This is a genomic window from Streptomyces roseicoloratus, assembly GCF_004117935.1.
Classification (GTDB): domain Bacteria; phylum Actinomycetota; class Actinomycetes; order Streptomycetales; family Streptomycetaceae; genus Streptomyces; species Streptomyces roseicoloratus.
In genome coordinates this window covers 1-54770 of sequence record NZ_SDOY01000179.1, presented here as the reverse complement: position 1 = coordinate 54770, position 54770 = coordinate 1, and the positions used below count along the sequence as shown (strand labels likewise).

General features: G+C 72.1%; 49 protein-coding genes, 1 pseudogene and 1 riboswitch. Of the genes and pseudogenes, 31 read left to right on the top strand and 19 right to left on the bottom strand.

Going from position 1 to position 54770, the window contains the following annotated elements:
- Positions 1–471, top strand: a pseudogene (locus ESG85_RS36495) (PKD domain-containing protein); the annotation flags it as partial.
- Between the two features lie 137 nt (positions 472–608).
- Here ESG85_RS36495 and ESG85_RS33965 read toward each other — a convergent pair.
- Entirely contained in the window at positions 609–908 is a 300-nt protein-coding gene (locus ESG85_RS33965) for a DUF4031 domain-containing protein (RefSeq protein ID WP_128985024.1), read from the bottom strand.
- Positions 909–921: 13 nt separating this feature from the next.
- Positions 922–1278, bottom strand: a complete 357-nt coding sequence (locus tag ESG85_RS33960) for a hypothetical protein (RefSeq protein ID WP_128985023.1) — start codon at positions 1276–1278, stop codon at positions 922–924.
- A 287-nt stretch (positions 1279–1565) separates the two neighbouring features.
- Here ESG85_RS33960 and ESG85_RS33955 point away from each other — a divergent pair, with 287 nt between their 5' ends.
- Genes ESG85_RS33955 through ESG85_RS33945 form a run of 3 tightly spaced genes read left to right on the top strand, consistent with a single transcriptional unit; the run spans position 1566 to position 4972 of the window.
- Positions 1566–2414 (top strand): MurR/RpiR family transcriptional regulator, encoded by an 849-nt coding sequence (locus ESG85_RS33955; protein ID WP_246095561.1) that lies wholly within the window; start codon positions 1566–1568, stop codon positions 2412–2414.
- Positions 2415–2455: 41 nt separating this feature from the next.
- A complete protein-coding gene (murQ, locus tag ESG85_RS33950) occupies positions 2456–3391 on the top strand; it encodes an N-acetylmuramic acid 6-phosphate etherase (RefSeq protein ID WP_128985021.1) in 936 nt (311 codons plus the stop codon).
- Positions 3392–3442: 51 nt separating this feature from the next.
- The gene (locus tag ESG85_RS33945) at positions 3443–4972 is read left to right on the top strand and encodes a PTS transporter subunit EIIC (RefSeq protein WP_128985020.1); all 1530 of its coding nucleotides are present in this window, start codon (positions 3443–3445) and stop codon (positions 4970–4972) included.
- A 13-nt stretch (positions 4973–4985) separates the two neighbouring features.
- Here ESG85_RS33945 and ESG85_RS33940 read toward each other — a convergent pair whose 3' ends face one another.
- Complete coding sequence (locus ESG85_RS33940) at positions 4986–6461, bottom strand: alpha/beta hydrolase (protein ID WP_246095555.1); 1476 nt, start codon at positions 6459–6461, stop codon at positions 4986–4988.
- Between the two features lie 86 nt (positions 6462–6547).
- Between ESG85_RS33940 and ESG85_RS33935 the strand changes: the two genes are divergently transcribed.
- Positions 6548–7285, top strand: a complete 738-nt coding sequence (locus tag ESG85_RS33935) for a transporter substrate-binding domain-containing protein (protein WP_128985018.1) — start codon at positions 6548–6550, stop codon at positions 7283–7285.
- A 32-nt stretch (positions 7286–7317) separates the two neighbouring features.
- On the opposite strand, the gene ESG85_RS33930 is transcribed toward ESG85_RS33935, so the two are convergent.
- Positions 7318–7521: a hypothetical protein gene (locus ESG85_RS33930; protein ID WP_128985017.1), complete on the bottom strand. Its 204-nt coding sequence runs from the start codon at positions 7519–7521 to the stop codon at positions 7318–7320.
- Positions 7518–7739, bottom strand: coding sequence for a hypothetical protein (locus ESG85_RS33925; RefSeq protein ID WP_128985016.1), 222 nt, complete (start codon positions 7737–7739; stop codon positions 7518–7520). The genes ESG85_RS33930 and ESG85_RS33925 overlap by 4 nt, the downstream gene beginning before the upstream one ends.
- A gap of 116 nt (positions 7740–7855) precedes the next feature.
- Between ESG85_RS33925 and ESG85_RS33920 the strand changes: the two genes are divergently transcribed.
- The 4 genes from ESG85_RS33920 to ESG85_RS33905 all read left to right on the top strand — a co-directional run bounded on the left by ESG85_RS33920 (position 7856) and on the right by ESG85_RS33905 (position 10364).
- Entirely contained in the window at positions 7856–8701 is an 846-nt protein-coding gene (locus ESG85_RS33920) for a helix-turn-helix domain-containing protein (RefSeq protein WP_128985015.1), read from the top strand.
- A complete protein-coding gene (locus ESG85_RS33915) occupies positions 8682–8951 on the top strand; it encodes a DUF397 domain-containing protein (protein ID WP_128985014.1) in 270 nt (89 codons plus the stop codon). The genes ESG85_RS33920 and ESG85_RS33915 overlap by 20 nt, the downstream gene beginning before the upstream one ends.
- Positions 8948–9406 carry a hypothetical protein gene (locus ESG85_RS33910; protein WP_128985013.1) on the top strand — a complete coding sequence of 153 codons (459 nt, stop codon included), beginning with the start codon at positions 8948–8950 and terminating at the stop codon, positions 9404–9406. The genes ESG85_RS33915 and ESG85_RS33910 overlap by 4 nt, the downstream gene beginning before the upstream one ends.
- Before the next feature lie 232 nt (positions 9407–9638).
- Positions 9639–10364, top strand: coding sequence for a class I SAM-dependent methyltransferase (locus ESG85_RS33905; RefSeq protein WP_128985052.1), 726 nt, complete (start codon positions 9639–9641; stop codon positions 10362–10364).
- Here the strand turns inward: ESG85_RS33905 and ESG85_RS33900 are convergent.
- Positions 10304–10693 carry a VOC family protein gene (locus ESG85_RS33900; RefSeq protein ID WP_128985012.1) on the bottom strand — a complete coding sequence of 130 codons (390 nt, stop codon included), beginning with the start codon at positions 10691–10693 and terminating at the stop codon, positions 10304–10306. The two genes, ESG85_RS33905 and ESG85_RS33900, sit on opposite strands and share 61 nt — an antisense overlap.
- A gap of 61 nt (positions 10694–10754) precedes the next feature.
- Between ESG85_RS33900 and ESG85_RS33895 the strand changes: the two genes are divergently transcribed.
- From ESG85_RS33895 to ESG85_RS33870, 6 genes are all read left to right on the top strand, one after another.
- Positions 10755–11084 carry a deoxyxylulose-5-phosphate synthase gene (locus ESG85_RS33895; protein ID WP_128985011.1) on the top strand — a complete coding sequence of 110 codons (330 nt, stop codon included), beginning with the start codon at positions 10755–10757 and terminating at the stop codon, positions 11082–11084.
- Positions 11085–11204: 120 nt separating this feature from the next.
- A complete protein-coding gene (locus tag ESG85_RS33890) occupies positions 11205–11585 on the top strand; it encodes a type II toxin-antitoxin system RelE/ParE family toxin (RefSeq protein WP_246095553.1) in 381 nt (126 codons plus the stop codon).
- Positions 11582–11917: a helix-turn-helix domain-containing protein gene (locus ESG85_RS33885; RefSeq protein ID WP_128985010.1), complete on the top strand. Its 336-nt coding sequence runs from the start codon at positions 11582–11584 to the stop codon at positions 11915–11917. Before ESG85_RS33890 ends, ESG85_RS33885 begins: the two co-directional genes overlap by 4 nt.
- Before the next feature lie 236 nt (positions 11918–12153).
- The gene (locus ESG85_RS33880; protein WP_128985009.1) at positions 12154–12981 is read left to right on the top strand and encodes a hypothetical protein; all 828 of its coding nucleotides are present in this window, start codon (positions 12154–12156) and stop codon (positions 12979–12981) included.
- A gap of 299 nt (positions 12982–13280) precedes the next feature.
- Entirely contained in the window at positions 13281–17804 is a 4524-nt protein-coding gene (locus ESG85_RS33875) for an RICIN domain-containing protein (protein WP_128985008.1), read from the top strand.
- A gap of 64 nt (positions 17805–17868) precedes the next feature.
- Complete coding sequence (locus tag ESG85_RS33870; protein WP_128985007.1) at positions 17869–18327, top strand: hypothetical protein; 459 nt, start codon at positions 17869–17871, stop codon at positions 18325–18327.
- Positions 18328–18373: 46 nt separating this feature from the next.
- On the opposite strand, the gene ESG85_RS33865 is transcribed toward ESG85_RS33870, so the two are convergent.
- On the bottom strand, positions 18374–18856 hold the full coding sequence (locus tag ESG85_RS33865) for an SRPBCC family protein (RefSeq protein WP_128985006.1): 483 nt from the start codon (positions 18854–18856) through the stop codon (positions 18374–18376).
- A gap of 334 nt (positions 18857–19190) precedes the next feature.
- Here ESG85_RS33865 and ESG85_RS33860 point away from each other — a divergent pair, with 334 nt between their 5' ends.
- Positions 19191–20834 (top strand): hypothetical protein, encoded by a 1644-nt coding sequence (locus ESG85_RS33860; RefSeq protein WP_128985005.1) that lies wholly within the window; start codon positions 19191–19193, stop codon positions 20832–20834.
- The gene (locus tag ESG85_RS33855; RefSeq protein ID WP_128985004.1) at positions 20824–22494 is read left to right on the top strand and encodes a carboxypeptidase-like regulatory domain-containing protein; all 1671 of its coding nucleotides are present in this window, start codon (positions 20824–20826) and stop codon (positions 22492–22494) included. The genes ESG85_RS33860 and ESG85_RS33855 overlap by 11 nt, the downstream gene beginning before the upstream one ends.
- Before the next feature lie 125 nt (positions 22495–22619).
- On the opposite strand, the gene groL is transcribed toward ESG85_RS33855, so the two are convergent.
- The 4 genes from groL to thrC form a co-directional block, all read right to left on the bottom strand.
- Entirely contained in the window at positions 22620–24242 is a 1623-nt protein-coding gene (groL, locus tag ESG85_RS33850) for a chaperonin GroEL (RefSeq protein WP_128985003.1), read from the bottom strand.
- A 389-nt stretch (positions 24243–24631) separates the two neighbouring features.
- Positions 24632–24835, bottom strand: coding sequence for a cold-shock protein (locus ESG85_RS33845; protein WP_005315736.1), 204 nt, complete (start codon positions 24833–24835; stop codon positions 24632–24634).
- 563 nt (positions 24836–25398) lie between these two features.
- The gene (locus ESG85_RS33840; protein ID WP_128985002.1) at positions 25399–25677 is read right to left on the bottom strand and encodes a MoaD/ThiS family protein; all 279 of its coding nucleotides are present in this window, start codon (positions 25675–25677) and stop codon (positions 25399–25401) included.
- Between the two features lie 23 nt (positions 25678–25700).
- Positions 25701–27008 carry a threonine synthase gene (gene thrC / locus ESG85_RS33835; protein ID WP_128985001.1) on the bottom strand — a complete coding sequence of 436 codons (1308 nt, stop codon included), beginning with the start codon at positions 27006–27008 and terminating at the stop codon, positions 25701–25703.
- Between the two features lie 18 nt (positions 27009–27026).
- Positions 27027–27168: riboswitch (SAM riboswitch) on the bottom strand.
- Between the two features lie 121 nt (positions 27169–27289).
- Between thrC and ESG85_RS33830 the strand changes: the two genes are divergently transcribed.
- The 5 genes from ESG85_RS33830 (at position 27290) to ESG85_RS36490 (ending at position 36387) form a co-directional block, all read left to right on the top strand.
- The gene (locus ESG85_RS33830; RefSeq protein WP_128985050.1) at positions 27290–28234 is read left to right on the top strand and encodes a glucosyl-3-phosphoglycerate synthase; all 945 of its coding nucleotides are present in this window, start codon (positions 27290–27292) and stop codon (positions 28232–28234) included.
- A gap of 171 nt (positions 28235–28405) precedes the next feature.
- Positions 28406–28786, top strand: a complete 381-nt coding sequence (locus tag ESG85_RS33825) for a hypothetical protein (protein WP_128985000.1) — start codon at positions 28406–28408, stop codon at positions 28784–28786.
- Between the two features lie 29 nt (positions 28787–28815).
- Positions 28816–30273 (top strand): alpha,alpha-trehalose-phosphate synthase (UDP-forming), encoded by a 1458-nt coding sequence (locus ESG85_RS33820; RefSeq protein WP_128984999.1) that lies wholly within the window; start codon positions 28816–28818, stop codon positions 30271–30273.
- 194 nt (positions 30274–30467) lie between these two features.
- Positions 30468–32774 carry an immune inhibitor A domain-containing protein gene (locus tag ESG85_RS33815; protein ID WP_246095551.1) on the top strand — a complete coding sequence of 769 codons (2307 nt, stop codon included), beginning with the start codon at positions 30468–30470 and terminating at the stop codon, positions 32772–32774.
- A gap of 145 nt (positions 32775–32919) precedes the next feature.
- Positions 32920–36387, top strand: a complete 3468-nt coding sequence (locus ESG85_RS36490; protein ID WP_128984998.1) for a hypothetical protein — start codon at positions 32920–32922, stop codon at positions 36385–36387.
- On the opposite strand, the gene otsB is transcribed toward ESG85_RS36490, so the two are convergent.
- The 3 genes from otsB to ESG85_RS33795 all read right to left on the bottom strand — a co-directional run bounded on the left by otsB (position 36375) and on the right by ESG85_RS33795 (position 39013).
- Positions 36375–37244: a trehalose-phosphatase gene (gene otsB, locus ESG85_RS33805; protein ID WP_128984997.1), complete on the bottom strand. Its 870-nt coding sequence runs from the start codon at positions 37242–37244 to the stop codon at positions 36375–36377. The genes ESG85_RS36490 and otsB overlap by 13 nt on opposite strands.
- Positions 37245–37276: 32 nt before the next feature.
- A complete protein-coding gene (locus tag ESG85_RS33800; RefSeq protein ID WP_128985048.1) occupies positions 37277–37498 on the bottom strand; it encodes a DUF3263 domain-containing protein in 222 nt (73 codons plus the stop codon).
- Positions 37499–37738: 240 nt separating this feature from the next.
- Positions 37739–39013 carry an ABC transporter substrate-binding protein gene (locus ESG85_RS33795; RefSeq protein ID WP_246095549.1) on the bottom strand — a complete coding sequence of 425 codons (1275 nt, stop codon included), beginning with the start codon at positions 39011–39013 and terminating at the stop codon, positions 37739–37741.
- Positions 39014–39329: 316 nt separating this feature from the next.
- Here ESG85_RS33795 and ESG85_RS33790 point away from each other — a divergent pair, with 316 nt between their 5' ends.
- The 3 genes from ESG85_RS33790 (at position 39330) to ESG85_RS33780 (ending at position 42507) form a co-directional block, all read left to right on the top strand.
- Positions 39330–40310, top strand: a complete 981-nt coding sequence (locus ESG85_RS33790; RefSeq protein ID WP_128984996.1) for an ROK family protein — start codon at positions 39330–39332, stop codon at positions 40308–40310.
- Entirely contained in the window at positions 40310–41455 is a 1146-nt protein-coding gene (gene nagA / locus ESG85_RS33785; RefSeq protein WP_128984995.1) for an N-acetylglucosamine-6-phosphate deacetylase, read from the top strand. The genes ESG85_RS33790 and nagA overlap by 1 nt, the downstream gene beginning before the upstream one ends.
- Before the next feature lie 113 nt (positions 41456–41568).
- Positions 41569–42507: a 1-phosphofructokinase family hexose kinase gene (locus ESG85_RS33780; protein WP_128984994.1), complete on the top strand. Its 939-nt coding sequence runs from the start codon at positions 41569–41571 to the stop codon at positions 42505–42507.
- A gap of 60 nt (positions 42508–42567) precedes the next feature.
- Here ESG85_RS33780 and ESG85_RS33775 read toward each other — a convergent pair whose 3' ends face one another.
- Complete coding sequence (locus tag ESG85_RS33775; RefSeq protein ID WP_128984993.1) at positions 42568–43527, bottom strand: CBM35 domain-containing protein; 960 nt, start codon at positions 43525–43527, stop codon at positions 42568–42570.
- A gap of 154 nt (positions 43528–43681) precedes the next feature.
- Positions 43682–45367: a diguanylate cyclase CdgB gene (cdgB, locus tag ESG85_RS33770; RefSeq protein ID WP_128984992.1), complete on the bottom strand. Its 1686-nt coding sequence runs from the start codon at positions 45365–45367 to the stop codon at positions 43682–43684.
- A gap of 328 nt (positions 45368–45695) precedes the next feature.
- Here cdgB and ESG85_RS33765 point away from each other — a divergent pair, with 328 nt between their 5' ends.
- Positions 45696–46262, top strand: coding sequence for a flavin reductase family protein (locus tag ESG85_RS33765; RefSeq protein WP_246095548.1), 567 nt, complete (start codon positions 45696–45698; stop codon positions 46260–46262).
- Between the two features lie 253 nt (positions 46263–46515).
- Here ESG85_RS33765 and arfB read toward each other — a convergent pair whose 3' ends face one another.
- The gene (arfB, locus tag ESG85_RS33760) at positions 46516–46953 is read right to left on the bottom strand and encodes an alternative ribosome rescue aminoacyl-tRNA hydrolase ArfB (RefSeq protein ID WP_128984991.1); all 438 of its coding nucleotides are present in this window, start codon (positions 46951–46953) and stop codon (positions 46516–46518) included.
- 184 nt (positions 46954–47137) lie between these two features.
- On the opposite strand from arfB, the gene ESG85_RS33755 reads away from it, so the two are divergent.
- A complete protein-coding gene (locus tag ESG85_RS33755; RefSeq protein WP_128984990.1) occupies positions 47138–47713 on the top strand; it encodes a TerD family protein in 576 nt (191 codons plus the stop codon).
- A gap of 104 nt (positions 47714–47817) precedes the next feature.
- Complete coding sequence (locus tag ESG85_RS33750; protein ID WP_128984989.1) at positions 47818–48390, top strand: GNAT family N-acetyltransferase; 573 nt, start codon at positions 47818–47820, stop codon at positions 48388–48390.
- 128 nt (positions 48391–48518) lie between these two features.
- Here the strand turns inward: ESG85_RS33750 and ESG85_RS33745 are convergent, their stop codons facing one another.
- Together ESG85_RS33745 and ESG85_RS33740 are read right to left on the bottom strand one after the other, a co-directional pair.
- Complete coding sequence (locus tag ESG85_RS33745) at positions 48519–49928, bottom strand: M1 family metallopeptidase (RefSeq protein WP_128984988.1); 1410 nt, start codon at positions 49926–49928, stop codon at positions 48519–48521.
- Between the two features lie 234 nt (positions 49929–50162).
- A complete protein-coding gene (locus tag ESG85_RS33740; protein WP_128984987.1) occupies positions 50163–50726 on the bottom strand; it encodes a GlcG/HbpS family heme-binding protein in 564 nt (187 codons plus the stop codon).
- A gap of 560 nt (positions 50727–51286) precedes the next feature.
- Between ESG85_RS33740 and ESG85_RS33735 the strand changes: the two genes are divergently transcribed.
- The 3 genes from ESG85_RS33735 to ESG85_RS33725 all read left to right on the top strand — a co-directional run bounded on the left by ESG85_RS33735 (position 51287) and on the right by ESG85_RS33725 (position 54568).
- Positions 51287–52405: a sensor histidine kinase gene (locus ESG85_RS33735; protein WP_128985045.1), complete on the top strand. Its 1119-nt coding sequence runs from the start codon at positions 51287–51289 to the stop codon at positions 52403–52405.
- A complete protein-coding gene (locus ESG85_RS33730; RefSeq protein WP_128984986.1) occupies positions 52402–53064 on the top strand; it encodes a response regulator in 663 nt (220 codons plus the stop codon). The genes ESG85_RS33735 and ESG85_RS33730 overlap by 4 nt, the downstream gene beginning before the upstream one ends.
- Before the next feature lie 292 nt (positions 53065–53356).
- On the top strand, positions 53357–54568 hold the full coding sequence (locus ESG85_RS33725) for an FAD-dependent monooxygenase (protein ID WP_246095547.1): 1212 nt from the start codon (positions 53357–53359) through the stop codon (positions 54566–54568).
- The last annotated feature ends 202 nt before the right edge of the window (positions 54569–54770 follow it).

Sequence of the window (54770 nt, the reverse complement as noted above, 5' to 3'; positions counted from 1 at the left end):
GGACAGACCATCCCCAACCTCGTCGTCGTCCCCGTCGTCAACGGCAAGGTCAGCTTCTACAACAAGTCCGGCTACGTCGACCTCGTGGCCGACGTCGCGGGGTACTTCAGCACCGACATCGCCGGTGCGACGTACGAGCCGGTGACGCCGACCCGGCTCATGGACAGCCGCATCGGGCTCGGCGTCCGCAAGGGCAAGGTCGGCCCCGGCGAAACCGTCGTCCTGCAGGTCAGGAGCGGAGTGAAGGCCGTGGTCATGAACGTGACCGCGACCGGCGCGACCGCGGGGAGCTTCGTCTCCGTCCACCCCGACGGCACGGCCCGCACCAGCGCCTCCAACCTCAACTTCACCGCCGGACAGACCATCCCCAACCTGGTCGTCGTCCCGGTGGTGAACGGGAAGGTCGCGTTCTACAACAAGGCGGGCTACGTGGACCTGCTCGCCGACGTCGCCGGCTACTACACGTCGTAGCGACGACGATTCGGACGTGGGGCGCCCTGCTCGTGCGGGGCGCCTTGCGCGTTGCAGGGCGCTTGACGCGCCGCAGGACGCCTCACGCACCGCAGGGCGTCACGCACCGCAGGGAGCCCCACGCGCCGCGGGGAGCCTCACGCGCCGTAGCGCGGCAGGGTCTCCGTCGTCGTCGCCGGCCGGCCCTTCGGGCGGCGGAGGCCGGACTGCGTCAGGAGGCGGACGATCTCCTTCGAGCCGATCTCGACCGCGCCGGCCGCGACGGCGGCGGCGTAGTGGTCGGAGGGGACGTCGTAGTGGTCGCGCTCGAAGGCGCGGGGCGGGCAGCCGATCGCGGCGGCGAAGGCGTGCAGTTCCTCGAAGGAGACGTCACTGACGAGGTGCGACCACATACGGCCGTGACCGGGCCAGGTCGGCGGGTCGATGTAGAGGGTCACTCCCGGGCCCCCGTCACGTCAGGCCGCCCACCGGCGCGACCACCACTCCCTGCTTGCCGCAGACCCAGTGCGGGTCCGGGCCCATCTCCGGTTCGACGTCCAGCGCGTGCGGGTCGCCGGAGGAGCAGACCGGGCACAGCGGCCAGCGGCCGTACCGTTCGAGCAGGGCGTCCTGGACGTCCTGGGCGACCAGGCCCGCCACGTAGGCGCGGCCCTCCGGCCACTGCTCGACCCACCAGCGGCGGTGCGCGACCGCGTCCTCGACCATCGACACGACCTCCGCCATGGCCACCTTGCGGGCCACCAGGTCGGCGAGGACCAGGGCGCGGGCGGCATGGAGGGACTGTTCCAGGGGGTCGATGTCATCCATGCTCACATTCTGCTCTCCGGCCCCACGAGGGACCAACGGCCTGCGCGGACGCGGGTCCGACGACGGGAACGCGAGGTCTTGACGCCCCTCAGGACCGAAAATATCTTTCACATGTGACCAATGACGTGAAGGAAAGTTTCACCCAGGCCGCCGGGCCCGGCAACGCGGCGAGCGGTCCCGCGGTCCGCGGTCCAGCGACCGGCGGTCCCGCAGCCGGCGGTCCCGCAGCCGGCAGCGCCGCGGTCGGCGCCGCCGCCCCGCCCGCGCCCGCCGCGCTCGCGGCGAAGGTGCGGACCCTCGCCCCCTCCATGACCCGCTCCATGCAGCGGGTCGCCGAAGCCGTCGCCGGCGACCCGGCCGGCTGCGCCGCCCTCACCGTCACCGGTCTCGCCGAGCTCACCGGCACCAGCGAGGCGACCGTCGTGCGCACCGCGCGCCTCCTCGGCTACCCCGGCTACCGCGACCTGCGCCTCGCCCTCGCCGGCCTCGCCGCCCAGCAGCAGTCCGGCCGCGCGCCGTCCGTCACCGCCGACATCGCCGTCGACGACCCGGTCGCCGACGTCGTCGCCAAGCTCGCCTACGACGAGCAGCAAACCCTCGCGGACACCGCGGCCGGGCTCGACACCGTCCAGCTCGGCGCCGCCGTCGCCGCGCTCGCCACCGCCCGCCGGATCGACATCTACGGCGTCGGCGCCTCCGGCCTCGTCGCCCAGGACCTGGGCCAGAAGCTGCTCCGCATCGGCCTGATCGCGCACGCCCACAGCGACCCGCACCTCGCCGTCACCAACGCCGTGCAGTTGCGCTCCGGCGACGTCGCCATCGCCATCACCCACTCCGGCTCCACCGGCGACGTCATAGAACCGCTCCGCGTCGCCTTCGACCACGGCGCCACCACGGTCGCCATCACCGGCCGCCCCGACGGCCCGGTGGCGCAGTACGCCGACCACGTGCTGACCACCTCGACCGCCCGCGAGAGCGAACTGCGCCCCGCGGCCATGTCGTCCCGCACCAGCCAGCTCCTGGTCGTGGACTGCCTGTTCACCTGCGTCACCCAGCGCACGTACGAGACGGCGGCGCCCGCCCTCGCGGCCTCGTACGAAGCCCTGGCGCACCGCCACTCCCCCCGCACCCGCTGAGCCGCTGAGCCGATACGCCGCTACGCCGAAAGAGCCGCCACGTGTCCACGACGTCGTCCGCATCCACCTACTCCGAACTGCGCGCCCAGCTCGCCACCCTCACCACCGAGGCCTTCCGCCCCGAGCTCGCCGAGATCGACCGGCTGCCGACCGCCGAGCTCGCCGCGCTGATGAACCGCGAGGACCAGACCGTCCCCGCCGCCGTCGCCAGGCAGCTCCCGGCCATCGCCGCCGCGATCGACGCCACCGCCGAGCGGATGGCCCGCGGCGGCCGGCTGATCTATCTGGGCGCCGGGACCGCGGGCCGGCTCGGCGTGCTCGACGCCAGCGAGTGCCCGCCCACCTTCAACACCGACCCCTCCGAGGTCGTGGGCCTGATCGCGGGCGGCCCGACCGCCATGGTCAAGGCCGTCGAGGGCGCGGAGGACTCGAAGGAGCTGGCGGTCGATGACCTGACCGCGCTCGGCGTCACGGCCGACGACACGGTGGTCGGCGTCTCCGCCTCCGGCCGCACCCCGTACGCCATCGGCGCCGTCGAGCACGCCCGTGCGCTCGGCGCGCTCACCATCGGCCTGTCCTGCAACGCGGACAGCGCGCTGGCGGCGGCGGCCGAGCACGGCATCGAGGTCGTGACGGGGCCCGAACTCCTCACCGGATCCACCCGGTTGAAGGCGGGCACGGCACAGAAGCTGGTCCTCAACATGATCTCGACGATCACCATGATCCGGCTCGGCAAGACCTACGGAAACCTCATGGTCGACGTCCGCGCCTCCAACGACAAGCTCCAGGCCCGCTCGCGCCGCATCGTCGCGCTGGCCACCGGCGCGCCGGACGAGCAGATCGAAACGGCGCTCGCCGCCGCCGACGGCGAGGTGAAGACGGCGATCCTGATGATCCTCGCCGGCATCGACGCCAAGGCCGCCGACCAGCGGCTTCGCGACTCCCACGGCCACCTGCGCGCGGCACTGCACGCGTAGGGCCCCCCGAGGACCCCACCCCCCTCCCCGCACAGCAAGGCACCACCGCACATGAGCACAGACGACAAGAACCGCGCCATCGCCGCCGCGATCCTCCCCCTCGTCGGCGGCGCGGAGAACATCGACTCCGTGGCCCACTGCATGACCCGGCTCCGCCTCGGTCTGCGGGACCGCTCGCTCGTCCAGGACGAGGCCCTGAAGGCACTGCCGTCCGTGATGGGCGTGGTGGAGGACGACACGTACCAGATCGTCCTCGGCCCGGGGACGGTCGCGAGGGTGACCCCGGAGTTCGAGGCCCTCGTCGCCGAAGCCCCCGTCGCCGAAGCCCCCGTCGCCGAAGCCTCCGTCGCCGAAGCCCCGCACTCCGCCCACACCGCCGAGCAGCTCGCCGACCGGGGCGCGGCCCTCAAGGCGGCGCGGAAGGCGAAGAACGCCACCCCGTTCAAGCTGCTCCTGCGCCGGATCGCGAGCATCTTCGTCCCGCTGATCCCCGCCCTCATCGGCTGCGGCATCATCGCCGGCCTCAACGGCCTGCTGATCAACTTCGGCCGGCTGCCCGGCGTCACCCCGGCCCTCGCGGCCATCGCCAGCGGCTTCATGGCGCTCATCGCGGTCTTCGTCGGCTACAACACGGCCAAGGAGTTCGGCGGCACGCCGATCCTCGGCGGCGCGGTCGCCTCGATCATCGTCTTCGCGGGCGTCGCGAAGATCGAGGTCTTCGGCCAGACCCTCTCCCCCGGCCAGGGCGGCGTCCTCGGCGCGCTGGGCGCGGCGGTCCTCGCCGTGTACGTGGAGAAGTGGTGCCGCCGCTGGGTCCCGGAGGCCCTCGACGTCCTCGTCACCCCGACCCTGACCGTACTGATCTCCGGCCTGGTCACGGTCTTCGGCCTGATGTACGCGGCCGGTGAGGTCTCCCAGGCCATCGGCGACTTCGCCGACTGGCTCCTCGCCAACGCGGGCGCGGGCGCCGGCTTCGTCCTCGGCGGCCTGTTCCTGCCCCTGGTGATGCTCGGCCTGCACCAGGCCCTCATCCCCATCCACACCACCCTCATCGAGCAGCAGGGCTACACCGTGCTGCTCCCGATCCTGGCGATGGCGGGCGCGGGCCAGGTCGGCGCGGCCATGGCCGTCTACCTGAAGCTCCCCCGCAACGGCTCCATCCGCCGCACCATCAGGTCCGCCCTCCCGGCCGGCTTCCTCGGCGTCGGCGAACCCCTCATCTACGGCGTCTCCCTCCCCCTCGGCCGCCCCTTCGTCACCGCCTGCATCGGCGGCGCCTTCGGCGGCGGCTTCGTCGGCCTCTTCAACATGCTGAGCGCCAAGGTCGGCTCCACCGCCATCGGCCCCTCCGGCTGGGCCCTCTTCCCCCTCCTCGACGGCAACAAGCCCCTCGGCGAGACCGTCGCGATCTACGCCGGCGGCCTGCTGGTCGGCTACCTGGCGGGCTTCGTCGCCACGTACTTCTTCGGCTTCAGCAAGGACCTCCTGACGGAGTTCGACGTCGATACGGAGACGGAGCCGACCCCCGCGGCGGCCCCGGCCACCGGGCCGGGGCCCGAACCGGTGACCGCCAAGGTCTGAGGCCCTCGACGCGCTATCGGCAGGTCACATCGGAGGCCGGGCGCTCGCCCGTCAGCAGGAAGCGGGTGACCGTGCGGTCGCCGCAGGGGTTGCCGTTGGAGAGGTACATGCCGTGACCGCCGCGGTCGACGGAGACCAGGCGGGCGCGGGCGCCGAGGGCGGCGCGCATCTCGAGGGCGGAGGAGTGGGGGGTGGAGGGGTCGCGGAGGCCCTGGATCATGAGGACGTCGGAGGGGCCGTCGGAGGTGAGGCGGGTCGGCGGCTCGGCCGGGGTGTCCTTCCAGAAGGAGCAGGGCGTGATGTTGACCGGCATGCCCGCCGTCAGGGGGTGCGCGGCACGGTCGGCGGCGACGGCGCGGCGGAAGGTGGGGAGCGTGCCGCGCCAGCGGACGTCGTTGCAGACCACGCCGACGGTCACGGTCGCGTCCTCGTCGGGCATCGGGCCGGCCAGCACCGGCGGCAGGACGGGGACCGCGGCCGGGTCGGCGGCCTGCTTGACCAGGCGGGCGAAGTCGGCGAAGGCGGCGTCCGAGTAGAGGGCGCTCTGCAGGGCCTGGCGCAGCAGGTTGCCGGTCAGCGGCACCCCCGGCGTGGTCGACGGCTTCGGCGCGCGGTCCAGGCGCGCGGCGAGGTCGAGGACCAGCGGGCGGACGTCCTCGGGCCGGTCGGCGAGGCGCGATGCCGCCCGGTCCGGGTGCGCGGCCCACGCCGCGAAGTCGGGGAAACGGTCGTCGGCGCCGCGCGCCATGTCGCGCAGCCAGCCCTGGGCGACCGTCGCCGGGTTCGGGTCGGCGCTGCTGTCGAGGACGATCCGGTCGGTGCGGCGCGGGAACTCCTGCGCGTACTGCGCGGTGACGTACGTGCCGTACGAGTTCGCCCACGCAGAGATCCGCCGCTCCCCGAGCGCCTGCCGCAGCCGGTCCATGTCCCGCACCTGGTTCGGCGTGGTGAGGCTGCGCAGCACGGCGCCGCCGTTGCGCGCGCAGGCCTCCGCCACCCGCCGCGACCGCGCGACGTTCTCGTCGATCGACCCGTCGGCGGCGGGCCAGCCGCGCAGCGTCACCAGATGCCGGTCCGCCGCGTCGAGCCCGCAGCGCGCCTTCACGCTGCCGCCGACCCCGCGCGGATCGAAGCTCACCAGGTCGTACGCCCCGCCCAGCTGCTCCTTCAGCGCCGCGCCCTTCGCGCTCAGCCGCTGCACCCCCGAGCTGCCCGGCCCACCGGCGACCACGAGCAGGGTGCCGCGCCGGGCGCCGGGCCCGGTGGCGGAGCCGGAGGCCCGGATACGGGACACGGCGAGGTCGACCTGCGGGCCGCACGGGTCCGCGTAGTCGAGCGGCACCCGGAGCGTGGCGCACTCCTGCCCGAGCCCGGCGGGCCCGCAGGCACTCCAGGCGAGAGGCGAAGGGCCGGAGGAGGTGGCCGGGGCGGCGTGTCCGAGAGTCAGCGTGAGAGCGGCGGCACCGGCGATTCCCGCGTAAGTCGTCATGCGACAAGCCTTGTTGACGGAGCCTCGGCACCCCATCCGGCAGGCACGCCGGTACGGGGTGGGGCCAGCCCCCTAAGATCCCCCGCATGACCGCCGCCAAGCCCCACGCACCCACCGCCGACCTCGCCGCCGACCTCGCCCCCACCGGCACCCTCCGCACCTCCATCAACCTCGGCAACCCGGTCCTCGCCCAGGGCACCCCCGACGCCCCCGCCGGCATCACCGTGGACCTCGCCCGCGAGTTCGGCGCCCGGCTCGGCCTGCCCGTGGAGCTGCTCTGCTTCGACGCCGCCCGCAAGTCGTACGAGGCGATGGCGACCGGCCGCGCCGACCTCTGCTTCCTCGCGGTGGACCCGGCCCGGGAGGCGGAGGTCGCGTTCACCGCCCCGTACGTCCTCATCGAGGGCGTGTACGTGGTGCCCCGCGACTCCGCGCTGCGCACCCCCGCGGACGTGGACGCGCCGGGCGTACGCGTCGGCGTGAAGGCGGGCTCCGCCTACGACCTCCACCTCGGCCGCACGCTGGCGCACGCCACCGTCGTACGCGGCGACGAGGGCGTCGACACCTTCGCCGAGCAGCACCTGGAGGCGGGCGCGGGCATCCGCCAGCCGATGACGGCGTACGCCGCCGCGCACCCGGAGGTCCGGCTGATCGACGAACGCTTCATGGAGATCCGCCAGGCCGTCGGCACCACCCTCGACCGCTCCCCGGAGACCGTCGCCTTCCTCCGCTCCACGGTGGAGGAACTGAAGGCGAACGGCTTCGTCTCCGACGCCCTCGCCCGCGCCGGCCAGGACCCGGAACTCCTCGCCCCGCCCGCGTGAGCCGGCCCCGCCTCAGGGCAGCCGGCCCCGCCTCAGGGCAGCCGCGCCTCCCGGTTGAGCGCCCGCACCCGGGCCCGCAGCACCTCGCCCGGCGGCGCGGGCGCCAGCGCCTCGGGCGGACAGTCCCACTCCCGCCCACCGCCGGGCGGCCGCAGTTGCAGGCAGGGCCCTTCGTGCCCCATGACCTGCCCGATCCGCCCGTCACGGGTGTCGATGGCGTACGAGCCGGGCGTCACCGGCCGCCGTCCCCGGTGAGCGCGACGACGAGCCGCTGCGCGGTGTCGAGGTTGCAGCGGCCGAGTTCGACGAGGGGAGGGGTGAAGCCGCCCCCGGACGCGGCGAGCGTGACGGGGTCGACCCCGAGGGAGGGGAGCGTGATGCCGTGGGAGGCGAGTCCGGCCTTCAGCCGGCTGACGACGTCCTGGACCTGAGCCGTGCGGGGCGAGGTGGGCATTGTAGCGACCTTTCCACTCTGTGTATCGATTTCGCTTACGGAGAGTGTCGGCCGGGTGCATGCTGGGGAACAGTGAGTTCGCCCCAACAACCCCAGATGCCCAAGCGGGAGTTGATATGGCTGAAGCCAGGAAGAAGAAGGATCCGTCGCTGTCCCCCAGGGCGATAATCGGCGCGGAACTGCGCCACGCACGCGAGAACAGGGGCGTGAGCCAGGAGGCCCTGGGCGAGCTCGTCTTCGTCAGCGGCTCGTACATCGGCCAGATGGAGGCGGGCACCCGCCGCATCCGCCCGGAGATGGCGGTCCAACTGGACGAGGCGTTGGGTACGAACGGCTTCTTCGAGCGCAACTGCAAGGCGGCGAACAAGTCGAAGTACCCCGACCACTTCGCGGAAGCGGCGGAGGCGGAGGCCTTGGCGACGGGGATCAAGGAGTTCGCCCCACTGCTGGTCCCGGGCCTGCTCCAGACCCCGGCGTACGCGAGGGAGGTCTTCCGCGCGTACCAGCCGACGGCGACGGAGGACGAGATCGACGAGTTGGTCGACGCGCGAATCGTTCGCGGCCGGCTGCTCGACGACCCAACAACGCCGTGGTTGTGGGTGGTGCTGGGCGAGGCGGTGCTACGGCAGGCGGTCGGCGGCCCGGCAGTGATGGCGGAGGCACTGCGGCACATCGCGGAGCTGGCGAGGCGGCACAGGGTGATCGTGCAGGTGGTTCCGTTCGGGGCCGGGGCGTACGGTCCGATGGACGGCGCGATGAAGCTGATGTCCTTCACGGACGCCCCGCCCCTGTCGTACGTGGAAGGTCACGATCTCGGCCACCTGGAGGACGATCCGGCCACGGTCGCGAAGCACACCCTCACCTACGATCTACTCGGGGCCACCGCGCTGTCCCCGCGAGATTCCCTGGCCCTGATCGAGTCTGTGGCGGAGGATTACGCCCATGAAGATCGAGATCTCTGAGTACGACCTGAGCACGGCCGTGTGGTCCAAGTCCTCGTACAGCGGCGGCGACGGCGGCAACTGCGTCGAGGTGGCCACCTGGCACAAGTCCTCGTACAGCGACGGCAGCGGCGGCGACTGCCTCGAAGTCTCCTGCTCCCACCCCGGCGTCGTCCCCGTCCGCGACTCCAAGAACCCCGACGGCCCGAAGCTCGTGTTCCGGACCGCAGCTTGGAGCGAGTTCATCGAAGAGGTGAGGACGGCTCGTTGAGCGACGACGAGCCCGTCTTCATACGGAGCAAGTGGGGGACCAACCGGTACGTCTACAACCCCAACAACCCGGTTGGTCTCGCACTCATCGCCATCACGCTGCTCGTCGGGCTCGGCGCGCTGGTCATCCACGAGTTCGAGTCGACGTGGAGCGAGGGCGAGTTGCGTGATGCCGTGCGCAGCGCGAACCGGACCCTCGACGGAGGTATCCACGACCCGTACCGGCACTTCTCGATCAGCAGCCAGATCCAGGACGCGATCGAGCAGAGCGGCGAAGGGCCGGACCGGGGCGTCGAGGTCGACGAGGAGGGGGACGGCCTCTACGAGATCACCACCGTCGACACCAAGGGGGAGTTCTGCATGCGGGTCACGGCGACCATCACCGAGAAGGACCCCGTCAGCGAGATCTTCGCCGAGCGGACGCTGCGTACGTCCGTCACGGAAGGCCCCTGCTGAGTCGCGCAACTGCCCGAGAAAGCACCCCGGGCGTCGCCCGAGAACGCCCTCAGACGGCCCTGGGTGCCCCCTTCCCGCCCCTGCCGCCGCCTCCGCGACTCCTGGGGTGCCGGCCCTCCCCGCACCCCTCCCACACCCCGCCCACGACCTCGCCACACCGCCTCTGACCTGGGCTTTTAGCGTCTCCTCCCGTAGCGTGGATCTTCCAGGGAAGGGGACCCGCATGGATCGCTTGGACCGCTCGACCCGCACCAACGATGACGTACTCCGCCTCCTCGACGGACTGTTCGCGGAGGACGTCGACAAGTGGCAGGGCTTCTATGACGACCGGACGCGGCCGGTGCCGTTCTTCGTCGACAAGCCGGACGAGTGTCTGGTCGCGCACGTCGAGGCCGGGCTGGTGCCGGCGGGCGGGCGGGTGCTCGACTTGGGGTGCGGGCCGGGGCGGAACGCCCGTTACCTCGCGGAGCGCGGGTTCGTCGTCGACGCCGTGGATCTGTCGGCGGGCGCGCTGGCGTGGGCGCGGGAGCGGGCGGCGGCGTCAGGTCTGGAGATCCGCTTCCTGCACGGCGACGCGTTCACGACGCCCGGCCTCGTGGACGGCGGCCCGTACGACCTGATCCACGACTCGGGCTGCTTCCACCACATCGCGCCCCACCGCCGCGTCACGTACCTCGACTTCCTCGCCCGCCACCTCGCCCCCGGCGGCCACTTCTCCCTCACCTGCTTCGCCGCCGGCCCCGACGGCATGGGCTCAGAACTCCCGGACCCCGACTTCTACCGCGACGGTTCGCTGCACGGCGGCCTCGCCTACACCGCCGACGCCCTGCGCACCGTGTTCTCGTCCTACGAGGAACGCGAGCTCCGGCGCATGCGCGACGAGCCCGCCGACTCCCCTCACTTCGGCGAATCGTTCCTCTGGACGGCGCTCTTCCGCGGGCTCAGGCAGAACGGGTGACCGGCCGGATCCGTGAGCACGACGAACCGCTCCGGGTCCGGCTGGTACGCGGCCCGCGCCGCCCCCAGGGCCAGGAGGCGGGCCTCCGCCTCCGCGAGGTCGTCCACGTCGAAGTCCAGGTGCAGCTGCTGGGGCTGCTCCTGGCCGGGCCAGCGGGGCGGCCGGTAGCCGTCGACCCGCTGGAACCCGAGCATCAGCCCGCCCACGCGCTGCACGGCGGCGAACTCCCCGTGGTTCCGGGGGTGTAGCGGCAGTCCGGTGGCCCGGTGGTAGAAGTCGGCGAGGGCGAGCGGATCGGCGCAGTCGAGGGTGATCGCGGAGAGCTCCATGAGCCCCACCCTAGGCAGCAATGCGGTGGCCGCGCGGGCGTCCGGTGCCTAGCCTGAGCCCATGCCTCCCGCGAAGACCTCGTACGTCTGTCTGCCGTGCCGCGCGTCGTACAAGCAGCCGTACGACCACGAGCGCGAGCGGCACTGTCCGCGCTGCGCGCGCGTGATGATTCACGCGGGCTCGGCCTTCCAGCCGCCCAAGCGGCGCGACCGGGACGCCTGGCGCGCCCTGTCCGTCGTCCTGAACGCCGGCATCCGCTTCCACAAATCCTGCTGCGGCGGCCCCGGCTGGCGCCCCCGCACCCTCCGCGAGGTCAAGGAACGCACGGCCTACGCCCGCCGCACGGGCGAGCCCATGGCCCGGGCGCTGCTGCGCTACGACCTGCCCTGAGGCGCAACCGGGGCCCGGGGGCTCAGGTCGGCGCCACGTACGTGGAGCTGACTCACTCGGACGAGCGATGTGTTCGCAAGCACCGTATTATGTCGTTGACGACATAATACGGTCCTTGGCGTGGAAGAAGACCTGCACATCATCGAGCTGGAGTCCGAGGTGCGCGAGTGGCTGACGCTCCTCCCCGATAAGCACTACCGCAAGGTGGAGGAGTACGCAGAGCTGTTGGCAGCCCTCGGCACTCGCACCCCCATGCCCTTCGCCCGCCCCCTGAGGGATGGGGTGTACGAGCTGCGCCCGACATTGAACGGGGAGGCCACGAGGGTCACCTATTGGTTCGCGCCCGAGCACCGCGTCGTACTCCTCACCGTGTTCCACAAGACCCGGGCGCACGAGGCCGCCCAGGTCGAGCGCGCGGTCAGGGCTCGGCTCCTGTGTGCCGAGCGGCACGGCCGGGCGCACATCACCTACAGCCGAGACGAGAAGGGCGAGCCCTCATGAACCACAGCCGCTGGAAGCTGACTCGTGAGCGCAAGCTCGCCGAGGGGCTTGTCGAGTCGCCTGAGGTCGTCGCGGAGCGGGCGGAGATCAGGCTCGCCATGGCCTTCGCCAAGGCCGTCTACGACCGCCGCAAGGAGCTCGGGCTCTCGCAGGCGGAGGTCGCCGAGCGCGCCGGGCTGACCCAGGCCAAGATCTCGCGCGTCGAAGGCGCCGACGCGGTGCCGACGCTGTCCCTGCTGCGCCGGCTGGCGCACGCCCTGGACGCATCCCTCACCATCGCTCTCGACGACGACTCGGAGCAGGTCATTTTCGTTGCGCATTCGGCCGCCTGACGGCCGAGCCCGGGACCGAAGCTCAAGTGTCGAGATCCGGGCCGTATTTCTACGGATGGGGCTTTGGGCCTGGGATTCAACCCACCCACCCACCCCGTGAGTTGACGTTCAGCGATCGACTTGCCACGCAGCGTCATATGCCTCTAGCGTGTCCGGCAACCGAACGAAACGACCCCCAGCAGGTGCACCAACACCTGAAGGGGGTCTGACCACGCCGATCGAAAGCAGTCGATCCCATGGCTGACGCCGAGTTTAGCTTCCCGCCCCACCCCCTCGCCAACCCGGGCTACGGAAAGCGCTCCACCGGGTACGAACTCCCCCGCGCCGCGACCGACTTCGCGCACCTCCCGCCCCGCGAGGCCGCCATCGCCGCGTACATCGACCGGGTGCCCGAGGGCAGCGACATCTCCGTGAAGACGCTGGCCAAGCAGCTGCCGTACGGGCAGTGCGCACTCCGGACCGCGCTCAACCGGATCCAGCGGGCCGGGCACCTGCGGCGCGGGCGGGAGTGCCTGGGCGGGCGGTGGATCACCCGAACGTGGTTCTCCCGCACGCCCCGTGACCTCACCTGGTGGGCGGCGTTCCGGCGCGGGGACGTGCCGCGGGAGCCGAAACGACCGACCCGGTCACGGGCCTACATCCTGCTCGCCGCGCTCGGGCGGACGAACTCCGTCATGTCCCTGTCCCACGCCGAGTGCCACGCCCTCGCCCCGCTCGTCGAGGAGTGGTTCGCCCGCGACGCCGAGGAGTCGGACGTCGTGCGCGCCCTGACCGCCGGCCTGCCGATCCCCGTCCACCACCCGGCCGCCCTGGCCCGCCGCCGCCTCACGGACAAACTGCCGCCGGAGCCGATCCGCCGGGACCGCGTCCCCCGCCGCATACTCGAATGCGCCGCATGCGGTGCCCCCGACTTCACCGACTCCCTCGTCGACGGCCACTGCCGTCCGTGCCGCGGCGCACCTCCCACCGCCACGGATCACCGGCCCTCCCTCCCCGCCGCCCGCGTGCAGGGACACGCGGCAGAGGCGCGGGCCGCGCTGCGCGGGGAGCCCGCCGGTACGTGACGCGAATGCGCTGCTCGTTCAAGTCTGCTCTTGCCGCGGCACGTTGACCTGTGTCTAAGGTGATCCTCGCGCGTATGTTCGGGACTTAGACCACCCCGTGTCATGCCCGCTCACACATCACGTCGTTGGCGGCCGGGGGAACGGTGCCGCGCTGACGCTTGCGTATCGCAGCCGCCTCTCGGGGCGGTCGCCCCCGCCTGCCTTCGCTCGCAACCGCAACGAAGGATGATCCTTTGCGTCCAAAATCGGGGCTGTTCAGACCCGGAGCAACCAGATCCAGCAGATCCACCAGATCGCCCATGGCTTCAGCGGCGGTCACCGCCGTGACCTCCGTCGCCGCCCTCGCCATGCTCGGCGGCCTCGCCCTCCAGCCCGGCGCGCTCACCCCGCGCCTCGCGCCGACCGCCACCGCGGCCGCCGCCGGTGACTCGTACGACGGGTACGACACCAAGGCGGCCCAGCAGCTGCGTGAGGACCAGTGCATAGCCACTCAAGCCCTGCGCATGGGCGGGCCCAATCTCTTCGCCCTCGCTCAGGGCGCTATCACGCTGCCGCCCGATCAGCTGCACAAGAAGGTCGAGCGGAACCTCTTCAGCGACAAGACTGCCCTGCACCAGGCACGCAACGCCGACAGCGACAACACGGACCTGTGGATCGACAAGGTCAAGAAGCAGGGATACGCGTGGTCCTCCACCGTCAGCGGCCTGGAGTCCTACCCCAACGCGCCGCGGGATCCGGGCAAAATCTTCGATCAGACCGGGCTGCTGCCGTGGCTCTACCAGTCGACCTGGAAATCGGTCGACGTGGTCAACCCCTTCTACGACCCGGCGCCGACCGCCGACGACACGACGAAGGCCGCCGCGCTGGCGATCGGTGACGCGCTCTACACCTCTGGCGGCACACCACAGGAACAGGAGGCGTGGAAGCTGTGGAAGAAGAACTCCGGGAAGGTGGAGCCCAACGAGTTCTTCGTTCCTCGGGTATTCGCCGATGACGCCCGCATCTTCCTGTCCTCGGGCGGCTTCCCCCGTACGGCGCCCGCGCCGGACACGGCGGAGTTCCGCATCGCCGTCGAGGATCTGAAGACCCGCTTCGCGGCGTGCTCGTGGCACGACCCGATCGACCCGAACCGGGTGCTCGGCAAGGAGGTCGCGCAGGCGTCCGTCGAGTGGCAGCAGGAAATCGCCGCACAGGCCACACAGCGGCAGCAGATCCTCACCGCATCCAGCGCCGCCAGCAAGACGCTGCAGGACGGCACGTACGCTCTCAGCCAGCTCCTCGGCCAGTCGTGGCTCGCGGACCACGCGACCCGCTGGCAGGACTACTGGGCAGCGGGCGGGGTTGGCTGGATCGGTGGCAGCTATGTGACGATCGAGGTGCCGGGCGCTGCGGGCAACTGCCTGGACGTCCAGGGCGCCGGCAAGACCAACGGCACACCCGTCCAGATCTACACCTGCCACAACGGCGCCGCACAGCAGTGGACGCTCGAAGGCGGCGAGGACGACCTCCACCTCCGCAACGTCAACTCGCAGAAGTGCCTGGACGTGGCCGGGAACGCCTCGGCCAACGGCACGAAGATCCAGATCTCGGACTGCTACAAGTCCAAGGGCCAGTCGTGGAAGGGCGATGTCCGCGCCACCGCGCCGCTGAAGAGCGTGTCCACCGGCAAGTGCCTCGATCTGCCCGCGTTCACCAAGAGCACGGACGCACGGCTGATGGACTGCAAGACCGGCACCGCGCAGCAGTTCAAGATCAAGCCGTCCGGGCACAAGGGCACCGACAGCCTCTCGTACCCGAAGAAGGCCGACTTCGACCGGGCGAAGAAGATCGTCACCGACGCCCAGGCGGCGGCGAAGACGCAGCTCGCCACGCTCAAGGCCCACCTGGAGAGCGCCAAGAAGTCGGCGACCGCCTCGGACACCGCCGAGCAGGCCGCGTACGGCATCGCGGACGCCGCCGGCGCGCCGCGCGGCCGTGGGCTGCTCGTCGGGCAGCAGAAGGCGCAGGTCACCAAGGGCATCGTCGCCGCGCTGACGGCGATGGTGAAGGCCGGAGAGACCGCCGAGGCGGCCACCCGTGCCACCGCCGGGGACAGCCAGACCATCACCCAGCGCGCCCTCGCCCAGGCCGCGCAGGTCAACGCGGAGTTCCGCAAGGAGGCCGCGTACAAGGCCGAGTTGCAGGCGAAGGCGGCCGCGGACGCGGCCAAGCTGCACCGGGACAACGCGAAGAAGGACAAGGAGACCGCGGAGGCGAAGCTCACCGAGGCCCTGAAGGCCGAGGGAGACGCCAAGGCGGCGGCCGCGCAGGCGCACGCCAAGCGGCTCGCGGCGGAGGCCGAGGAGAAGACGGCCAAGGCGGAGAAGGACACCGCCGCCCTCAAGCAGTCCGAGGCCGCCCAGCACAAGACCAAGGCCCAGGCCGAGGCGGCGAACGCCAAGGAGGCCAAGGAGAAGGCCGAGGCCTCCGAGGCCACCGCCGTCGCGCGCAAGAACGACGCGGTCAAGGCCCGCGACAAGGCCCATGACCTGCGGGACAACGCCTGGGACGCGGCGCAGAAGGCGGACGCCGCCCGCGCCAAGGCGGACGCGAAGGCTGCCTACGCCAACTCCCTCGAAGCGGGCGAAGAGGCCGACGCCGCACGCGCCTCAGCCAACCAGGCCGCCACGCACGCGGACGCCGCCGAGGCGGCCGCCCGCCGCGCCCGGTCCGAGGCCGACGCCGCCACCGAGGCGGCGGCGGAGGCGGACGCCGCGGCCACCCGTGCCGAGGCGGCCGCCAAGCGGGCCCGCTCCGACGCGGACGCCGCGCACGCCGCCAAACTGAAGGCCGATGCCGCCGTCGCGACCGCGACCAGCGCCGCGGCCGACGCCATCGACGCCTCCGAGCACGCCTCCGCCGAGGCCGCCGCGGCCGTGAAGCTCGCGGACGAGGCCGAGCGGCACGCCAAGGACGCCAAGTCCCAGGCGGACCTGGCGAGCAAGGAGGCCGCCAAGGCGCTGGCCGCGTCGGTGAAGGCCGCGGGCTTCGCCCACGTCACCGCGCAGGCCGCCGTCGCCGCCGGCGCGGCCGCCGCCCAGGTGGCCAAGCCGGCCAACGACGCGATCGAGCTCGGCTCCCCGTTCGTCACCACCGACTCGGCCGCCGGCCTGGTCGTGCTGACCGGTCAGGCGTCGAAGACCCTCGCCGAGCAGCAGCAGGCCGTCGCCGACGCCCACGCGGCGAACGCGCAGGCCGAGGCCGCGGCGGCGAAGGACATCGCCGCCCAGGCCCAGGGCGACACCAAGGCCGCCTACCAGCACGCGGCGAACGCCGCCGCGCACTCGGCGACCGCCCGCGGCTATTCCAAGGAGGCCCTCGGCTACGCGGCCGACGCCGCCAAGGCCGCCGCGAAGGCCTCGGCGTCACTGGCCCGCACGATCGACTACGACCGCCAGGCCACCGCGGACGCCACCGCCGCCGACCAGGCGGCCGGCCGGGCCGAGGGGTACGCCAAGCAGGCCCGCGAGTCCGCGGACCAGGCCGCCCTCGACGCCGCAGCCGCCCGCCAGGCCGCCGCGGCGGCCGAGCAGTCGGCCAAGGACGCCCGCGCGGCCGCCGAGCGCGCCGCCACCGCCGCGACCGAGGCCGAACAGGCGGCCAAGGACGCGGAGAAGTACGCCAAGGAAGCCCAGGGTGCCGCCGCCGAAGCCGAGAAGGCGGCGAAGGCGAAGCAGATCGGCGACGGAACCGTCGTCGATCAGTCCGGCGGCTCCGTCGGCAACATGTTCTACGTCGTCGACCACATCGAGAAGATCGGCGATCCTGAGACCATCAGGAAGACGGACGGCTGCGAGGGCTGGATCGACAAGCTCTTCTACAAGGGCGACTGCACGATCACCGCGAAAATCCGGTACAAGGCGGTTCTCGACCTGTACCTGTGCACAGTGCAGGACCTGGACCCGTCGAAATTCACCTGCCCCGCCAGTGCGACGGTGTACCTGGGCGAGTACCCGACCAAGGAGCTCTCCCAAGAGGTCACGCACAACATCACGATCGCCGAGTACCAGGCGAACGTCGACCCGGTGGACATCCTCTTCGGGAGCTGGATCAGGTGCGCCCAGAAGATCGCCCCCGGCGGTGAGAGTGGAAGCCTCGGCGGATGCGCCTGGGCAGCCGTTGACATCGCGAGCCTGTTCGCCGGCAAGATCCTCAGGCCCATCGCGGACGCCCTGAGGGCCGTGGACGCCGCCGTGATGACCGGTATCGGCGTCGCGGACGCGTACAAGGCACTGCGGACCCTCGGCCTTACGGAGGCGGCCATCGAGGGCATTGGCGCGAGGGCCTTGAGTGTCTTGGTGCAGACGTGCACCAAGACCAAGCCGTTGACCAAATCGTTCCATGCGGCTGCCGCAGTGCAAGGGGTCGATCCCTGCGAGGGGATGATCGCCTATCTCAGCACCGAACTCAGTCGCATGGCGTACAAGGCCAGAACCGCGGCCGGAATCACCACTGGTCGGAATGTCGCGGTCGCGAGGGTGCCCGGGTGGAACGATCCCAAGACCGGTGATCTTGTGGTCGGCTTCAGCAAGGGCAACAACTACCACTCGGAGAACCACATCCTTGACCAGTTGAAGGCCAAGGGCTTCGAGCCGAGTCAGATCACCGAGCTGTACAGCGAGCGAAGCCCCTGCCCGGTATGCGCGCCCTTGCTGGAGGATGTCCTCAAGCCGGGGACGCCGATCACCTGGTCCGTCCCTCACGGTCCCGGCGCGGGTGATCTCCTCTTCAGCATGATCAAACCGCTCGGGGGCAGAGCTATGCGGTCCGCTGATCATCAGTAGGAAGCACAGGGGGTGTGGTGGGTCTCGCAAGGCTCACCACACCCACCACGGGAAAGAGAGTCACATGACCGAGTACGGATTCACCCGTGCCTCTGATGAGGTCCTCGCCCTTCGCAACGAGTTGGCCGACCTCGTCGTCCGGGCCCTCCGGCAGGCCGGGCTGCCCGCCCTCCACGGTAGTGCATCCAACGGCGCGGACGCGCCGGGCGCCGTGGTCTACGTCGATCCTGACGCCGAGACGGCTTCTGCTGCGGTGAGTGTGGGATGGAGGTGTGATCCCAGTGTGGTCGAGGCCGCTGTGAACGCCCTCGCCTCCGGCCACGACCCCGAGACCCCCGCCATCCGCCGCCCCGGCGTGATCGGTCTGCATATGCAGAGCGCGCTCATCAAGATCTTGCTGTCGGCGGGGATCATCGCAACCCTGGAGAACGACACCATGAATCCGGAACAGGTCCTGGTGTTCGGGAAGGTGTCCGACCTGCCACCTGGGCTGAGGCCGACATTCATTCCCCCTGGAACGTAACCACGCGGTTCGCCGACGCTCCGCGACCGCAATCGGCGCGGACGGGTCACCCCGTCCGCGCCATCGTCTTCAGGTGCCCCGCCAGCCGGTCGTACTGCTCCCGCACCCCCGACTCCATGCCCGCCGCCAGCGCCTGGTCCCGGATCTCCGTCGTCGGCCAGAAGGACGTGCTGGTCAGGGCCGTACCGCCGTCGGGGGTGGCGTCGAAGGAGAGGATCACGCGGACCGGTTCGGGGCCCGGCATCTGCTCGAAGACCTCCGAGTAGACCAGGCGCTCGGCCGGGACGATCTCCTCGTACGTGCCGGAGAAGACGATCTCCTGGCCGTCGGGGCCGCGCTGGCCCCAGCGCCACGTACCGCCCGGGCGCAGGTCGATGTCGCAGACGGACATGGTGAGGGCCGCGACGCCGTACCACTTCCGTACGTGCTCGGGGCGTGTCCACGCCTCCCAGACCCGCTCCACCGGGGCGTCGAAGGTGCGGGTGATGACCAGCTCGCGGTCGGCCGGCGTGGTCAGCAGCGTGATCATCGGGTCCTCCCGTCCGGTTGCGCTCCCGGTCTCTCTCCCCTCCCCGCTTTCCGCGCTTCCCCCGCTTTCCGCGCCTCTCCGCCGTTCCCGGTCTCTCCCTCCCCGCTTTCCGCGCCTCTCCCCTCCCCCGATTCCCGCCTCTCCGCCGCTCCCGCTTTCCCTCTCCTCAGCATGGACCCGACGGACTTCCCGGGCGAACCGGGAATTGAGTGAACGCGTTCAACCGGCAGGCGCTATCGTGCTCCCACGCGGCCTGCGTACATCCATCGCGCCGCTTTCCGACCTGTGGGGGGTCCACCAGATGCGCTCAACGCGCACGCTGCCGCATGCCCTGGTGCGTGCGGCAACCGTATTCGCACTTTCGGCAGGCGTCGCCCTGCCGGCCGTCGTCGCGGCTCCCGCCGCGTACGCGGCCACCGTCACCGGCACGGCCACCCTGGACGACGGCCGGCTGACCGTCACGGGGCTGCCGGGCAACGCGCTCTGGGTGAAGGTGAGCGTCCTCGCCTCCGCCGACGCCGGCGCCGCCGTGCTCGCCTCGACGGACGAGCTCTCGGCCACCTCGTACAACGGCTGGACGACCGACGCCCCGGTCACGCTGCCCGAGGGCACCGCCTTCGGCGACTACCCGCTCGCCGTCGAGTACCGCCTCCCGGGCGGCCTCGTCACGCGCTGGACCGGCGGCTCGTTCGGCTACAAGCTGCACACCGGTGTCTCCGCGGTCGCCTTCGACCGCAAGACCACCAGCTACGACCGGCGTGACGTCACGCTGTCCGGCAAGGCCACCACCTGGAACCCGGCCACCGGCGAGCGGACCCCCGCCGCCGAGGGCACCCCGGTGAAGGTCACGCTCAACCTGACCGACGCCTACGGCCTGCCGAAGACGAGGACCGCCACCGCCACCACCGTGGCCGACGGCTCCTTCGCGCTGCCCGTCACGCCGGACGCCGCGATCACCGGCGGCACCGCCGAGGTCCAGGCCACGGAGGGGACCGACCCGGACGTCGCGCGCCTGGTGCCCGCCGTGGGCGTCGAGAAGCTCACGTACCGGATCACGTCCGACGCGAACAAGTACCGCGTCAACGCCGGCACCGACGTCACCGTCCACGGCCGCGTCGAGCGCCTGACCGAGGACGGCTGGAAGGGCTTCGGCGGCGCCCCGGTCGTCACCACCGGCAGCCAGCCGCTGTCGTACGACAAGGTCCTCAAGGACGAGATCGGCTCCGGCACCTCGCTCCAGGACGGCTCCTTCTCCTACCTGTCCCGCGTCCAGTACGCGACGACGGGCGCCTACACCGGCCTGCGCCCCTCCGTGTACTACGGCGAGGGCAACGACCGTCCGACCGACGTGGCCAAGCTCGCGGTGCCACAGCAGTTCTCCTTCACCGGCACCTCGCAGTCGATCGACCAGTTCGGCAAGGTGACCGTGCGCGGCACCCTGGGCACCAACGGCTCCTGCTCCCCGAAGCCCGACTGGGTCGCGCTGCACGTCTCCCGGGACGGCGGGCGCACCTGGGGCCAGATGGCCTCCAAGGCCGTCAGCGACTGGTGCGGCTACGAGTTCCAGGTCTGGGGCTTCGAGAACGCCCTGTACCGGATCTACCACCCGGAGACGGATCGTTTCGTCAGCAAGACGAGCACTCCCGTCCGCCTCTCCCGCAACCCGACGCGGATCGTCAACGTCACCATCAGCCCCTCGCGTCCGCGCAAGGGCGGCAGCATGACCGTCAAGGGTCTCGTGCAGCAGAAGGTCAACGGCGTCTGGAAGGCCATGCCGGGCGCGCGCCTGACCCTGGTCTTCAAGCCCAAGGGCGACCCGAACTGGTACTGGGCCAAGAAGGACATCCCGACCAACTCGTACGGGAACTTCAGCTTCGGCACCACCAACTACGGGGACGGCACCTGGGCCCTGGTGTGGCAGGAGAAGAACGGCTACTTCTACAGCGAGTCGAGGACGATCTATGTCGATGCGCTCTGACCTCCGACGGCTCTCCGCCGTCTCCCTCGTCACCGCGCTGACCCTGGGCGCGGCCGTCGGCCCGGCCTTCGCCGAGGACGCCCCGGCCGCGAGCCCCGTGGGCATCGGCCGCGCGCTGACGAACGACGCCCAGCGCGGCACCTTCAAGGTGACCGCCTGGACCGACGCGCCGCAGGCGACCGTCACCTCCGTGTCCGCCAAGGTCCGGCAGGGCGACACCGTCCTCGCCGAGATCCCGGCGCTCGAGGAGAACACGGCGAGCCGGGGCACCTTCGCACTGCCGGAGGCGTCCACGCTCAAGCTCACCGAGGACGGCGGCAGCATTCCGTCGCTCGGCAGGTACGCGATCGACGTCACGGCCACCGACTCGCTGGGCAACACCGTCACGCGCGCCGACGCGGGCACGCTCGACTTCACCCTGAAGCCGCGGCTGGGCAACTTCTCCATCGGCAACCCGAGTTGGTCCGACCGCAACCTTCACCCCAAGGGCTCGCTGTTCGGCGTCCAGCCCGGCTCGGGCGACGAGGTGCCGCTGCCCGGCCGCACCGTGTCGTACGGGCGCTACGGCGAGGACGCGCCGCTCGGCTCCGCCGCGACCGACGAGACCGGCGCGTTCGCCGGCGAGCCGGTCCCGGTGGACCGGCCGACCGCGCAGGTCGAGGCCACGTTCAGCGAGAACAGCGCCCAGGTGCACGGCACGACGTCCTACGGCGCGTACACCAGCGGGCAGGAGAAGCGGCTGACGGTCACCGCCTCCGCCGACAAGACCCGCGCCGAGTCCGGCGAGACGGTCACCGTCAGCGGCCGGGTCACCGACCCGACCGCCGACGGCGCCCCGATGGCGGACGTCCCGTTGCTGGCGCGTCTGGGCGACGGTCTCCCGAAGACCGTGCACACCGACGCCGAGGGCCGGTTCAGCGTGCAGCTCGTCGCCGCTCCGGGACGGACCTCGTGGGGCGACTGGTCGGGTTGGTCGGTCCAGTCGGAGAACTACACGTTCCTCTCCTTCCACGCGTCCGGTCCGCTGGCGCTGCCCGCCGACACCCGTACCTCCGTGCTCGGCTACAAGCTGGCGACCGACGCCAGGCTGTCCGTGTACGGCGAGCTCCGCTCCCCGTACCAGGGCTGGACGTCGACCTCGTCCCAGCAGACGGTGGTCCTGGAGCAGTCCCCGGACGGGCAGACCGGCTGGAAGCAGATTTCCTCCGTGTCCTTCTACAACCACAACGAGGGCCGGACGCCGTTCGTCGCCGCCGCCTGGAACAAGGGCGGCTGGTTCCGGATCCGTCACGTCGCGAACGACCACCTCGGGGCGTCCGTCAGCAAGCCCTTCTACGTCGTCCGCACCGAGTCCCGGGTCGCCGGCCTCAAGGCCTCCCCGGACCCCGTCCGCAAGGGCTCGGCGATCACCGTGACGGGCACGCTGCAGCACCACACCAGCGGCGCCTGGCGCGGGCTCGGCTCGCAGCCGGTGAGCGTCTGGTACAAGAAGTGGGGCACGAGCACCTGGAAGCAGGTCGCCTCCGGCAAGACCACGTCGACGGGCGCGATCTCGCTGAAGACCACGGCGAGCGCCGACGGCTGGTACCAGATCCGCTACTACGGTGACGGCACCCACTTCCAGACCTTCAGCGGCCAGGACTGGGTCGACGTCCGCTGAGTCCCCGGCCGGACTTCCCCGGTCCTCCGCGGAGGTCCGGCCGCGCGGGTTCCGGAAACACTGAAGGGCGGCACCCTCTCGGGTGCCGCCCTTCGGCGTTGCTCAGGAGATCCGATCCGTCAGGATCAGAAGTCCATGTCACCGCCCGGCATGCCGCCGCCGGCCGGCGCGGCGGCCTTCTCCGGCTTGTCGGCGATGACGGCCTCGGTGGTGAGGAACAGGGCCGCGATGGAGGACGCGTTCTGCAGCGCGGAACGGGTCACCTTGGCGGGGTCGATGATGCCCTCGGCGATCATGTCGACGTACTCACCGGTCGCGGCGTTCAGGCCGTGGCCGACGGGCAGGTTGCGCACCTTCTCGACGATGACGCCGCCCTCGAGACCACCGTTGACGGCGATCTGCTTCAGCGGGGCCTCCAGGGCCAGCTTGACGATGTTGGCACCGGTGGCCTCGTCGCCGTCCAGCTCCAGCTTCTCGAAGACGGAGGAGGCCTGCAGCAGGGCCACGCCACCACCGGCGACGATACCCTCCTCGACGGCCGCCTTCGCGTTGCGCACGGCGTCCTCGATGCGGTGCTTGCGCTCCTTGAGCTCGACCTCGGTCGCGGCACCGGCCTTGATGACGGCGACGCCACCGGCGAGCTTCGCCAGGCGCTCCTGGAGCTTCTCGCGGTCGTAGTCCGAGTCGGAGTTCTCGATCTCGGCGCGGATCTGGTTCACGCGACCCGCGACCTGCTCGCTGTCACCGGCACCGTCGACGATGGTGGTCTCGTCCTTGGTGATGACGACCTTGCGGGCGCGGCCCAGCAGGTCCAGGCCGGCGTTCTCCAGCTTGAGGCCGACCTCCTCGGAGATGACCGTGCCGCCGGTGAGGATGGCGATGTCGTTCAGCATGGCCTTGCGGCGGTCGCCGAAGCCCGGGGCCTTGACGGCGACGGACTTGAAGGTGCCGCGGATCTTGTTGACGACCAGGGTCGACAGGGCCTCGCCCTCGACGTCCTCGGCGATGATCAGCAGCGGCTTGCCCGACTGCATGACCTTCTCGAGGAGCGGGAGCAGGTCCTTCACCGAGGAGACCTTGGAGTTGACGATGAGGATGTACGGGTCCTCGAGCGCGGCCTCCATGCGCTCCATGTCGGTCGCGAAGTACGCCGAGATGTAGCCCTTGTCGAAGCGCATGCCCTCGGTGAGCTCCAGCTCCAGACCGAAGGTCTGGGACTCCTCGACGGTGATGACGCCTTCCTTGCCGACCTTGTCCATGGCCTCGGCGATGAGCTCGCCGATCTGGGTGTCGGCGGCGGAGATGGAGGCGGTGGAGGCGATCTGCTCCTTGGTCTCGACCTCCTTGGCCTGGTCGAGCAGCGCACCGGAGACGGCCTCGACGGCCTTCTCGATGCCGCGCTTCAGGGCCATGGGGTTGGCGCCGGCGGCGACGTTGCGGAGGCCCTCACGGACCAGCGCCTGGGCGAGAACGGTGGCGGTGGTCGTACCGTCGCCGGCGACGTCGTCCGTCTTCTTGGCGACTTCCTTGACCAGCTCGGCGCCGATCTTCTCGTACGGGTCCTCGAGCTCGATCTCCTTGGCGATGGAGACACCATCGTTGGTGATCGTGGGGGCGCCCCACTTCTTCTCGAGGACGACGTTGCGACCCTTCGGGCCGAGGGTGACCTTGACGGCGTCAGCGAGCTGGTTCATGCCGCGCTCGAGACCGCGCCGGGCCTCCTCGTCGAACGCGATGATCTTGGCCATGTGAAGTGGTCCTCCCGGACATGGGGTGGATAACGCTCCTGGACCGCGCCGACGCCCGCGACGGACGGCCCGCGATCCTCGTGGGTTCCTTCCCCACGCGGTCCGCGACCTCGTCTGCCCGATCCTCGTAAGCACTCTCACCTTCAGAGTGCTAACGCCAATGATTAGCACTCGCCCTAGGAGAGTGCAAGCCGTTCCGAAGGAACGTCGACGCGGGGCGGCGGTCGGAAGAGGGGTGGCGGCCGGGAGAGGGGAGGACTCGGGCGACCCGGCCGGATCGGCCCCTCCCGCCCGTCCCGTGGCCTGCCCGCACACGCGCGAGGGGCCCGCATCCCTGTCAGGATGCGGGCCCCTCGACGGAAGTGCGTCGGTGGCCGATCGCGCCGCGCTCAGACGGCGAGCTTGACCATGTCCGCCTGCGGACCCTTCTGGCCCTGCGAGATCTCGAACTCGACCCGCTGACCCTCTTCGAGGGTGCGGTATCCGTCCATCTGGATCGCGCTGTAGTGGACGAAAACATCCGCACCACCGTCGACCGCGATGAAGCCGTAGCCCTTCTCCGCGTTGAACCACTTGACGGTGCCCTGAGCCATGCCTAACTCCCCTGTTACTGGCCCTTGCGCGGGACCGCACTTCGCGGACCCGGGTCAGACCCTGCGCCGGAACGCGTCGACCGCGGCTGAATGTATCTGCCCAACTGCCCTCTGCAACAGGTCAATCGGACGAGAATTCTGGGCAGGCCGGAAAGGGGAATCCGGGAGGATCCTCAGGATTCCGGGGCAAGTCGGGCCCGGCAAAAAGCGCAGAAGGTACACAAGGAGCAGGCACTTTGGCTGCATCTTGTCGTGCGCAGACGCATTCTCATATGCACCTGGCATGCGCGGCGGAGGGGACTTCCCCAACTCTACCGCGCTCAACCATGCAGAATTGCCCCTTCCGCTTTCTCGCGCGGAAGGGGCAATTCAGATATCTCCGGTACCCGCGGGTAGGGTCCGCGCGGCAATCCCGGGGACGCGTCACGCGGACGCGTCACGGGGACGCGCCCCTCGGACGCGTCACACGGACGCGACAGCGGACTGGCCCCAGACGCGTCAGCGGGCAGGCCCGGCGGACGGGCCCCGCAGACCGGCCCCGCAGATCGGCTCAGCAGACCGGCTCAGCAGCCGCCGGCGACCGCCGGGATGATCGAGACGCCCGCGCCGTCCGGCGTGGCGGTCTCCAGGCCCTGCTCGAAGCGCACGTCGTCGTCGTTCACGTACACGTTGACGAAGCGGCGCAGCTTGCCCTGGTCGTCCAGGACGCGGGCGGCGATGCCGGTGTGGTTCTTCTCCAGGTCGGCGATGACCTCGGCGAGGGTCGCGCCCTCGGCGGGGACCTCGGCCTGGCCGCCCGTGTAGGTGCGGAGGATGGTGGGGATGCGGACGTTCACGGCCATGGCTGTCTTCGTACCTCTCGGATTCAGTGGGCCAGGCCCGCGTCGCGGAACGCGTCCAGGCTCGGGCGGATGGTGGCGGTCGCCTGCGAGCTGTCGGCCACGGCGTCCAGGGTCTTGAGGCCGTCGCCGGTGTTGAGGACGACGGTGGTGAGGCTGGGGTCGATCAGCCCGTTCTCGACGAGCTTGCGCGTCACGCCGACGGTCACGCCGCCCGCCGTCTCGGCGAAGATGCCCTCGGTGCGGGCGAGCACCTTGATGGCGTCGACGACCTGCTCGTCGTTCACGTCCTCCACGGCGCCGCCGGTGCGGCGGGCGATGTCGAGGACGTACGGGCCGTCGGCCGGGTTGCCGATGGCCAGCGACTTGGCGATGGTGTTCGGCTTCTGGGGCCGCACGACGTCGTGGCCGGCCTTGAAGGCCGCGGACACCGGGGAACAGCCCTCGGCCTGGGCGCCGAAGATCTTGTACGGCTTGTCCTCGACCAGGCCGAGCTTGATGAGCTCCTGCAGACCCTTGTCGATCTTGGTGAGCTGGGAGCCGGAGGCGATCGGGATGACCAGCTGGTCCGGGATGACCCAGCCGAGCTGCTCGCAGATCTCGTAGGCGAGCGTCTTCGAGCCCTCGCCGTAGTACGGGCGGAGGTTGACGTTGACGAAGCCCCAGCCCTCGCCCAGCGGGTCGCCGATGAGCTCCGAGCAGAAGCGGTTCACGTCGTCGTAGTTGCCCTCGATGGCGACGAGGTCGCCGCCGTAGACACCGGCCATGACGACCTTGCCCTGCTCCAGGTCGTGCGGGATGAACACGCAGGAGCGGAAGCCGGCCCGGGCGGCGGCGGCGCCGACGGCGCCGGCCAGGTTGCCGGTGGAGGAGCAGGAGAGGGTGGTGAAGCCGAAGGCGCGGGCGGCCTCGATGGCCTGGGCGACGACCCGGTCCTTGAAGGAGTGGGTCGGGTTGCCGGAGTCGTCCTTGACGAACAGCTTGCCGGGCTCGACGCCGATCTCGCGGGCGAGGTTGTCGGCCTGGACGAGCGCGGTCCAGCCGGGGTTCAGGTTCGGCTTCTCGGCGACGTCCGCGGGGACGGGCAGCAGCGGGGCGTAGCGCCAGATGTTGGCGGGGCCGGCCTCGATGCGCTTGCGCAGGGCCTCGGGGTCACCGGTCGGCAGGTCGTAGGCGACCTCGAGCGGGCCGAAACACAGCTCACAGGCGAAGATCGGGCCGAGCGCGAAGGTCTCGCCGCATTCGCGGCAGGAGAGGCCGGACGCGGGACCGAGGTCCACGGTGGTGCCGGGGGCGGTGGTTCCGGAAGCGGATGCGACGGTCTGTACAGCCATTGGAGGCGAGGCCCTTTCTCCTCATCTTCCCCATGACGCATTTCGCCATGAGACGGATTTGGCACCTTCCCTAGCCGGGGACCTCGCTGGAGGACGAGAACCGACTGGAGGGTTGCCGGGGCTTCAACGGGCCGTTTCCCTCTGCCCCTCTGGATGAGCGGTATTCGATTGTGAGACGCGGGCGGCACCCCGACATGCATCGGGCATCCGCGTTGTTCAAGACTGTAACCGAAGCCCTGGGCGGGCGAGACGGTCGTCCGATCCGCGAGATGGAGATCACGTTGCTGGAAGAAGTGGAGCGCTGGCTGGCCCGGCGGTCCTGGTCCGTGGCCGACCGTCCGCTGGAGCGGATCCTCGCCGCCAAGCGCGGGACGACGGTCAGCGTGGTGCTGCCCGCGCTGAACGAGGAGGCGACGGTCGGCGCGATCGTCTCCGTGATCCGCCGCGAGCTGATGACGGAGGCGGTGCCGCTGGTGGACGAGCTGGTGGTGATCGACTCCGGCTCCACGGACCGTACGGCGGAGGTGGCCGCGGCGGCCGGCGCGCGGGTGGTGGCGCGGGACGCGATCCTGCCCCGGATACCCGCGGTGCCGGGCAAGGGCGAGGTCCTGTGGCGGTCACTCATGGTGACGGGCGGGGACGTCGTCTGCTTCGTGGACGCCGACCTCCGTGACTTCTCGGCGGACTTCGTGACGGGCATCGTCGGTCCGCTGCTCACGGACCCGGACGTGGACTTCGTGAAGGCTATGTACGACCGCCCGCTCGGCGACGCCCCAGGTCAGGGCGGTCGCGTGACGGAACTGGTGGCCCGGCCGCTGCTCAATCTGCACTGGCCGAGGCTCGCCGGTTTCGTGCAGCCGCTGGGCGGCGAGTACGCGGCGCGGCGCTCGCTCCTGGAGCGGCTGCCGTTCCCGGTCGGTTACGGGGTGGAGCTGGGCCTGCTCGTCGACGCGCTGCACACGGTCGGCCTGGACGCGCTCGCACAGGTGGACGTGGGGGTGCGCAAGCACCGCCACCAGGACGGCCAGGCCCTGGGCCGGATGGCGGCGGCGATCTACCGCACGGCGCAGCTGCGGCTCTCGCGCGGCCATCTCGTACGGCCGCTGCTGACCCAGTTCGAACGCGGGGAGGACGGCTTCGCGCCGCACACGTACCCGGTGGACACGGAGGAGCGCCCGCCGATGACGGAGATCGCGGAGTACGCGGAACGGCGCCGGGTCGCCTGAGCGACGCGGGGCGGGGCGGGGCGTCGATGCGGCGGCCCGCGTGGGGCGGGGCGGGGCGTCGGTGCGACGGCCGGGCGCGGCGGGGCGCGGCGGGCTCCGCACGACGGAACGACGCGTGGCGTGCCACCCGATAATGCGCCTTTCTGCATAGATTTCCGTTTCATGCGGTTGATGCGGTTCAGACGGTCCATGCAGTTCACGCAGCCCACGCGGTCCACGCGGTTCACGCGGTTCACGCGGTTCACGCGGTTCACGCGGTTCACTTTCCTCAGGAAAACGGCCGTCCTGCTGGCCGCCGTGGGACTCGCCGGGGCCCTCTCCGTCGCGGTCACCGAACCGGCCGGCGCCGCCGCGGGCCCGCCCGCCGCCGGCGCGCCGGCGCGTGGCGACACGAGGGCGGAGAACGACGGCGCCGCCACCGAGCGGCTGTGGCTGCTGGGCGGGCTGGGCCTGGCGCTCGCGGCGAGCGGCGTGGTGGCCGTGGCGGCGCTACGGGGCCGCGGAAACTACGGAAACCGCTGCCCCGAGGGTGTCCGGAATCCGTACGTTTGAGCGTTTACCGGATGGGCTAGGTTCGCCGTATGGCTTCCGTCCTCCTGGCATCGAACCGCGGCCCCGTCTCCTACAGCGTGCGCGACGACGGCACGCTGGACACCCGGCGCGGCGGCGGCGGGCTCGTCTCGGGCCTGAGCGCCGTCTCGTCGCAGGGGTCCGCCGGCGAGACCCTGTGGGTGTGCGCGGCGCTCGGCGACGGCGACCGCGAGGCGGTGCGGCGCGGGGTCGCCGAGCCGGGCGTGCGGATGCTGGACATCGACCCGGAGACGTACGCCGACGCGTACAACGGCATCGCGAACTCGGTGCTGTGGTTCCTCCACCACCATCTGTACGAGATCCCGCGCGAGCCCGTCTTCGACGCGGCGTTCCGCCGCCGCTGGGAGTCCTACCGCCGCTACAACCGGGCCTTCGCCGAGGCCCTGGCGGAGGCGGCCGACGACGGCGCGGTGGTGCTGGTGCAGGACTACCACCTGGCGCTGGTCCCGGGGATGCTGCGCGAACTGCGCCCGGACCTCCGGATCGGGCACTTCACGCACACGCCGTGGGCGGATTCGGCGTACGCGCGCATGGTGCCGCGCGACATCTGGGAAGAGCTGGTGTGGGGCATGCTCGGCGCGGACGAGCTGGGCTTCCACACCCCCCTCTGGGGCGCCGCCTTCATGTCGAGCGCGTCCATGGACACCATGTCGGGGACCGCCATGGCCTCCTTCCCGGCGGGGTCGCCCTGGCGGGGCGTGGAGCACCGGCGCGGCCCCGGGCCCGGCCCGAAGCGCACGACCGACGTCGTCGCCCGGCCCCTCGGCGTCGACGGCGACGACCTGCGGGCCCTCGCCCACCGGCCCGAGGTGGACGACCGCCTGGCCCGGCTCCGCGCGGAGGTCGGCGACCGCAGGACCATCGTCCGCGTCGACCGCACCGAGCTGTCCAAGAACATCCTGCGCGGCCTCATGGCCTACCGGGAGCTCCTCACCGCCCACCCCGAGTGGCGCGACCGGGTCGTGCACCTCGCCTCCGCCTACCCGTCCCGGCAGGACCTGGAGTCGTACCGTACGTACACGGCCTCCGTCGTCGCCCTCGCCGAGGAGATCAACGCCGAGTTCGGCACGGCGGACTGGCAGCCGGTGCTGCTCTCGGTCGAGGACGACTTCACCCGCTCCCTCGCCGCCTACCGCCTCGCGGACGTGGCGCTGGTCAACCCGGTCCGCGACGGCATGAACCTGGTCGCCAAGGAGATCCCGGTGGTCTCCGACGCGGGCTGCGCCCTGGTGCTCTCCCGCGAGGCAGGCGCGTACGAGGAGCTGCGCGAGGACGCGATCACGGTGAACCCCTTCGACGTCACCGAGACCGCGGAGGCCCTCCACCGCGCCCTGTCCATGCCCGCCGGCGAACGCGCCGAACGCACCAAGCGCCTCGCCGCCGCGGCCACGGCCCTGCCGCCGCAGCGCTGGTTCCTGGACCAGCTGGAGTCCCTGCGCAACCGCTGAGCGGAAGCCACCCCTCCCCCTTTCCCTCACGCTCCCCTGCATCGGGACGGAAATTCTCCGGGGTCTCCCCCCTCCTCGTGCGGGTCCTTCCGTGCCAGACTCGCCGCGATCGTTCCCCCAGGCGATCCGTAACCTCCTACGGAACCACGCGAACCATGCGGCACCCCGCATGTGAGCGAAGGGATCGCGCAGCCTTGAGAAACAAGATTGTCGTGGGCATGACCCTCGGGTCGGCGCTCACCGCACTCCTCGCCGCGGGACTCACCCCCGCCGCGGCGCAGGAGGCCAGGGACAGCAGCCCCGGCGCCACCGCCGCACCCAGGGCGGACAACCGCCCCGGGCCGCTCAGCAAACAGCGCACCGAACTGCGCAAGAAGGCGATCGACCTGGTGGCCAAGGGCAAGGCCAAGGCGAACGCCAAGGGCGTCGTCGAGGTCGCGCCCGGCAAGTTCGCCGAGACCGAGACCTCCACCGCCACCCGCCAGGAGAAGATCCTCACGATCCTCTCCGAGTTCGGCACCGAGGGCTCCGGCAAGCTCGGCACCGTCCCCGGCCCGCTCCACAACGAGATACCCCAGCCGGACCGGAGCGTCGACAACTCCAACGCCTGGACGGCCGACTTCGACAAGGCGTACTACGAGAACCTCTTCAACGGCCCCGGCGAGTCGATGAAGACGTACTACGAGAAGGTGTCGAACGGCGCCTACTCCGTCAGCAACGTCGTCGAGGACTGGGTCCGGGTCCCCGGCAACGCCTCCACCTACGGCGACAACGCCGTCGAGGACACCGGCGGCTCCTGGGCCTTCATCCAGGACACCGGCGACGCCTGGTGGAACGCGCAGATCGCGGCGGGCAAGACGCCGGCCGAGATCGACGCCTACCTCGCCCAGTTCGACGTCTGGGACCGCAACGACTGGGACCACGACGGGAACTTCGACGAGGCCGACGGCTACATCGACCACTTCCAGGCCGTGCACGCCGGCATGGGCGAGGACGCGGGCGGCGGCGCCCAGGGCGAGGACGCCATCTGGTCGCACCGCTGGTACGTCAACGGTGACGACTTCGGCCTCACCGGCCCCGTCGTCGCCGGCACCCAGAACAAGGCGGGCGGCGCCCGCATCGGCCAGTCGAAGTACTGGCTCGGCGACTACACCACCGAGGGCGAGAACGGCGGACTCGGCGTCTTCTGCCACGAGTTCGGCCACGACCTCGGCCTGCCGGACTTCTACGACACCGACGGCGGCGAGAACTCCACCGCCTTCTGGACCCTGATGAGCTCCGGCTCCTGGCTCGGCCACGGCGCCGCCGCCAACGAGGGCATCGGCACCCTGCCGGGCCTGATGGGCGCGGAGGAGAAGCTGTTCCTCGGCTGGCTGGACTACGCCGACGCCCCGCTCGGCGCCTCCGGCACGTACACGCTCAACCCGGCGCAGCTCCAGGTCACCGGCAAGGAACAGGCGGTCCGCATCGCGCTGCCCGACAAGACGAGCAGCACCGCCTACGCGACGCCCGTCTCGGGCTCCCACGCCTGGTGGACCGGCTCGGCCGACGGCCTGAACCAGTCCCTCACCCGCTCCGTGCCCGCCGCCTCGCGGATCACGGTCAAGGCGAGCGCCTGGTACGAGATCGAGGCGGACTACGACTACCTCTTCGCCGAGTACTCGCTCGACAACGGCGCCAGCTGGGCGCGCGCCGGCGCCGGGGTCTCCGGTTCCTCGAACGGCAAGTGGACGACCCTGCGCTACTCGTACGACCCCCAGGGCAAGCCGTCCCTCTTCCGCTTCCGCTACCAGTCCGACGGCGGCGTGCACTTCGCCGGCGCCTTCCTGGACGACGTCACCGTCGGCTCCGGCGGCACCACGCTGCTGACCGACGACGTCGAGCAGGGCGCGAACGGCTGGACCGCGCAGGGCCGCTGGAAGATCTCCACCGGCACGGAGACGACCACGTCGCCGCGCTTCTACCTGGTGGAGAACCGCGAGTACGTCGGCAGCGACGCGCTCCTGGCCGAGGGCCCGTACCAGTTCAGCAAGCCCCTCACCGCGCCCGACTGGGTCGAGTTCTTCCGCTTCCAGAACGGCATGCTGGTCTGGTACGTGGACCGCTCGTTCGACGACAACAACGTCAGCGCCCACCCCGGCGGCGGCTCGGTCATGGTGGTCGACGCCCGCCCGACCCCGTTCCGCTACGACGACGGCACCGCGCCCAGCAACCGCCGCCAGCCCTTCGACGCCACCTTCGGCCTGGAGCCGACGGACGCGACCTGCCTCCATACCGAGGTCCTGACCGGCAAGGGCAAGCAGCGGACCGTCACGACGAAGGCGGCCTGCGCCCCCTCCGTCCCGGGCATGCCGGTCTTCGACGACACCGACCCGAACGCCTACTACGACCCGGCGGCCCCGCAGGCCAGCGTCAAGGTCGCGGGCCACGGCGTGAAGGTCACCGTCACCGGTGACGCGGGCGACGACCTGACGATCGCGGTGGTCAACCCGGCCTCCTGAGGCCTCGCGCCACCGCCGCACCGATCACGTCTGATCCTGTTCAAAAAAGGGGCGCCCCGCCTGCGGGGCGCCCCTTCCCGCTGTTACGCTCCCGTCCACCTGCGGTGGGGGGCACCGGCAGGTTCCTAGGTTCGGGAGGGACCGGGTGCTTCGACACACCCTGACGCGGGGCGCGTTCGCCACTGCGACGGCCGTCGCGCTGACGGTGGGCGGCGGCCTCACACCACTGGCGGGGACGGCGACGGCGGAGGAGCCGGCGCCGAGAGAGGTCGTCGTGCCGGCGGCCCCGAAGTCGTCCAAGATCAGTGCATGGCCCTATCTGACCGCCCAGTCGCGGTACTACCGGGCGGACGCCGCGGGGGCCGAGGGCGTCTTCCACTACCAGGGAGAGGACCAGCAGGTCCTGTGGACCCGGTACGCGGACGGCCGCAGCACCCCGGTCCCCCTGTCGCCTGAGGCCGGGACGACCGTCCTCGGCACGGGCGCCGACACCCTGGCGTTCTTCCGTGAGGGCGAGGTCGAGCTGCGCGCCCCGGACGGCGCCTCGCGCCGCCTGAAGCTCCCCGAGGGGCTGAAGGCGCACTCGGTCCACGACTCCACGGTGGTCGCCTACGAGAGGATCCTCCGGCCGGACGGAACGTACACGACCGGCACGTGGCACCTGCTGTCCCTCCGCCCCGACGGAACGGTCCGGGACCTGCCCGTGACCGGCCCGGACGACACGTTCGTGGGCGGGGCCCTCGCCGGCGACAGGTCGGGCATCCTCACGGCGACACGGGTCCAGGACGAGAAGCGGCGGTACGGCATCGCCTCCACCGAGACGGGACGCGTCGAGACGCTCACCGCGCCCGTCCCCAGGACGTTCGTCAGGGCGAAGCTGTCTCCCGACCACATCGCGCTGTACAGCTCCGACAGCAGCGACCACAGGGTTCTGGTGGCCTCGCGAAGCGACCCCTCGGCTCCGCTCACCGAGGTCACCGTGGACAACTACCAGGCGAGCGGCACCTCGAACGACCAGTTCGCCATCGTCGGCGACTGGCTCGTGTACGTATCGTCGAGCAGCTCGCTCGACGCCAAGCCGATCGCAGGCGGCCCCGCCGTCACCCTGCTCGCCAAGGTGTCCCACGGGGTGTCCGCCGGGCCGGACGGCACCGCCGCGATCGTCGGCGGCTCCGACGCCGTCGACTGGGGCGTCCGCCGCGTCACCGCCGACGCCTCGGGCAAGCCCGTGGTGACGATGGTGAAGCCGCTGCCCAACCCCGCGAAGATCCGGGGCATCGCCCTGGCCCAGGGCCGCCTCTCCGTCCTCGACGACAGCGACCACTCGGCCTTCGAGTACGTCCGGGACATCAGCCTCTCCGGCGCCCCGACGTACGGCACCCGGTCGAAGCTCACCGGCATCGCGATGGACCCGTGCGAGGACGACGACCCGGCCTGCGCCTCGTACATGGCGCTCGGGGACGGACGGTTCGTCCGCCGCGTGGACGGGGACGACACGAACTGGCGCTACTACGTCAACGGTTCCGGGGACTACGGATTCTCCGAGCTGTACCTGCCCGCCGGCGGCAGGATCGATGCCCTCTCCTCCCGCTATCTGGTCCACACCGTCCCCGGCACGTCGACCACGCCCGGCACGCAGACGATCCGGTCGATCGGCGGCGGAGTCCTCGAAACCCGCGCTCCCGTCGCCGCCGCCCTGTGGAACACCGTGCTGTGGAGCGCGACCGGAGAGAACGGAACCCTGGCCGCCAAGGACCTGAAGACCGGCGAGGCGGTCGAGGCCGTGAACACCGGTGCCCCCTGCGTCCCCGCGGAACTCCAGGCCACCGACCGCTGGCTGTACTGGTCCTGCGGCGCGAACGGGCCGGCCGGCGTCTACGACCGTACGGCGAAGTCGTCGCGGTCCGTGCCGTCCGGCGAGGCCCTGCTCGGCGACGGCTACGTCGTCACCCACGACAAGACCGCCGGAGAGCTCGTCCTCACCGGCGCCGCCGCCGACGGCCCGGCGAGCCGGGTCGTGGGCGCACTGCCCGACACCGGCGTCTCCCAGCGCCATGTCCGCTGGAGCGTCGACAAGTTCGGCGGCCACCTCGCCTACGTCGACGCCGAGCAGCAGGTGCACGTCGTCGCGACGGGCATCCCCGCGCAGCCGCTGGCTGTGCTGGACGGAACGGCGTCGACGTACGTCGACGCCGCCTCCACCGGCAAGTGGCAACTCCTCACCCGTCGGTACAGCAAGCCGGTGGGCTCCTGGACCCTGACGGCCCGCCACCACTCGACAGGTCGGATCAGCGAGCTGGCCAGCGGAACAGAGGTACGCGGGAAGCTGGAGATCTTCTGGAAGGGGCGCGACAAGGCCGGCACCCTGCTGGCGAACGGCGCGTACACCTGGACCCTCACCGCTCCGCCCGCCGACGGCGTCGGCCCCGCCGTCCAGGAGTCCGGCACCGTGACCCTGGTCGGGGGTGCCTCGATCGCCTCCAGCCGGTTCGCGGGCGTGTCGGGGACACCGAATCGTCCGGTCCGGATCCTCGACACGCGCAGCGGCCTCGGCGCCCGCAAGGGCAAGGTCGGCCCCGGCGGCTCGATCACGCTCCAGGTCACCGGGCAGGGGCAGGTACCCGCGACCGGTGTCACGTCCGTCGCGCTGAACGTGACCGCGGTCAGCCCGAGCGCCTCGACGTACGTCACGGTCCACCCGTACGGCACCGCCCGTCCCAACGCCTCCAACCTCAACGTGCCCGCGGGCCGGATCGTGGCCGGAATGGTCGTCGTCCCGGTCAAGGACGGCAAGGTCACCCTCTACAACCACGCGGGCAGCGTGGACCTCGTCGCCGATGTGACCGGCTACTACACAACCGGTCAGGGCGCGCTCTTCGAACCGCTCAAGCCGGCCCGGATCGTGGATTCCCGGATCGGGCTCGGCGTCGCGAAGGGCAAGCTGGAGGCAGGCATGCTCGGATGGGCTCCGGTCCTCGGGCGCGGAGGGGTGCCCAAGACGGGCGTCACCGCCGTGGTGCTCCAGCTGACCGTCACGAATCCTTCGGCGTCCACGTTCGTCTCGGCCTACGGCACCCCCTACGCCGACACCTATGTGCAGTCGCACGTCCAGGTGGCTGCCGGGCGGACCGCCTCCAACCTGGTGGTCGTCCCGCTGTACGACGACAGCCTGGCGCTCCTCAACCGGTTCGGCGCGGCCGACGTGATCGCCGACGTCGTCGGCTACTACCGCTCCGACGACCTCGGCTCGCTCTTCCAGCCCCTCGCCCCCTCCCGCTCCCTCGACACCCGCGCCGCCATCGGCGCCCCGAAGGCCAAGCTGGGCGGCGGCAAGACGCTCACGCTCACCGTCGCCGGGCGGAACGGGGTGCCGGCCACCGGCGCGACGGCGGTCGTCATGAACGTGACGGCGACCAACGCGACCAACGGCACGTACGTCAGCGTCTATCCGTACGGCACCGCCCGGCCGAACACGTCGAACCTCAACGTGGCCGCCGGGCAGACCGTGTCCAACCTCGTCGTCGTGCCCGTCGTCGACGGCAAGGTCACGCTGTACAACCACGCCGGCAGCGTCGACCTCGTAGCCGACGTGCAGGGGTTCTACGCCCCCTGACCGGCGCCCTCACCCTCCGTCAGCGCCTCCGCGAGCCCGGCGAGCAGTCCCACCACCGCCGCCGGGCCCGGGACCGTGAGGTCGGCGCGGGCGGCGAGGTCGGGGACGGCCGCGGACTCGGCGGCGGAGCAGACGAGCAGGCCCGGGGTGCCGTCGGAGCGGAGCTTCTCGACGGCGGCGTACGCGGGGAGGTCGCCCAGGTCGTCGCCCGCGTACAGGACGGAGCCCGCGCCGGTCTCGCGCAGGAAGTCGGCGAGGGCGACGCCCTTGTCCATGCCCGGCGGGCGGAGCTCCAGGACCATCCGGCCCGGTTCCAGGACCAGGCCGTGCCGGGCGGCGAGGTCGCCCAGCGGGCCCTTCAGGGCCTCGAAGGCGCCCTGCGGGTCCTCGGCGCGGCGGGTGTGGACGGCGACCGCCCTGCCCTTCTCCTCGATCCACGTGCCCGGCCAGGCCCCGACCCGGTCCAGGAAGCCGGGCAGCTCGGCGCGCACCGCCGCCACGCCCGGGTGCGGCGCGGCGGCCTGCACGGTGCCGCTCACGGCGTCCCAGCGCTCGGCGCCGTAGTGGCCGAGGACCACCAGGTGGTCGAGGCCCGGTACGCCGGCGAAGCCCCCGTACCGTACGGCCACTCCGGCGGGGCGTCCGGTGACCACCACGACGGCGGCCAGGTGCGGGGCGAGGGCGGACAGGGCGGGCACGGCGCCGGGGTGGGCGCGGGCCTGCTCCGGATCGGGGACGATCTCGGCGAGCGTCCCGTCGAAGTCGAGGGCGACGACGGCCTTCTCCGGCCGTGCGAGGAGCGCGGCGAGGCCGTCGCGGCCGGCGGCGGTGGTCGGGTGCGGAAGGCTGCTGACCATGTTCACGACCCTACCGACGGATGCCCCCGGCGTCAGCGGCGCTGCTCGCGTTCCGCGCGGACCCGGCGCAGCCGGTTGACCGTGACCGGGTCGTGGGCGAGGGCGCGCGGGTCGTCGAGGAGCGCGTTGAGCAGCTGGTAGTAGCGGGTGGCGGACAGGCCGAGCTGCTCGCGCACGGCCCGCTCCTTGGCGCCGGGCCCGGGCCAGGAGCGCCGCTCCAGGGCGAGCACGGCCTGCTCCCGCTCCCCGAGCACGGCCTGCTCCCGCCTTCCGGGCTCGGCCTGCTCCCGCTCCCCGGGCTCGGTCCGCTCCCGCTCGCCAGGCTCGGTCCGCGCGCGCTTACCCAGCTCGGCCTGCTCCCGCGCCCCGGGCTCGGTCCGCTCCCCGGGCTCGGTCCGCTCCCGCTCGCCGGGGGCGGACCGCGGCGGGTCTTCGGCGGCGCGCCCCGGCTCCCCGATGTCACTGGTCATACAGACCAACTTATGCCGCGCCGGTCACTCCGCGCTCTCGGCCGCCGTCGCCTGGCGGGCCAGCCGGCCGAGGATGTCGCCGGGCCTGGCGCCGGGCTCGACGGCCTTGCCGATCTCCTTCTTCACGCTGCTGCTGACCTGCGCCCAGGAGGTCTTGCCGACGGGCGGCAGCTGGGAGTCCGGCAGCGTCCGCAGGAACTCGCGGAGGTGGGCGGCCTTCGGGTCGGCCTGCATGGCCGCGGAGGCGGTGACGGTGACGGGCAGCATGTCGTACTCCCCGGCGAACTTCAGCACGTTCTCGTCGTCGAAGACGAAGTCGAGGAAGGTCCCGATCTCCTTGCGGTGGCCGTTCTGCTTGAAGCCCATGATCCAGTCGGCGACGCCCATGGAGGCGTGCTCGCGGCCGTCGAAGCCGGGGACCGCGACCTTGCCGAACGTCACGCCGTTCTTCTCGGCCTGCCGCATGAGGGACGGGTGGCCGTTGAGCATGCCGACCTTGCCGCTCGCGAAGGCCGCGAAGGCCGACTTGCGGTCGAGCTTGCCGGGGGCGACGGGGCCGGTGAGGCCCTTGGCCACGAGGTTGTCGCGCAGCCAGCCGAAGGTGCGGATGTTGGCCTGGGAGTCGAGGTCGTAGCGGCCGACGGTGTCGGTGTAGCCGCCGCCACCGCTCAGCAGCCACAGCATCGTCTCGGCCTGGGCCTCCTCGGGGCCGAGCGGCAGCGCGAAGGGATAGGTGACGCCCTTCTTGTCGAGCTTCTCCGCGGCGGCGGCGAGTTCGTCCCAGGTGGTGGGCGGTGCGTCGACGCCGGCCTTCTCGAAGAGTTCCTTGTTGTAGAAGAGCAGCCGGGTGGAGGCGACGAAGGGCAGGCCGTACTGGGTGCGCTTGTACTCGCCGGCGTCGACGAGCGGGGCCAGGAAGTTGGCCTGGACGGGTATGGAGAGCAGTTCGTCGGCGGAGTAGAGCTGGCCGGCGGCCGCGTAGTCGGCGTAGGCGCCGATCTGTGCGATGTCGGGGGCCTCGCCGGCCTTGACGAGCTCGGCGACCTTGCGGTCGATGTCGGTCCAGGGCTCGACGCGGACCTGGATCCTGATGCCGGGGTTCTTCGCCTGGAAGGCGGCGACCAGGCCGTCCCAGTACTTCTTCGTGGTGTCGCCGCCGGTGAGGTCGTAGTCGGCGGCCACCAGCGTGAGGGTCACGTCGCCGCCGTCGCCGCCGAGGCTGCCGCAGCCGGAGAGGCCGGCGGTCAGTCCGAGTGTGGTGGCCGCCGCGGCCAGTCCCAGGAATCGTCGCCGCTGCACAGCCGTAACCCACCCTTTGCTCTTCGTCGAGATCACCGTCGGCCGCAAGTTTCCACCCGGCCGGCGACGGAGGTCTACACCACTCACATATCGCTTCGGCAACGCACCGCCCCATACGGAAGGGATCGCTCCGTCGGGTCCGACACTACCCGGCGGTTAGCTTTCATTTTCGGCATCTGGTCTGGACCAAAACGCTCCACACGGCCCCCGCCCCGCCGACCTCGGACCTGGGCCGCCCGGGTGATTTTGTATCCGACGGCAACAATCTCCACAGTGGACTAGACCTTTCGGGTGCCCACGCGCGAGACTGTTCCCCGTGAGACACGTCATCGCCCTCGATGTGGGCGGCACCGGCATGAAGGCCGCCCTCGTCGGGGCGGACGGCACCCTGCTCCACGAGGCCCGCCGCGCCACCGGCCGCGAGCGCGGACCCGAGGCCGTCGTCGAGACGATCCTCGGCTTCGCCGCCGAGCTGCGCGCCCTCGGCCAGGAACGCTACGGCGAGCCCGCCGCGGCCGCCGGAGTCGCCGTACCCGGAATCGTCGACGCCACGAACGGCATCGCCGTCTACGCCGCCAACCTCGGCTGGCGCGACGTCCCGATGCGCGCGCTGCTCAGCGAGCGCCTCGGCGGCATCCCCGTCGCCCTCGGCCACGACGTGCGCACCGGCGGCCTCGCCGAGGGCCGGATCGGGGCCGGCAACGGCGCCGACCGCTTCCTCTTCGTGCCGCTCGGCACCGGCATCGCGGGCGCCATCGGCATCGGCGGCGAGATCGAGGCCGGCGCCCACGGCTACGCCGGCGAGATCGGCCACATCGTCGTCCGCCCGGGCGGCACGGAGTGCGGCTGCGGCCAGCGCGGCTGCCTGGAACGGTACGCCTCCGCCTCCGCCGTCTCGGTCGCCTGGGCCGAGGCCTCCGGCGACCCCGAGGCGGACGCCGCCGACTGTGCCAAGGCCGTCGAGTCCGGCGACCCCGCGGCCGTACGGGTGTGGCAGGACGCCGTCGACGCCCTCGCGGACGGCCTGGTCACCGCCCTCACCCTGCTGGACCCCCGCACGCTCATCATCGGTGGCGGTCTCGCCGAGGCGGGGGAAACCTTGTTCACACCCCTTCGGGCCGCCGTGGAGCAGCGCGTCACCTTCCAGAAGCTGCCCGCCGTCGTCCCGGCGGCGCTCGGGGACACCGCCGGATGTCTGGGCGCGGGCCTCCTGGCCTGGGACCTGCTCGCCCACGCGACCGACAGCACCCTCAGCAGCACCCTCGACCGCCCCACCGACTCGGAGGTATCCGCCTGATGGCCGTTTCCACAGTTCTCGCGGGGGCCCGCGTGGTGCTGCCGACCGGGATCGTCGAGAACGGACGAGTGATCGTCGAGAACGGCCGCATCGCCGGAGCCGCCCACCAGGACGCCGCCACCCTCGACCTCAGCGGTCACTGGCTGGTGCCCGGCTTCGTCGACCTCCACAACCACGGCGGCGGCGGCGCCTCCTTCACCTCCGGCACCGTCGACGACGTCCTCACCGGCGTCCGCACCCACCGGCAGCACGGCACGACCACCGTCGTCGCCTCCTTCGTCACCGGCGAGATGGACTTCCTCACCCAGCGCGCCGGCCTGCTCTCCGAGCTCGCCGAGCAGGGCGACATCGCCGGCATCCACTTCGAGGGCCCGTTCATCTCGCCCTGCCGCAAGGGCGCCCACGACGAGACGCTGCTGCGCGACCCCGAGCCCGCCGAGGTGCGCAAGCTGATCGACGCCGCGCGCGGCCAGGCCCGCATGGTCACCCTCGCCACCGAGCTGCCCGGCGGCCTCGACTCCGTACGGCTGCTCGCCGAACACGGCGTGATCGCCGCCGTCGGGCACACCGACGCCACGTACGAGCAGACGCGCGACGCCATCGACGCGGGCGCCACCGTCGCCACCCACCTCTTCAACGCGATGCCCGCCCTCGGACACCGCGCGCCCGGCCCGATCGCCGCGCTCCTGGAGGACGAGCGGGTCACCGTCGAGCTCATCAACGACGGCACCCACCTCCACCCGGCCGCCCTGGAACTGGCCTTCCACCACGCCGGCGCGGAACGCGTCGCCTTCATCACCGACGCGATGGACGCCGCCGGCTTCGGCGACGGCCGCTACATGCTCGGCCCGCTGGAGGTCGAGGTGAAGGACAGCGTCGCGCGGCTCGTCGAGGGCGGCTCCATCGCCGGCTCGACGCTCACCCTCGACCGGGCGTTCCGGCGCGCGGTCACCGTCGACCGGCTGCCCGTCGAGTCCGCCGTCCAGGCACTCTCCGCCAACCCCGCGAAGCTGCTCGGCGTCTACGACCGGGTCGGCTCCCTGGAGCCCGGCAAGGACGCCGACCTCGTCGTCCTCGACGAGGACTTCGAGCTCAAGGGCGTGATGCGCAAGGGCGAATGGGTGGTCGATCCGCAAGTGGGCTGATTTTCCCCCTCGTTGCGGGACGGCGGTCGGTCCGGGGTCTGGGCCTACCGCCGTCTCCCTGGCATGATCAGGGCGCTACCGGCGGTGACACGAGACGACAGGGGGTGGATCAGGTGATCCTCACGGTCACCCTCAACACGGCGCTGGACCTCACCTATCGCGTCCCGGCCCTCGTCCCGCACGCCTCGCACCGCGTCACCCAGGTCATCGAACGCCCCGGCGGCAAGGGCCTCAACGTCGCCCGGGTGCTCGGCGCCCTCGGCCACGAGACCGTCGTCACCGGCTTCGCGGGCGGCGCCACCGGCGAGACCCTCCGCGCCCTGCTCGCCACCACCACCGCCGGCCGCCCGGTCCACGACGCGCTGGTCCCGATCGGCGGATCCACCCGCCGCACCGTCGCCGTCGTCGACGCCGCGACCGGCGACACCACCCAGCTCAACGAGCCCGGCCCGGTCATCACCCCCGACGAATGGGCCGCGTTCACCGCGCGCTTCACCGAACTCCTCGACGGAGCCCGGGCCGTGGCCCTGTGCGGCAGCCTGCCGCCGGGCATCCACGTCGGCGCCTACGCGGAACTCGTCCGGCTCGCCCGCGCCGCCGGCGTCCCCGCCCTGCTCGACACCAGCGGCGAACCGCTGCGCCGCGGCATCGCCGCCCGCCCCGACATCGTCAAGCCCAACGCGACGGAACTCGCCCAGCTCACCGGCTCCCGCGAACCGCACCGCGCCACCCGCGACGCCCGCCGTCGCGGCGCCCACGCCGTCGTCACCTCCCTCGGCCCCGACGGCGTCCTCGCCGCCACCCCGGACGGCCTGTGGCAGGCCGCACCGCCCGCGCCGGTGCAGGGCAACCCGACGGGCGCCGGCGACTCGGCCGTCGCGGCACTCCTCGCCGGCCTGGTCGACGGCGCCGACTGGCCCACCCGCCTCACCCACGCCGTCGCCCTCTCGGCGGCGACGGTGCTGTCCCCGGTGGCCGGCGAATACGACGAAACGGCCTACGAGGCCCTGCTCCCCCGCATCGCGGTGAGGGCGGGGGCGACGGCGGCCTGACACCTGCCGGACACGACGGAAGCGGGGCCCCATGGCCCCGCTTCCGTGTGTCCGGTCCGCTCACCCGCCGGGCGGCGTCTCGCGGATCTCCAGCCAGTCGAAGAGCGCGTCACACTGGTTGCCCTGCTCGCAGGACAACTTGATGGTGTTGGTGCCCTGCTTGAGGTCCACCGGCGCCCAGGTCGTCTGCCAGTTCTTCTCCAGGTTCGGGTCCGACGAGGAGATGAAGTTCTTCAGGCCTATCGGGTTGCTGTTGGCCTTGTCGTTGACCGTCAGCGTGGCGTTGGCGTCCTTCGCCGGGATCGCGTACCGCACGTAGAGGCGGTACGCACCGGCTACCTGCACGTCCGCCTGCCAGGTCACCGACGAGCCGATCGCGTTGAACCCGGTCACGTACGCGCCGTCCGCGCCCTCCGCCCCCTTGATGTCCCTCGCGAGCGCCGCCGAGCCGCCCAGCTTCAGCGTCGCCGCGTCCTGCTTGGGCAGCGGCGCCTGGGGCTGCGAGGACTGGCTCGGCGTCACCGACGGGGACTCCGAGACGTGGCCGCCCGGCTCGCCCGTGGACGTGCCGCCGCCCGCGCCGTTCGTCTTGTCGCCGCTGTTGGTGATCACGGCGGCCGTGATGCCCGCCACGACCACCGCGACGACCGCCACGGCGCCGATCAGCAGGCCCTTGGTGTTGGGGCCGCGGCCGCCGCGCGGGGCGGGCTGCGGCGGGCCGGGGCGGTGCTGGCCACCGCCCGGGTACGTCTCCGGCGCCGCGTACTGCGGGTGCGGCTGGCCGTACGCCTGCTGCTGCGGGACCTGCGGCTGCTGCGCGTGGCCGCCGTACTGGCGCTCGCCGACCGTGCGGACCTGGTTGTACGAGGTGCGCGGGACGCCCGGCTGCGCCGCCGGACCCGGGTAGCCGTAGCCGCCGCCCTGGGGCCGCTGGGCCCCCGCCGCCTGCCCGTCCGCGTACAGGTAGCCGAACGGATCGTCGTCCTCGGGCGTGTTCGTGCCGTCGTTACCGGCAGCCATCCGGGTCACTCCTATCCACTGCTCGCCAGCCGTCGCCGACCGGGCGAGCCTACCTCGAACGGCCCTGCCGACGGTCAGGCGATGTGTGGACGAGCGGTGAACGAACCCGCGCGGCGGCCGGGCGGCCGGGCCCGGGGCACGACCCGGGGGACGCCTATCCCGCCCGTCTGTGCACCTTCGAACGGGACCGCTTCTCCACGTACATCCGCTGGTCGGCGCTGTTCAGGACCTCTTCGACGGTCATGCCGCACTCGGCCCAGCCGATGCCGAAACTGGCCCCGACCCGCACCGCCCGTCCGTCCACCCGGATCGGCGGGATGATCGCGTTCCGCAGCCGGACCGCGAGGTCGGCCGCGTCGGCCGCGCCGAGGCCGTCGGCGAGCACGACGAACTCGTCGCCGCCGAGCCGCGCGACCGTGTCCCCGTCCCGCACGCCCGTGGTCAGCCGGCGCGCGACCTCGATGAGCACGGCGTCGCCGGTGTGGTGTCCGAACCGGTCGTTGATCGACTTGAAGCCGTCCAGGTCGCAGAAGAGAACCGCGAGCCCCTTCGTCCCGTCGTCGACGTCGCCGCCGGTGGGCGCGACCGTGTGCACGTGGTGGTCGTACGGCCCGGCGACGCCGCCGTCCGACGAGAAGCCGAAGCCGTGCTCGTGCTCGTAGTCGTACTCGTATTCGTACGGAGGTTCGAGACCGGGTGTGTTCTCGCGCGCCGTCGCGGCGGCGAACGGGCGCTCGCAGATCCGGGCGGAGAGCCGGGAGCGCAGCTCTGCGCTGTTGGGGAGGCCCGTGAGGGCGTCGTGCGAGGCGCGGTGGGCGAGCTGGAGCTCGTGCCGCTTGCGCTCCTCGATGTCCTCGACGTGGGTGAGGAGGAAGCGGGGGCCGTCGGCGGTGTCGGCGACGACCGAGTTCCGCAGCGACACCCAGACGTACGTGCCGTCGCGGCGGCTCAGGCGCAGCTCGGCGCGCCCGCCCTCGGCGGAGGTGCGGAGCAGGGTGCCTATGTCCTCGGGGTGGACGAGGTCGGCGAAGGAGTAGCGGCGCATCACGGACGCGGGCCGGCCCAGCAGCCGGCACAGGGCGTCGTTGGTGCGGAGGAGCCGGCCGTGCTGGTCGCCGCCCATCTCGGCGATGGCCATGCCGGAGGGCGCGTACTCGAAGGCCTGCCGGAAGGATTCCTCGCTGGCGCGCAGCGCCTGCTGCTCGCGTTCCAGGCGGACGAGGGCGCGCTGCATGTTGGAGCGGAGGCGGGCGTTGCTGATCGCGATGGCGGCCTGGGAGGCGTACATCTGGAGGGCCTCGCGGCCCCAGGGGCCGGGGTGGCGGCCGTTGCGCGGGCGGTCGACGGAGATCACGCCGAGCAGTTCGCGGCCGGAGCCCGGGCCTCCGCCGTGGGCGGAGCGGGCGCCGGGCGAGTACATCGGCGCGTAGAGCCGGTCGTGCGGGTGCCACTCGTCCTCGAAGCGCGGCGCGGGGCCCTCGGTGTGCCACTGCGGCACGTCGTCCTCGATGAGCACCCAGCCCTCGGTGTGCGGTATGAAGCGCAGGTCACCCCAGGCCTGCCCCATGGACAGGCGGCGGTCCCACGAGGCGCGGGAGCCGACCCGGCCGGTGATCAGGGCCTCGGCGGCGGGGCTGCCGGCGAAGGCGGAGACGATCAGGTCACCGTCGGGGCGCACGAGGTTGACGCAGGCCAGCTCGTAGTTGAGGCCCGCGACGATGCCGTCGGCGACGGCCTGTACGGTGTCCGCCAGGCTGCGGGCGGTGTTGAGGTCCGCCACGACCTGATGCAGCTGCCGCAGGGTCGCAAGACGGACGTACGGCTCCGACTCGGTCTCCATCGCTCGCTCTCCCCGAGACCTCGACAGCTGACTCCTGGGTTCTCATCGGCTTCATCGGCTTCGTGGTGCACTGTCCCCGCCACTGAATCACAGCGAGCTGTGCACCCGGTACACAGGGTCAGCAAATACTGCTGTCTGTGACTCAAGTCACAAGCCCCGATGGGGCTTGAGGCCCCGCCGCGGAAAAGCCCTTCCGGGGCACGCCGGGCGGCGGCGTGCCCCGGCCGGGTTCCGCGGCCCGTCCCCACGGGTCCTAGGACCCACGAGGGAAGCCGGGTGGTTCCGACGCCCGATGCCCGCGGGGCGGGGCGCGGACTAGCGTGCGAGCGTGCTGCAGAAGACGCCCGTCTCGGGGACCACCGCCGTCGACCTGGCCATCCCTCATGCTGAGGGGGTGAGCAACGACGCGTTCAAGGCCGCCATGTCCCGCCTCGCGGCGGGTGTGGTGCTGGTGACGGCCCATGACCCGGACGACGGCCCGCACGGCGAGGACGTCGGCATGACGGCCACCGCCTTCCTCTCCGTCTCCCTCGACCCGCCGCTGGTCATGGTCAGCCTGCGCAACGGCTCGCGCATGGACGACCTGCTCGCCGACGTCCCGGTGTGGGCGGTCTCGGTGCTCGCCGAAAGCCAGCGGCACGTCGCCGGCCGCTTCGCGATGAAGGGCCGGGTGAGCGACCGCCTGCTCTTCGCCGACCTCCCCTACACGCGCGGCACGCACAGCGGCGCCCCGCTGATGGGCGGCGCGCTCGCGACCCTCGAATGCCGCACGGAGAACCGCGTCCTGGCGGGCGACCACACCCTCGTCATCGGCCGCGTCCTCGACACCCGCCTGCCGTCGGCGGAGGGCGGGCCACTGACGTACTTCCGGGGCAGGTACCGGACGCTGGGGTAGCAGTGGCCGCCGGATTCCGGGGTAGCGGTGGCCACCGACGCTGGGGTGGCAGTGGCCACCGGACACCGACGGGGTGGCAGTGGCCACCGGACACCGACGGGGTGGCAGTGGCCGCCGGACGCCGACGGGGTGGCAGTGGTCACCGGACGCCGGGGTGGCAGTGGTCACCGGACTCCGGGCGGGATCCCGGAAGCCGGGGTGCGCGGCGCGGCGCGGCGCCGGCGGTCGGGCAGCCGGTGCCGGGGGCTCGGGCTCAGCCCCAGTCGCGGCCCTGTCGGCCGCGCTTGGTCTCCGCGCGCTGCTTCTTCTCCCGCAGCCGCCGCTCGTTGATGCCGCGCGGGATCCGCGTCGGGCGGCGCGGCTTCGGCGGCGGCGCCGTGGCCTCCGCGAGGAGCGCGGCGAGCCGGACGGCGGCCGTCTCGCGGTTGCGCCACTGGGAACGGTGCTCGGAGGCGCGGACGGTGAGGACGCCGTCCACGAGGCGCGCGGCGAGCCGCTCCAGGGCCCGCGCCTTCCACACCTCCGGCAGGGCCTCGGTCGCCGCCAGGTCGAAGCGGAGCTCCACCTGCGAGTCGCTGGTGTTGACGTGCTGGCCGCCCGGCCCGGACGACCGCGAGAAACGCCACATGAGCTCGGCCTCGGGAAGCGAGACGGAGCCGCGGATCGGATAGGGACCGGACATGCCTTCCATGTTCCCCGCCGGGCCGGTCGTGCGTCACCCTGTTTTCGCACGGGAACCGCACGGGACCCGCACTGCACCCGCACGGCATCCGGCCAGGAAGGCGCCTGGGAAGGCGCCCGGGAAGGCGCGCTGGAACCACAGCGGCGCCGTGCGCGTTATTGGGTGCGAACACATCACGATGAAGGGACATCCCATGGCTGTAAGCCTCTCCAAGGGCGGCAACGTCTCCCTGACCAAGGAGGCCCCTGGCCTCACCGCCGTCACCGTGGGCCTGGGCTGGGACGTCCGTACGACCACGGGCACGGACTTCGACCTCGACGCGTCGGCCATCGGCGTGGACGCCGCCGGCAAGGTCGTCTCCGACGGCCACTTCGTCTTCTTCAACAACAAGTCCACGCCGGACCAGACCATCGTCCACACCGGTGACAACCGCACCGGCGAGGGCGGCGGCGACGACGAGCAGATCAACGTCAACCTGGCGGGCCTCCCGGCCGGCGTCGACAAGATCGTCTTCCCGGTCTCCATCTACGACGCGGTCAACCGCTCGCAGAACTTCGGCCAGGTCCGCAATGCCTACATCCGCATCGTCAACCAGGCCGGCGGCGCCGAGATCGCCCGCTACGACCTGTCGGAGGACGCCGCCGTCGAGACCGCGATGGTCTTCGGCGAGCTGTACCGCAACGGCGCGGAGTGGAAGTTCCGCGCGGTGGGCCAGGGCTACGCCTCGGGCCTGGAGGGCATCGCCCGCGACTTCGGCGTCAACATCTGACGGACGCGACCGTCCGGCGGGCCTCCTCGCGGCCCCGGCCATGATCCGCCGGACAGGACCTGGAGCCCCGGCGCGTCGTGCGCCGGGGCTCTACGCTTGCGCGGGTGATCGTCGAACCGCTGACCGCCGGGGACCCGCGCGACATCCCCGGTCCGCTGCTGACCGAACTCACCGGGCTGTACGCGTCGAACGAGGAGTTCCAGCAGCTCAGCGGCGACTTCCCGGACCCCGCCCGCATCCTGCCGGAACAGGTCGCCGCCGCCCTCGCCGACGAGTTGGCGCAGCCGACCGCCGAGGTGCTGCTCGCCCGCTCGGCCGGCCGCCTCGTCGCCGTCGCCGTCACCCTCGGCCGGCACCCCGACCCGGCCGACCCCGACCCGTGGATCGGTCTGCTGATGGTCCACGCCGCCGGACACCGCGCCGGACACGGCCGGCGCCTGGCCGCGCACGTCGAGGAGGGCTTCCGCTCCCAGGGCCGTACGGGACTGCGCCTGGCCGTCCTGGAGAACAACCCGCGCGGCCTCGCGTTCTGGACCTCGCTCGGCTACGAGGAGATCGCGCGCCGCCCGGACCTGGCCCACGGCCGTCCCTGCGTCGTCCTGCGCAAGGCCCTCCGGCCACCGACGCCGGCCGATCACCGGCCTGACGCACCACCGCGAACGGAAGCCTCGCGCTGACGCACCACCGCGAACGAAGTCCCGCGCTGCCGCACCGTCACGAACGGAAGCCTCGCGCTGACGCACCACCGCGAGCGGAACCTCGCACTGACGCACCACCGCGAGCGGACGCGAAGCGCCGTGTCCTCCTAGTCCGTCGGCTCCGCGGGCTTCCCGTCCCCGTACAGCCACACGTCCCACAGCCCGGTCAGGTCCTCGTCCGCGACCGACTCCACGTACTCCGTGAAGTCCTCGGTGCCGGCGGTGCCGTGACGGTACTTCGCCGGCCAGCCCGCGAGGATCTCGTAGAAGGTGTCGTCGCCGACCGTCTGGCGGATGCGGTGCAGCACCATCGCCCCGCGCTGGTAGACGGGCACGCCGAACAGGTCCTCGGGGCCCGGCGGTTCGGCCGGCGGGAAGGCCCAGGCGGCGTCGTTGGCGAAGGCCTTCTCGAAGCTCTGCTGCGCCGGGGCGTCCTCGAAGTCCTCCTTGTAGAGCCACTCCGCGTACGTCGCGAAGCCCTCGTTCAGCCACATGTCCTGCCAGGTGGCGGGCGACACGGAGTTGCCGTACCACTGGTGGGCCAGTTCGTGGACGACGGTGGTGGTGTCGAAGGAGCCTGCGGGGAAGACCGGGCGGGTCTGGGTCTCCAGGGCGTAGCCGACGTCGTCGTCGCGGTCGACGATCGCGCCGGCGGCGGCGAACGGATAGGGCCCGAAGTTCTCCGTCTGCCAGTCCAGGATCTCCGGGATCCTGGCCCGCAGCGCGGCTGTCCGCGCCGCCACCTCGGGATCGGCGGCGGTGAGGACGGGCACCTTGCCGAGCGCGGTCGTGGTGCTCGTGTCGTAGCGCCCGATCGCGAGCGTGGCGAGATAGCTCGCCATCGGGTCGGCGGCGTGCCAGACCGAGGTGGTGCGGCCGTCGGCGGTCTTGCGCTCGGCGGTGAGCACCCCGTTGGAGAGGGCCTTGAGCCCGGCCGGGACGGTGACGGTGATGTCGTAGACGGCCTTGTCGGAGGGGTGGTGGTTGCCGGGGAACCAGGCCATGGAGCCGGTCGGTTCGCCGAGCGCCAGCGCGCCGTCGGCGGTCTTCAGCCAGCCCTCCTCGGCGCCGTCCGAGTCGGTGATGGTCTCCGGCACGCCGTCGTAGGTGACGACGGTCCGGAACTCGGCGCCCTTGTCGATGTCCTCGCGCGGGCGCACGGTCAGCTCGTTCCCGGCCCGGTTGACGGCGGCGGGCGCCCCGCCGACGGTGGCACCGCGGACGGTGAGCCCGGCCAGGTCCAGGTTGAAGGCGCTGAGGTCCTGGGTGGCCTTCGCGGTGATCTCGGCACGGCCGTCGAGGCGGCCGGTGGCGGGGTCGTAGGACAGCGTGAGGGCGTAACGGCTCACGTCGTAGCCGCCGTTGCCGAGCTTGGGGAAGTACGGGTCGCGCAGCCCGGCCGCGCCGGGCGTTCCGTGCACCCCGCCACCGGAGCCGCCGGCGGTGCAGGCCGCGGCGAACAGGGCGAGGGTGAGGGTGAGGGCCAGGGCTCCGGTCCTGCGGCGGCGCGTGTTCACGAACCGATCCTAAGCAGACATACGGATGCTGTCGTAAACAGGCGTACGAATACACCGCGTACGAATACACCGCGTCCCAATACGCCGCGTCCGAATTCGCCGCGTCCGAATACGCCGCGTCCGAATACGCCGCGTACGCCGTGCCGATGGCGCCCGGCGGGGGTCCGGGCGCCATCGGGGCCGGTGGGGCGGGGCCGGTGGGGCGGTCCGGCGGTCGGCGGTCGGCGGTCGGCGTCAGTCGTTCAGCGACGCCACGCCCGCCTGGGCGAACTTCTCGTCCAGGTCGCCGGAGGGCGCGCCGGCCACGCCGATGCCGGCGATCGGGGCGCCGTTCGCGGTGACGGGGGCACCGCCGCCCAGGAAGAGGGTGCCGGGGATGTCCTTCAGGTTCGGAGCCTGGGCGAGGCGGCCGGCGAGGACGGAGGTCGGGGCGTTCCAGGAGACGGCGGTGTACGCCTTGCGCTCGGCCGACTCGTAGGACTGCGGGCCGGCGCCGTCGCCGCGCAGGGTCACGATGGTGTTGCCGTTGCGGTCGACGACGGCGACGGAGACGCGCTGGTTCTCCTTCTCGGCGGCCTTCAGGGTGGCCTGCGCGGCCTTCGTCGCGGCCTCGATCGTCAGGTGGGTGTCCTGGCGCAGGTCGTCGCGGTCGGCGTCGGCCTTCTTGGCGGCAGCGGCGGCGGCCGGGGCGGCCTGCGCGGCGGAGGAGGCGTTGGAGGCGTTGGCGGAGACGGCGCCGAAGGTGCCGGCCGCGAGGACGACGGCGGCGGTGGTGCCGAGGAGGAACTTCTTCTGCATTGCGGGCTCCAGGGGTTCGGGACGTGTTTCCGTCGTTCGGGACGGTGTGCCGCGGTTCGGGCGGTGTTCGCGGTGCGGGACGGTGTTCGCGGTGCGGTGCGGAACAGTGCTCCGTCGTTCGGGACGGTGTTCCGTCGTTCGGGACGGTGTTCCGTTCGCTCTGCATCGATCCTCCGTCCGGGAACGGGGCCCGCCGGTCGACGTTCCGGCTCGGTCCGGCGCGCGCACCGGATGACGGGGCCGTCAGCCGATCGGTTGATGCCGCCCTGGTCCTCCTGGGCCAGGATGGACACGTATCTCCAGGTCAGACGGTCGGCGACACACCAGGGCCGCCGACGCCACGAAGCAGGTGAACGATGGACCGGACGACGGACGACCGGGCCACGCCCCCGGACCGGGACCCGGAGGCCGGGGGCCTCGGGCGGGACTCGAACACCGGCGGTCCCGGGCTGGACCCAGAGGCCGGCGGTCCCGGGCTGGACCCGGAAGCCGGGGGCCTCGGGCGGGACCCGGCCGGGGGCCTCGGGCGGGACCCCGACGCCCGGTGGCTGGCGCGGGTCATGCACGTGGCGTTCTTCCTCCTCCTCGGCGCCTCCCTCGCCCGCTTCCTGCTGCGCCACCCCTGGGAGGACCGCAGCCCCTGGATCGTCGCGCTCTCGGGCGCCCTCGCGTCCCTCTACCTCCTCGGTCCCGTCCTCGGCACCCGTGCCACACCCCGCCGGATCGCCTGGCTGGGCACGGTCGTCGCCGTCTGGACCGTCCTCGTCGTGCTCGCGCCGAGCTTCGCGTGGTGTGCGGTGCCGCTGTTCTACACGGGCCTGCGCACGCTGCCGCCGCGCGCCGCGCTCGGCCTGGTCGCCCTGCTGACGGTGTTCGTCGTGGCCGCGCAGGTGCAGCTGTCGGAGGGCGGCTTCGACCCCAACCTGGTGATCGCCCCGCCCGCCGTCGCCGCCATCGCCACCGCCGTCTTCGTGCACGCCGACCGGCAGGCCGAGCGGCAGCGCGCGCTCATCGAGGACCTGATCCGCACGCGCCGCGAGCTGGCCGCGATCGAGCGCCGCGAGGGCACCCTGGCCGAGCGGCAGCGGCTGTCCATGGAGATCCACGACACCCTCGCGCAGGGCCTGTCCAGCCAGCAGATGCTGCTCCAGGCCGCCGACCGCACCTGGGACGCCGATCCGTCGACCGCCCGCCGCCACGTCCGTACGGCCGAGTCGATCGCCGAACGCAACCTCGCCGAGGCCCGCCGCTTCGTCCACGACCTGGCGCCGGCCGACCTCGCCGAGGGCGGCGGCCTCGAGGAGGCGCTGCGCGGGCTCGCGGCCCGCGAGTCGGCCGTGTTCCGGGTCGACGGGACGGCGGTGCCGCTGCCGGACCGGGTCCAGTCGGCGCTGCTGCGGATCGCGCAGGGCGCCCTCGCCAACATCCGCGAGCACGCCGAGGCCGCCTCCGCCGCGCTCACCCTGACCTATCTGGACGACCAGGTCGTCCTCGACGTCGCCGACGACGGCCGCGGCTTCGACCCGGCCGCCGTACGGGAGGACGACGGGGTGCGCGGCCACGGGCTGCCCGCGATGCGGGTGCGCGCCCGGCAGCTGGGCGGCACCCTGACGATCGAGTCCGCACCGGGCGAGGGCACCGTGCTCTCGGCCGCGATCCCGTTGGAGGTACGCCCGTGAGCGCCCCCGCGACGCCCGCAGCACCCGGAGGGCCCGCCGCGCCCGTACGGATCCTGCTCTGCGACGACCACGCGGTGGTCCGCGCCGGGCTGCTCGCGCTGCTCGGCAGCGCCCCGGACATCGAGGTGGTGGGCGAGGCGGGCAGCGGCGAGGAGGCCGTCGCGATGGCCTCCCACCTGCGGCCGGACGTGGTCCTGATGGACCTGCAGCTCGGTCCGGGCATCGACGGCGTGGAGGCGACCCGGCGGATCGCGCCGACCGGCGTCCACGTCCTCGTCCTCACCACGTACGACACGGACGCGGACATCACCCGGGCCATCGAGGCGGGCGCCACCGGCTACCTCCTGAAGGCCGAGCGCCCGGAGGAGTTGTTCGCCGCGATCCACTCGGCGGCGCAGGGCCGTACGACGCTGTCGCCGCCGGTCGCCAGCCGGGTGATGGACCGGATGCGGGGCGCGGCGGGCCCGTCCCTCACCGACCGGGAGCGCGACATCCTCGGACAGCTCGCGCGCGGCCTGGGCAACCGGGAGATCGCCCGCGCCCTGTTCATCAGCGAGGCCACGGTCAAGACCCACCTGGGCCGGATCTACGCGAAGCTCGGCGTCGACACGCGGGCGGGCGCGGTGGCGGTGGCGAAGGAACAGCGCCTGCTGCCGTGACGCCGACGGGCCGTCGGCGGGGGCGTCGGCGGGGGCGTCGGCGGGGGCCGTCGCCGGGGCGTCAGCGGGAGGGGCCGGGGCGTCGGCGGGGGATCGTCGGTAGACGGCTATCGGCGGGGGACGTCGGTAGACAGCTATCGGTGGAGGCCGTCGGCGGGGCCGTCGAGGGCGTCACCCGCGCGGGCGGACCGGCCACGGCTTTCCGCTCCTCGCCGCACCCGCGCTGCTACCGTGCGTTGCCACCTCAGCGCACTGCGTCATGGCACTGCGTCATGTCCTCGTGGGAGCACCCGTGAAGATCACCATCGTCGGCGGCGGGCCCGGCGGCCTCTACTTCTCGATCCTGATGAAGCGCCAGGACCCCTCCCACGACATCACCGTGTACGAGCGGAACCCGGAGGGCGCCACCTACGGCTGGGGCGTCACCTACTGGGCCGGCCTCCTCGACAAGCTGCGCGCGGGTGACCCGGAGTCGGCGGAGGCGATCGCCGCCGCGTCGGTCACCTGGACCGACGGCGTGGCGATCGTCCGCGACGAGCGCACCGTCCACCGCGGCGACGCGGGCTTCGGCATCGGCCGCCGCCGGATGCTGGCGCTGCTCGCCGACCGGGCCCGGGAGCTGGGCGTACGGGTCGAGCACGAGCACGCCGTCACCGGCCCCGGCGCGCCGGAGCTCGCGGACGCCGACCTGGTGGTGGCCGCCGACGGGGTGAACAGCGCGCTGCGCGAGGCGCACGCGCACCACTTCGGCACCGAGGTCACCAGCGGCCGCAACCCCTACGTGTGGCTGGGCACCACCAAGGTCTTCGACTCCTTCAGCTTCGCCTTCAAGGAGACCGAGCACGGCTGGATCTGGTGCTACGCCTACGGGTTCAGCGGCGAGCAGTCGACGTGCGTGGTGGAGTGCGGCCCGGAGACCTGGTCGGGTCTGGGGCTCGACCGGCTGAACGAGGCCGACAGCCTGAACCTGCTCGAGAAGCTGTTCTCCGACCTCCTCGACGGCGAGCCGCTGATCGGCCGCGAGCAGCACGGCGGCGGCGCCCCGGCCCAGTGGCTGCACTTCCGCACCCTCACCAACCGCGTCTGGCACCACGGGAACACGGCACTGCTCGGCGACGCGGCCCACACCACGCACTACTCGATCGGCGCGGGCACCACCCTGGCCCTGGAGGACGCCCTCGCCCTCGCCGCCGCCCTGCGCGACCCGTCGGTGCCGGTGGGCACGGCCCTCGCCGCGTACGGACGGCGGCGCCGCGCGGAGCTGGTGTCGGCGCAGAGCGCGGCCCGCTACAGCGCCCAGTGGTACGAGAACCTGCCCCGCTACATGCGCCTGGAGCCGGCGCGGATGTTCGCCCTGCTCGGCCAGCGCCACTCCCCGCTCCTGCCGCACATCCCGCCCCAGCTCTACTACCGCCTCGACCGCGCGGCGGAACAACTGGAACCCCTCCGCCGCCTCAAGCGCTGGCTGGGCCCGCGCGTGGCCAGGGCGGTCCACCGGGGCTGAGGGCCGGGGGCGGGCGGGGCGGAGGGCCGGACGCGGGGCGGGGTCGAGGCGCAGGACCGGCAGGTCTGAGCCCCAGACCCCGATCGAGACCAGGCCCAGGACCGGCCAGGCTGAGGCCCCGGCCCACAACCGGGCTGAGGCCCCGGCCCGCGGCCGAGCTGAGGCCCCGGCCCGCGGCCGGGCTGAGGCCCCGGCCCGCGGC

What these genes read in the sequence shown, in the direction of transcription:
- ESG85_RS33865 (WP_128985006.1), bottom strand. Translation starts at nt 18,856, where the DNA reads ATGATCACGCTGCTGACCACGCCGGCCGACCGCGAGCTGGTCATCACC.
- thrC (WP_128985001.1), bottom strand. Translation starts at nt 27,008, where the DNA reads ATGGCTGTACAGACCGTCGCATCCGCTTCCGGAACCACCGCCCCCGGC.
- ESG85_RS33885 (WP_128985010.1), top strand. Translation starts at nt 11,582, where the DNA reads ATGAACCACAGCCGCTGGAAGCTGACTCGTGAGCGCAAGCTCGCCGAG.
- ESG85_RS33880 (WP_128985009.1), top strand. Translation starts at nt 12,154, where the DNA reads ATGGCTGACGCCGAGTTTAGCTTCCCGCCCCACCCCCTCGCCAACCCG.
- arfB (WP_128984991.1), bottom strand. Translation starts at nt 46,953, where the DNA reads ATGGAAGGCATGTCCGGTCCCTATCCGATCCGCGGCTCCGTCTCGCTT.
- ESG85_RS33960 (WP_128985023.1), bottom strand. Translation starts at nt 1,278, where the DNA reads ATGGATGACATCGACCCCCTGGAACAGTCCCTCCATGCCGCCCGCGCC.
- ESG85_RS33920 (WP_128985015.1), top strand. Translation starts at nt 7,856, where the DNA reads ATGGCTGAAGCCAGGAAGAAGAAGGATCCGTCGCTGTCCCCCAGGGCG.
- ESG85_RS33935 (WP_128985018.1), top strand. Translation starts at nt 6,548, where the DNA reads ATGACCGCCGCCAAGCCCCACGCACCCACCGCCGACCTCGCCGCCGAC.
- ESG85_RS33840 (WP_128985002.1), bottom strand. Translation starts at nt 25,677, where the DNA reads ATGGCCGTGAACGTCCGCATCCCCACCATCCTCCGCACCTACACGGGC.
- ESG85_RS33945 (WP_128985020.1), top strand. Translation starts at nt 3,443, where the DNA reads ATGAGCACAGACGACAAGAACCGCGCCATCGCCGCCGCGATCCTCCCC.
- ESG85_RS33875 (WP_128985008.1), top strand. Translation starts at nt 13,281, where the DNA reads ATGGCTTCAGCGGCGGTCACCGCCGTGACCTCCGTCGCCGCCCTCGCC.
- ESG85_RS33940 (WP_246095555.1), bottom strand. Translation starts at nt 6,461, where the DNA reads ATGACGACTTACGCGGGAATCGCCGGTGCCGCCGCTCTCACGCTGACT.
- ESG85_RS33735 (WP_128985045.1), top strand. Translation starts at nt 51,287, where the DNA reads ATGCACGTGGCGTTCTTCCTCCTCCTCGGCGCCTCCCTCGCCCGCTTC.
- ESG85_RS33925 (WP_128985016.1), bottom strand. Translation starts at nt 7,739, where the DNA reads ATGCCCACCTCGCCCCGCACGGCTCAGGTCCAGGACGTCGTCAGCCGG.
- ESG85_RS33915 (WP_128985014.1), top strand. Translation starts at nt 8,682, where the DNA reads ATGAAGATCGAGATCTCTGAGTACGACCTGAGCACGGCCGTGTGGTCC.
- groL (WP_128985003.1), bottom strand. Translation starts at nt 24,242, where the DNA reads ATGGCCAAGATCATCGCGTTCGACGAGGAGGCCCGGCGCGGTCTCGAG.
- ESG85_RS33845 (WP_005315736.1), bottom strand. Translation starts at nt 24,835, where the DNA reads ATGGCTCAGGGCACCGTCAAGTGGTTCAACGCGGAGAAGGGCTACGGC.
- ESG85_RS33855 (WP_128985004.1), top strand. Translation starts at nt 20,824, where the DNA reads ATGCGCTCTGACCTCCGACGGCTCTCCGCCGTCTCCCTCGTCACCGCG.
- ESG85_RS33755 (WP_128984990.1), top strand. Translation starts at nt 47,138, where the DNA reads ATGGCTGTAAGCCTCTCCAAGGGCGGCAACGTCTCCCTGACCAAGGAG.
- ESG85_RS33775 (WP_128984993.1), bottom strand. Translation starts at nt 43,527, where the DNA reads ATGGCTGCCGGTAACGACGGCACGAACACGCCCGAGGACGACGATCCG.
- nagA (WP_128984995.1), top strand. Translation starts at nt 40,310, where the DNA reads ATGGCCGTTTCCACAGTTCTCGCGGGGGCCCGCGTGGTGCTGCCGACC.
- ESG85_RS33820 (WP_128984999.1), top strand. Translation starts at nt 28,816, where the DNA reads ATGGCTTCCGTCCTCCTGGCATCGAACCGCGGCCCCGTCTCCTACAGC.
- ESG85_RS33825 (WP_128985000.1), top strand. Translation starts at nt 28,406, where the DNA reads ATGCGGTTCAGACGGTCCATGCAGTTCACGCAGCCCACGCGGTCCACG.
- cdgB (WP_128984992.1), bottom strand. Translation starts at nt 45,367, where the DNA reads ATGGAGACCGAGTCGGAGCCGTACGTCCGTCTTGCGACCCTGCGGCAG.
- ESG85_RS33740 (WP_128984987.1), bottom strand. Translation starts at nt 50,726, where the DNA reads ATGCAGAAGAAGTTCCTCCTCGGCACCACCGCCGCCGTCGTCCTCGCG.
- ESG85_RS33870 (WP_128985007.1), top strand. Translation starts at nt 17,869, where the DNA reads ATGACCGAGTACGGATTCACCCGTGCCTCTGATGAGGTCCTCGCCCTT.
- otsB (WP_128984997.1), bottom strand. Translation starts at nt 37,244, where the DNA reads ATGGTCAGCAGCCTTCCGCACCCGACCACCGCCGCCGGCCGCGACGGC.
- ESG85_RS33900 (WP_128985012.1), bottom strand. Translation starts at nt 10,693, where the DNA reads ATGGAGCTCTCCGCGATCACCCTCGACTGCGCCGATCCGCTCGCCCTC.
- ESG85_RS33895 (WP_128985011.1), top strand. Translation starts at nt 10,755, where the DNA reads ATGCCTCCCGCGAAGACCTCGTACGTCTGTCTGCCGTGCCGCGCGTCG.